This is a genomic window from Paenibacillus beijingensis, assembly GCF_000961095.1.
In the GTDB taxonomy this organism is placed as follows: Bacteria; Bacillota; Bacilli; order Paenibacillales; family Paenibacillaceae; genus Paenibacillus_O; species Paenibacillus_O beijingensis.
Map to the genome: position 1 here is coordinate 2,875,172 of NZ_CP011058.1, position 57,671 is coordinate 2,932,842.

Below are 57,671 nucleotides of genomic sequence, written 5' to 3' on the forward strand. Positions count from 1 at the left end.
GCTTGCAGGATGGACGTTTGTCATATGCAACCGCCGTCGGATTGTTCAAGTCGGCCGTAGGCTTCGTCCTCATTATTGCAGCCAACTTTGCCGCCCGGCGCATAAGCGGCAAATCCATATGGTAAGGAGAGATGGCAGCGTGAACCCGCGGAGAGTGGAATGGTTTGATGTCATCAATTATACATGCATCGTCTTGGTCAGCATTGCGATGTTATACCCGTTCGTGAACGTATTTGCGGTATCCGTCAGCTCATACTCCGCCTATGTGGAGAATCCGATGCGGATTTGGCCGGGACAATTCACTCTGTCTGCATATGCGGAAATTCTTAAGCATCCGGTGTTGTTGTCCAGTTATCTCAATACGATCATCGTTACGGTTTCGGGTGTATTCTTCGGCCTATTGCTTTACATTCTTACGGCCTATCCCCTTTCCAAAAAACATTTAAAAGGCCGCGCCATCTTCATGATTCTGATCATCTTCACGATGCTGTTTAACGGCGGATTGATTCCGAATTACTATTTAATGCGCTCGCTTGGGCTGCTCGATACGCTGGCCGCTCTCGTATTGCCGCTACTGTTTTCAGGCTTCAGCCTGATTCTGATGAAGACGTTCATGGAACATATTCCGGAGGAGCTGGAAGAAGCCGCAAGAATGGACGGCGCTTCAGATCCGTTCATTTTGTTCCGGATTGTCGTTCCGCTGTCCAAGCCGATCATCGCAACCCTGTGCCTGTTCCAGGCCGTCTCGTATTGGAACAACTTTTATAATTCCATTATTTACATTCGAAGCATCGACAAATGGACCTTAATGTTATTCCTTCGGGAAATCATCTACGGCGCCAATATGATGCAAATCGCGGGAGGCGGGGACAATTTCGCGGAAAAAAACAATATCCCGCCGGAAACGCTGCAGTACGCCACGCTTATGATCGTTATGATCCCGATTCTCCTTGTCTATCCTTTCCTGCAAAAATATTTCGTCAAAGGCATCATGCTCGGTTCGGTCAAAGGCTAACGCCAAGCAGCGTTAATAGAGGCACTCGCCTAAAGCAGGGTCATTCTTCGATGAGAAGGCTTCATTAGAAGCTTTTCTTATAAAAAAAACGAGAACATGAGGGGAGATTGTACGAAATGAGGCATCCGGCTCGGAGCGTCAAAGTGTTAGTGGCATTGCTGTTGGTCTTCTTATCGGCATGCTCGGGAACGAATGAGGGGAAGGGCCCCGAAAGCGGCGCGAATGCCGGCTCTTCGGGAACGAATCAAAGCCAGAAGAATGGAGCAGATGCGCAGGAAGAGCCCGTCACCATCAAGGTTATGGCGAGCTTCTCTTCCGCGAACCCGTCGCCCGCCGATCAGGCTTTCATCAAGAAGATCGAGGAGGCCAACAACGTCAAGCTTGAATTCGTCGTTCCTCCCGCGAGCGGCTATCAGGAGCAGCTGCAATTAACGCTCGTTTCCGGAGACTATCCGGACGTCGTCATGTTTCCGAGCGAGAGCGCGGACGTCTATTTGAACGCTGTTAATGACGGCATTCTTGTTCCGGTTCAATCCTATCTGGAGCAAGCTCCGAACTTGAAGAAGTATTCGTACGACGTTTCGTTCGAGGCGCTCAAAACGAAGCAAAATGAAGATATTTACGGGATCCCCCGCACCTCCATTGCCCGCTTCGACAATTTTATCGTGAGGAAAGACTGGCTGGACAAAATCGGCTTCGCCGTTCCGGACAATTACGAGATTACACGGGAGCAGTTCACCGATATTTTGCGGAAATTCACCTTCGATGATCCGGACAACAACGGGGCGGACGATACCTACGGCTACGCGGGCTTTCTGAATGCGAACAAAGTGCTGCAGCCGGTCCTGAACGCGCAGCTCGGCTATTACGGCTGGCAGCCGTCGAAAGGCTCCTATCCGTATATTTCGCCGGAGTTTGACCGCGAGACGGATACGTACAAGAACATCCTGTCCTACACGCAGCAGCTGTACAAGGAAGGGGTAATGGACCCTGACTCGCCGATTAACGATAAACTCACCGCAGACGAACGGTTCAAAAGAGGGATTACCGGGGTGACGTCCGGGTTTGCCGGAATTATTAAAAACATCGAGCTGGAAATGCAGAAACTCAACCCGAATGCCGAGCTGACCTACTTGTTCGTGAAGAACGATCAGGGAGAGGTCAAAGGAGCAGCTTACGGAGCGGGAATGGCAGGGCTATGGTCCGTAACGAAAAATGCCAAGCATCCGGAGAAAATCGTGCAAGTAATGGATTGGCTGCTGTCTGACGAAGGCTGGGATCTGGTCACGTACGGAATCGAGGGTATCGAGTATACGGTTGAAAATGGCCAGAAGGTGTACAAGGACAGCACATCGCCGGTCTGGAGAAGGGAAATCGCCAGACGATCCGGCGACGCGGATTTCTTCATCGCTCCGTCGCTTTCGGCCGAGCAGCAGAACTTGATCAGACCTTGGATTAATAAGGCCGCCAACTCCATTATTTGGTCCAACGATCGGGCCTTTGTTCCGGCCGCTGCCAAAAATCAGAACTACCTGGATTTCAAACTAAAGTGGGACGAAACGATTTCCAAAATTTTGACCGGCGCTTTGCCGGTTGAGGAGTTCGACAAGCTGCAGGAGCAATGGTATCAGCATGGCGGGAAAGAATTCGTTGAGGAAATGAACGCGCATATTCAATCCAAAAACTAGAGGAGTGGCTCAAGGCACATGAATAATCAATGGTTGACCCGAATGCTAATCATTGCTTTATTGTGGCTGACATTTGCGCCTACTCAACCAGCGGCCGCCGATTCCCCACCCGATTTGCCTGTCATTCAGAACCTGGAAGGACATTATCATCATTACTTCTTGACTCCCGAGCATTTCGCCGACGATTTAGGCACCTGGACGATACAGCCTTATTACGATTCGCTTCGCGGGCAAACGTTGTTCGGTCTTTCGAACCGCAATATCGCGGCCGCGGTGCCGGCGAAAACGACGGTACACATCGCCGAGGAGGGCGATTACTATGTATGGGCCCATTCCCGTGAATTTGGCGAGCCAACCGGCGACCGTTTCTTCCAATTGGCGATTGACGGCGAAACGGTTCCGTACACGTTCGGAAAGCATTCGACGTCGGGCTGGCTGTGGGAGAGAGGGGGCAGTGTCGCGCTCGAAGCGGGCGATGCGGTTCTGAGTGTGAAAGACACTTCCGCTTATTTCGCCAGGGTTGATGCGATCCTGCTGACGAACGATCCGGATTTTGTTCCGGATCCAAGCTATCCGGCTTTAAAGATGGCTTTGGAGCAGCCCCGGCCGGTTGAACCGGAAGAGCCCGTCCACAATATCTTCCTCCGCCCGGAAAGCTTTGACGATCTGGGTACATGGTCGGTGGAAGGATATCCGCAAAGTCTGGGAGGCTTCAATCTGGTCGGCATCAAGACACCCGATGGACAGATATTCGATCCGAGCACGGCCGTGCCCGCAGTTGCAAACTTCCAGGCTCCTGCAGACGGGGAATACAGGGTGTGGGTTCGTTCCAGGGATTTCACGTCCGGACAGGGAACCCGCTTTTATCAAGTCAGCTTGAACGATCAGCCGCTCGGCAAGGTGTTCGGCAAGCATGGCGCTAACGGATGGGCGTGGGAGGACGGCGGAACGGTTCAATTGGGCGCGGGGGCGAATACGCTGCGATTGCTCGATACCTCCGGTTTCTATGGCCGGACGGACGGTATTTTTCTCACAACCGATCTGGACCTTGTGCCGCCTGCAGCCTATGAGGAAATGTTGAAGCTTGCCCGTCCCTCTTATGTCTTCCAGGAGGAGCTAAAGTACCCGGAATGGGCCAAAACGGATGCGGCTCCGGCTCAAACCTATGTGCTGGAGAACGGCCATATGCGGATCGAGTTTCTGGAAGTGGCCTCTAGTGAAGGAACGGTCATTCAGAAGATAACCTCGATCAAGCGGGATGATGGCTTGGTTCCCGTGGAATCGAGGCAGGACGAGTTCGGGTACCTTTTGTTGTACGGGAATGAAAGCGCTGTCCCGCAATTGAGCGAGCAATCGCCGATATTCAGCACGGCTGTGGAGAGGAACGGAATCCGGCACGAGGTGACTTCCATCAATGCATTCCTCGGAGGATATCCGAGCTGGATGATACCGACCGCGGTACAGCAGACAGGTCCGGATACGCTGGTCTTGACGTCCGAGAACGATTATGCGCGTCTGGAAGCGAAGTGGAGCCTTCCGGCGGACAGCACGGAGCCGGTCGTGACCTTGTCGCTGGAAACCAAAGTCGGCGGCGCCTTCAGCCTGGGGATGTTCAACGGATCGGAGCGGCGGCTGGAGGATGTCGATTTTCTGCTTAATCCGCTTCGCTTCCACGGCAAGAGGATGCCGGTCGAACCGCTGCTCATTACCGAGCAGACGTCGGCGTCGGCTTCCAGCTCCATGACGCTGTCCGGCAAACCGGAAGTGGCCGGCGGACAGGAAGTGACGTATGCGGTCGCCGTTGATTCTTCATCGCTGCCGGCGCAATGGGCTTACGACAACAATTCCCGGTTCGGTCTCGGCATTATGGGAAGAAACCGCGGCGTTCAGCCGTCGCTCTTCGCCCCGGTAATGGGACTGCCGGAATCGGCAATGGCAGCGGGCGACATCTTCACGTTCGCGTACAGGCCCGTTACCCGGCTGGACGGCTGGTACGACACGTACACGCATATTGCCAAAGAAGTGCTCGGGCTGACCGATTATCGTCAAAATGTCGAGGCTTCCCTGACGGACACGATTTTCAACGTTCAGGAGCTGATGCTGGATGACAACTTCGGCGGTTGGGACGAGACGATGAAAGGCTTTTACAATATGGAGGGTGAAAATGTCGTTTCCTTAGGCAATCCGCTCGCCGTTCTCCAGTCCTACTTATTGACGGAGGATAAGGACATCTATGAGCGGCGGGTGCTGCCGACGATGGAATATTTGTTGACCCGGAAATCGCTGCATTACAGCTCTACCGGCAACACCGTTGCCCCTCCGCCGCTAAAATTTCCGAATCCGCTCCCGATCGGCTTGCCCGTGAACGGTTTTGGCAGCAGCGTCTTCGGGGGCGTGTACGAAATGACGCAGGGCTTGACGCCGGCCTTCCGGCAAATCGGGATCGATCAAGGTCCGCGCCCGGTGTTCGGGAACGCGCCTGCCTGGTCAGAAGATTTGTGGATGTACAAATTTACGAACGATTCGGCTTATTTGAACCTGGCGAAGCAGAAAGCCGATCAATATTTGGCCCAGGTCGTCTATGCCGAACAAAAAACGGTGCCGGGATTCACGACCTTTATTCTGATGAGCTACTTTCCGAATTTCAATGCGCTGCTCGATTTGTATGAAACGACACAGGAACAGAAGTATCTGGATGCGGCGGAGGAATCGGCTCGCTGGCTTATAACGGCGATGAGAACCTATCCGGCAGCAGAGGGTCAAATGACGATCCGTGCGGATGATATTCGTTCCAGAGAGGTGCACAATACCGATATTTTCTATTGGAAGGGAGACCATCAGGACCGGCTCGGGTATCCGGAGCTGATGGACGATTTAACGGATGTTACGGTCCCTGCATGGATTCCTTCCCAGGTCGGATTGGGGATCGAGCAAGCCATCACCTTCATGGGCACGGATTCCGGGTTTATTACGATGTCGAACTGGGCACCGGATCTGATGCGCTTGTCCAAGCTGACCGGTGATTCAACCTTCGAGATGTTTGCCCGGAATGCGGTATTGGGCAGAGGAGCGAACTATCCCGGTTATTACCAGAATCAATTCATGGTGCACCAGAAGGAAGCGAATTTTCCGTACACCGGTCCGGATCTGACCAGCATCTATTATCACCATATTCCGGTTTACTACGGGATCTTGACGGATTTTCTGTTCAGCCAGGCGTGGAACTGGTCGAACGGCAGCATCGATTTTCCATATTTGCGGCAGCAGGGGTACGCCTATTTCAATAACCGGCACTTCGGCCATAAACCGGGACGGTTCTTCGGTCAGGAAGAAATGTGGCCATGGCTGAAGAAGGGGCTGCTTACGACGGACAATATCCAGGTCGACTGGCTGGGCGCCCGCAAGGACGGCGTGTTCGGGGCCGCATTCATGAATGAGAGTCCGGACACTGTCACGACGACGGTTCAGTTCGGTGAGGAATTGGGAGGCAGCGCGCTCAATCGTACCGTCACCGTTTACGATGGGCAAGGCAACGCCACGACCGCCACGGTAACGAATGGGCAATTGAGCGTGACCATTCCGGCGCGGTCTTTGGTCGGCATCGTGATGGAACAGGCTCAAGTCGATGCTCCGAGATTCGCAAAGACGGAAACGACCGATATGTTAACGCATCCTGCAGGCAGCACATCGGCGGATCCGCTTGATTCGGGCGACTTCGGACACGGGCGCGTGCTGCAAATCGAACCTTCCTTCTATCATGCTTACATGTATGTAACGGATATGCCGGAAGCCGCCGACCGGGTCAAGCTGCACTACCAAATCGGCAATCAAAGCTGGAAGGAGGAGGAGAGAACGACGTATCCGTTCGAATTTACGATCAAGGTGCCAAGCGATGATAAACCGGTCCGGTTTTATTTTGAAGTATATAAAGATAATGTGCTTGTGAAAACTTCCCAGCAGAAAGTTATTGAGCCTTTATAACTTATAAATAGAATTCAAACGTATGGAGGAGAATGGAGATGGCCAAAATCGCATTTATCGGGGCCGGAAGCACCGTATTTGCCAAAAACGTGCTCGGTGATTGCATGCTTACGCCTGCGCTGCAGCATTATGAACTCGCTTTATTCGATATTGATCATGAACGCCTGCGAGATACGGCAACGATGCTTAATCATCTAAAGAAGACGTCGGGAAGCGGCTGCGCCGTCAAGACGTACTTCGACCGTAAGGAGGCGCTTCGCGGAGCCAAGTTTGTCATCAATGCCATTCAAGTCGGGGGCTACGATCCTTGCACGATTACGGACTTCAAAATTCCGGACAAATACGGGCTCCGGCAAACGATCGGAGATACGGTGGGCATCGGGGGCATCTTTCGAAGTCTTCGCACGATTCCTGTTATGCTGGATATTGCCGCGGATATGGAAGAAGTAGCCCCGGATGCGTTGCTGATCAACTATACGAATCCGATGGCGACCTTGACGAATGTGATGGCAACCTATACCGGCGTCCAAACAATTGGCCTTTGCCACAGTGTCCAGGTTTGCGTGGAGTGGTTGTTCAAACATTTGAACATGGACACGGAAGGCGTGACTTCGACCATCGCGGGCATCAATCATATGGCGTGGCTGCTGGAGGTGAAGAAGGACGGGGTCGATTTATATCCGGAAATCAAACGCCGCGCAGCCGAGAAACAGGGAACGAAGCATCATGATATGGTGCGCTACGAATTGATGCGGAGGTTCGGCTATTATGTGACGGAGTCCTCCGAGCATAATGCGGAGTACTATCCTTATTTCATTAAGCGAAGCTATCCGGAAATCATCGATCAGCTGAACATTCCGCTGGATGAGTATTTGCGCCGCTGCCAAATTTACGTCGAGCGTTGGAAGACGCAGCGCGAGCAAATGGTGGAAAACACGGAAATCAACCATGAACGTACCCATGAATATGCATCCTACATTATGGAGTCGATGGAAACGGGCCAACCCTTTAAATTCGGCGGCAATGTGAAAAATAAAGGCCTCATCACGAATTTGCCCGCCGAGGCCTGTGTGGAGGTGCCCTGCATCTCCGACCGTTCCGGCATCCATCCGATGACGATCGGCGATTTGCCGCCGCAGCTGGCGGCGCTTAACAGGACCAACATCAACACGCAGCTGCTCACGATCGAGGCGGCGATGACCCGCAAGCGCGAATATATTTATCAAGCGGCGTTTCTTGATCCGCATACGTCGTCCGAGTTATCGCTGGATGAAATCACCAGAATGTGCGATGAAATGATTGAGGCGCATGGGCATTGGCTGCCGGAATATCATTAAAAGCCCGTTGCTCATCATCGAATGGGAGGCGAGGAGAAATGGAGGATCGATTATGCGCAGCGCGGTTTCGGCGCGGCAAACCGGCGCATCAATCGGAGCAATGGCTGCCTGAATCGGGTCTGATCTGGCACCCGGACGAAGTGGAAACGCATTATGAACAGCCGGTCAACTCGTACTGCAGATTCCGGAATACCTTTCATCTCCCCGATCGGCCGAAGCGGGGAACGATCCGGATCTTTGCCGATTCGCGCTATCAATTATTCGTCAACGGCAGTTATGCGGGGCGGGGCCCTTGCCGAAGCGATCCCAGGTGGCAATATTACGATGTGATCGATATTCTTCCGCTGCTTCGCCAGGGAGAGAACACGATTGCGGTATTGGCGCTCTATTATGGCTATGGAACCGGACAGTCGATCAGCCGCATCCCCGCGCTGCTGGCGGAGGCCGGAGTGGAGACGGAATCGCAAACCGTGAATGTGCCCAGCGGCACCGGCTGGAAATGCTCGAAATCGGAAGCGTATGAAAGCGGGGCGCCGAGAATTAACGGCTGCCAGGGTCCGGCGGAAATCATCGATTTCCGCCGTGAGCCTGAAGACTGGAGATCGCCGGAGTATAACGACTCGGATTGGACACCGGCCAAGCGGCGGAATTTGCGGCTCACTCCGTTCTGGAATCTCGTACCGCGCCCCATTCCAATGTTGAAGGAAGAGATCATTGACAGCATTGCGATTGTGAATCAAGGAGCGGGTCATGAGAAGCGCTATCCGGTTGACAGCAGGCACAAGCAATTGATCGCCGAGGAAACGACGATCGCGTTTCGACCGGGGGAGCCGGTTCCTTCTGCGGAAACCGCGCTCGATCCGGCCGCCGGCGGCACCTTTCATCTGCTGACCTATGATTTCGGCCGCATCGAACCGGGCTATCTGCAGCTGGAAGTGAGCGGTCCGCCGGGCGCTGTGATTGACGCGGTCTATGCGGAGCATTTATGGGAAGGCAAGGCATTGCTAAACGAGGATAATAACCGCTCCTTCGATTCGTTTATTCTGAGCGGAAGGCGTGACGCTTACGAGATCGCTTTCGGCTGGAAAGCTTGCCGATACGTACAGCTGAGGGTGCGCAATCCGGACGGTTTAGTGAAGCTGCACCGGGTCGGCATGCGAAAAAGGACTTATCCGGTCGATCAACATGCAACGTTCGCCTGCAATGACGGCAGTCTGGGGCAAATCTGGGAACTGTCCGAGCATACGCTCCGGATTTGCATGCAGGACGCGTTCGTTGATTCTCCAAGCCGTGAACAGCAGCAATGGATGGGGGACGGGCGCTCGCAGGCGCTCATGAACTATTATTTTACGGGGGACGGCAGGCTGCATCGCAAGCTGCTGGAGCAAATCGGACAATCGCAGGATTGGCACGGCATGACGACATCGCGCTATCCCGACGGCCATCATAACTATCCTCCGATCCCTTCCTTCTGTTTGCAGTGGATCTGTTCTTTCGGCGAATATATGCAATATACGGGGGATAAGGAGCCGCTTGGGCAATGGTGGCCGAATATCATCGCGGCGCTCCGCTGGTTTTCCGCCTATGAGAATGAAGAGGGCTTGTTGGCAGACGTTCCGTACTGGGCATACATCGATGCGGGCGAAACGCCGGAGGGCCGCGCGCTCGACGTTTCCCGCGGCGGCATCGTAACGGGCTTGAACCTGCAATATTTGGAGGCGCTGCAAAGGGCAGTTTCTTATGCCCGCATTGTTGGAGATGAAGAAGCCTGTTTCTATTATGACAAACTGGCGGCCAAGCTGGCGGATAGAATTCGAAACCGGCTGTGGAACGAGGAGCAAGGGGCTTATGCGGATTGTCTCGTTGACGGCCGGCTCAGCGGGGTGGTGAGCGAACCTGTGAACGCGCTTGCTTTGCTTCATTTGCATGAGCCCGGTGATGCAAGAACAGGGCAAATTGTCGAGCGCGTATTCGAACACTCGAACGATTCCGTTTCCGAACCTGCGGTTGCAGGAAGTCCTTATTCGATGCTGCTCATCTACCAGGCGCTTCGAAAGGCTGGGAGAACCGGCCGCGCGCTGGAGCTGATCCGCTCCCGTTATCAACCGATGCTGGATGCGGGCGCTACAACGGTGTGGGAGTACTGGAAATTGTTTTACCGTGAGAAGCAAAGCGGTCTTATCCGGTTCGGAAGTGCTTGTCACGCCTGGGCCAGCGCGCCGCTTGTATGTTTCATTGAAGCGGTTCTAGGAGTACGTCCCGAGTCGCCCGGATTCCGAAGAGTTTCCCTGCGGCCGAATTTATTCGATCTGGCATGGGCGGAAGGCTCCGTTCCGACCGCTTGCGGAGAACTGCGGATCCGCGCCGACAAGCAGAAGGAAGGGACATGGCTGAAGTTTACGGTGCCTTCCGGCTGCGAAATCGTATGTATGGACCGCGTGTTCGGTGCAGGAACGTTTGAAGTGCTTTTTGTAGAATAATATTCTGTCGTTTGGATAGCCAGTCGGAAGTTAATAACGGAGAGGAAAAACGGGATGGAAAAAGTACGGTTATGGTCCGAAGCAGCGCCTTACGCCAGTGGTGCGAATGAGAAAGATCAGCCTCACGTAACGCCTTATTTGCTGGAAAATAAACCGGATTCTCCGGCAATCATCGTATGTCCGGGCGGAGGATATGGAGTCAAAGCGTTTCATGAAGGAGAACCGGTTGCCCTCTGGTTGAACAGTATTGGCTTCTCTTCATTTGTGCTGCAATACCGTGTTGCGCCTTATCGGCAGCCGGTCCCGCTGCTGGATGCGCAGCGGGCGATCCGGCTCGTCAGAAGCCGGGCGAAGGAATGGAAGCTCGATCCGATCAGAATCGGGATTCTCGGTTTTTCGGCGGGCGGACATTTGGCTGCCAGTGCGGGTACGCTCTTTGATTATGGGCATCCGGAAGCCGAAGACGCTGTTGAGCGCGAGAGCAGCCGGCCGGATTTGATGGTGCTTTGCTATCCGGTGATCAGCATGGCCGAGTATGCGCATCAGGGATCGAAGGCAAACTTGCTCGGCCCCGCTCCCTCATCTGAATTGGTGGAAAGGTACTGCTGCGAGAAGCAGGTAACGGAAAACACGCCGCCGGCATTCATTTGGTTTACGGCGGACGATCAAGCTGTACCGGTGGAGAACGGGCTGATGATGGCGCTGGCGTTTCGCCGGAAGCAGGTGCCGTTCGAGTTGCACATCTTTGAGAGCGGACCGCATGGACTCGGTCTGGCTCTTGAACACCCGGCAGCGAACAATTGGACGCTTCTGTGCCAGCGATGGCTTTATCGGCAATGGCCTATGAACTCCCGGTAAGGTACATTTCATGATTGGTGCACCCGTACTGAATTTAACCTCCATCACCACTTCCAACGTGGTTTTGGAGGTTTTGTCGTCTATAAACCGAAATTAATTTTTTCTATAAAATAGTTTGCAGCTTTGTTCTTTTGTGCTAGTATATGTCTAAGGTTCTTACCTTAGACCATTAAGAGGAGGTGCAAAATGCAGCAAGTGCCTATCATGTCAACGTTCAGGCACGTGACTTCTAAGCATATTAGCGACTTTATACTCGAACAGCTGGAAGAAGCGATATTTCTGAAAGAAATATTGCCTGATGAGCAATTGCCTCCTGAACGAGAGCTCGCCCAAATGTTCAACGCAAGCCGAATGGTTGTGAGGGAAGCCATTGCCGAGTTAGAGACACGGGGGCTTGTCGAGAAGCGGCTTGGTGCGAAGGGCGGAACATTCGTGCTGCCTATCGCCTTAAAGGCGCTTGATTATGCCAAGGAGCAGATTGTCGAGCAGAAGGAACAACTGAAAAGTTTACTGGAATTCAGGTCAATTATCGAGCCGGAAGCTACAGGGCTTGCGGCGGAGCGGATTACAGACGAAGAGTTGGACAACCTGAAGCAAATTTTGGAATACAGCCAAAAGGACTGTACGAGGGAAATATTCCGTTCTCTCGACGTCAAGTTTCATCTGCAAATCGCTAAAGCAGCAAGAAACTCCTTTCTGGAAAATGCGGTTAGACAAATTCGGATAAAAATTAATTTAGGTTTGGATTTACTTCCGTTCGATGAAAACATCAAAGTAATGAGCGACCATACCCATCAATTGATTTTACAAGCATTAATCGAACGGAACAGTGACAAGGCGCGGGAAATTATGAAAGAGCACCTGAATGCGACACAGCTTTCCTTGAACCGGTTCACGGTATCATAACACGTTTCTCTTGTACGAGAGGAACAATAAGGAGCAACAACGGGAGATGGTTAACAACAAGGTTCCCCAAATAGGCATTGTCGGATATTACCTATCAGAAGACGAGGATTTCGGGGGAGGTGTAAGAGGGATTCGCGGTCAAGCCTTCTCTGCTTTCGGATACGATATGATAATGGCAATATATCGGGCAGGGGGCATGCCAGTTCCTCTTCCGGTCGTCGATGACGAGTTTATCGGCGTACAGATCGAGAATGTAGATGGAATCGTCTTCTCGGGCGGAGAGGATATTCATCCGAGCTTGTACGGAGAAGTGCTTCAGAGTAATGCGCATCGGATTGACCCTTTTCGGGACCGTTATGAAAGTGCATTAATGAAGGCGGCACTAGAAGCCGGCGTACCCATGCTTTGCGTGTGCAGGGGTATGCAGCTGCTGAACGTCATTCGGGGAGGCACGCTCTGCTCGGATATTAAAGATACACAAGAGGCTCCGTTAGAGCATTGGGAGACGGACGAGCCATGGAAATCCGTTCATCCCGTCCATATAAAAGAAGGACATTATATAGAGGGTGTATTAGGCAAAGGGAAAGTGGAAGTTAACAGCATACACCATCAAGCAATCGATAAGATTGGTGACGGGTTGGAAGTCGTGGCTCTTTCCCCGGATGGAATCGCAGAGGCGCTAACGATGAAAGACCGCGATAACGTACTTGCCGTCCAATGGCACCCGGAGTTCATAGCCAAGAAAGATTCGCAAGGCTTAAAGCCTTTTAGCTGGTTAATGGATGTTTCGAAAAAATAACACACAAAAGGTGGCCATGACATGATGATGAAACGGTTTGGGAAGAAATCGGTTCTCTTATTTCTAGCAGCTGTCGTACTCGTTATTGCCGGTTGCGGAAACAACGGAAACAACGCGAACGGGGGGAATACGTCAAGTCCAAGCTCTTCCTCTGCCGAGCCCGCAGCAACCCCATCCGCAGCCGCATCGCCCGGCAAATTGGTCGTCACCTCCTTCGGCGGAGCCTATGAAGAAACGCAGAAGCAATTTATCAAGGAATTTGAACAAGAATACAACGCTAAGGTAGAAGTGGTTACCCTCTATTCAGCCGATGCGCTGGCCAAAATCCGTGCGGAGAAAGGCAACCAGTCGATCGACGTCGTTCAATTCTCCGGCGGCCAAGAAGCGGTAGCAGCCAAAGAGGATCTGATCATGAAGCTCGATTCTACAAAGCTTACAAATTTAAACAGCTTGTACAATTCGGCACTGGACAGCAATGGCTACGCTCCAGCGTACGCATTTGACGCATTGGGAATTATTTATAACGAGGAGGAAATCAAGACGCCTCCGACTTCCTGGAAGGATCTCTGGAACCCGGATTATAAAGGCAGCGTAGGCCTCATCGATATTTCCAATTCGTTCGGCCTTCAATTCATCCTCGCAGCCGCGAAGATGAACGGCGGAGACGAGAGCAACATCCAGCCGGGATTAGATGAAATCAAGAAGTTGATTCCCAGTGCTGCCGCGATTGTAAAATCTACGCCCGAGGTCGGCAACCTGTTCGCCCAAGGAGAAGTGACGATTGCCGCGTACGATGCCGGTTACGCGTTCACGTTCCGCAAGCAAGGCCAACCGATCAAGTTTGTTTCCCCTGTAGAAGGAGCCATTGGAACGTTCATTTCGGCGCAAGTAGTGAACGGCAGCCAGAATGCGGACCTGGCAGCGAAATTCGTAGATTTCCTCCTGCGCGCGGACATTCAGAAGAGATTCGCGGAAGCGAACGGTTATGCGCCGACGAACAAGTCGGTCGAGCTTTCCGCAGATTTGCAGGCGGTAATGCCTTACGGGGAAGAAGCCGTCAACAAGATGGTTCGTTTGAATTCCGATTTGGTTAACACCAATAAAGCGACTTGGACCGAGCAATGGAACAAGCTGATCAGCAAGTAAGCGTAAAAGTGTACGTGAAGGGAACAATCATCCATGATTAAACGCATCCCGCCTTACTGGATTTTATTGGCTCCTGGAATGCTTATCTTTATCCTTGTATTTGTTATCCCCGTCGGGCGGCTGGGACTGCACAGCTTCCATGAAAACTCCTCAGACGGTGAAGCAGGGCAAGCGTTCGTATGGGATCATTACGTGAAATTTTTTACCGATCCGTATTACTTGCAAATATTGGGACGAACGCTTGTCATTGCGTTGACCGTTAGTGTGATCTGCCTGATCATGGGCTACTGTCTGGCATACGGGGCGTCGCGGGCAAAAGAGAACCGCAAAATGATTCTGCTGATGCTCGTGGCGCTCCCGCTGCTGACCAGCGCAACCATACGAAACTTCGGATGGATTATTATTCTTGGCCGCAAAGGCTTGCTGAACGAGCTGTTGCTTGGCATCGGGATCATTCAAAAGCCATTATCCTTGCTGTACACGCCGACTGGCGTCGTGATCGCGCTAGTCCATGTATTGCTGCCCTATATGGTGCTTGTCCTATACTCCGTACTGGAAGGGATAGACCGCAATCTGGAGAGTGCCGCCGCCAATTTGGGCGCATCGAAGCCGAAGGTGTTCGTGCTTGTTACGCTGCCGTTATCCATGCCGGGCATTATCGCTGGCACGCTGCTCGTCTTTTCGATCACATTAAGCTTCTTCGTTACGCCTTCATTGATCGGCGGTCCCAAGGTGCAGCTCATGGCAACGGAGATATACAACCAGATGATTAATTTGTTGAACTGGCCTTATGCATCTGCGCTTTCCGTCATTCTGCTTGTGACGGTACTTATCGTAACGAGCCTGTATAATCGTTCGCTCAGCCGAAGCAAGACAGGGGGGGCGACTCTCATTTGAAAATAACATTCAGCTGGCTTGGAGCCGTTAATACACTGCTTTACATTTTCATTCTGGCGCCGCTTGCTGTCGTTATCATTGCTTCATTCCATCCAGGCGAATTTCTTATTTTTCCCCCGGAAGGATTCTCTTGGCGGTGGTACGAGTACGTGCTGACAAGCGGACGATATACGAAGCCTTTTTGGAACAGCATATGGATTGCCATCGCGACAACCTGCATCTCCTTGCCGGTAGGCACAATCATCGCTTATGCGCTGTCGAGGTACGAATTCCGCTTCAAGGGCGTGATTCAATCTCTATTTTTATCGCCGCTTGTTGTTCCTACGCTTCTGTTCGGTATCGGACTTCTGATGTTTTTCAGTTCCATGGGAATTAAGATGTACTTCCTGAGACTGGTGCTCGCGCATATTGTATTGACCATTCCCTATGTGGTTCGGACGATGATCGCCAGCTTCTCCAATTTGAAACGTTCGATCGAGGAGGCGTCCGTCATTCTGGGGGCGTCCCCGGTCAAAACCTTTTGGCTGGTCACATTGCCGCAGGTGAAGTCCGCCTTGATCGCCAGTGCGTTCATCAGCATCGTCATGTCGTTCGACGAACTGGTTGTCGCGCTCTTCTTGACCGGTCCGGGAATGAACACCTTGCCAATGATGATATATTCGGATATTCAATTTAATTTATCCCCTTCACTGGCGGCAATTTCATCGCTAATTATTGTCGTCACACTTGCGGTCGGATTTTTGCTCGCGGTCTTCATGCAGCGTAAGAAGAGAATTTGAACAACACGGGGGCGGAGGTATGAGCGAACTGCAGATCACGAATCTGTACAAAAAATACGGTGAGAACGCCGTCGTCAGCGATCTGAACATTCATGTTTCCAGCGGAGAGATGATTTCTCTGCTCGGTCCGAGCGGTTGCGGTAAGACAACGACGCTCCGAATGATCGCGGGTCTGCACGACCCGACGTCCGGATCGATCAAGCTTGATGGCCAGGAGCTGACGGTGGTCGCTCCGCACAAGAGGAACATCGGGTTGGTGTTCCAGAATTACGCGCTGTTTCCGCATCTGAACATTTTCAACAATGTGGCGTTCGGTTTGCGCCGTCACGGGGTGCCCAAGCGCGAAATCGGGGACCGCGTGAAAGCGGTGCTGAAGTCGGTGCATCTGGATGGCTATGAGGAGCGAATGCCCGCGCAGCTGTCCGGCGGTCAGCAGCAGCGGGTTGCGCTAGCAAGGACGCTCGTTCTTAAGCCGAGGCTTGTGTTGTTTGACGAACCGCTGAGCAACCTGGACGCGAAGCTGAGAAATATTTTGCGTATCGAGATTCGGAAGCTTCAACAGGAATACGGTTTTACGGGCATATTCGTGACGCACGACCAGGAAGAAGCGATGGTGCTGTCCGATCGGATCGCAGTCATGAACCAAGGGAAAATCGCACAAATCGGAACGCCGCGGGAAATTTACACCCAACCGGCCGATTCGTTCGTCGCCGATTTCGTCGGCGAATCCAATCTGCTCTCGGTGAAATCCGTTGAGACTGCCAACGAGATGTGGAAAATCCGCCTGACCGGCGGACAATCGGTCCTCGCACCGCAAAGAGACGGGCTGCAGAAGCCGGCCTCCGTCATCATCCGGCCGGAGGAGGCCGAGTTGCTTCCCGCGGGATCGGCGGAAATCAGCCCGGACCATAACCAATTGGAGGGAACCGTTACTTTTATCCAATACACGGGCTCCTCTTATATGGTTGATATGGAAGTTGTGGGAATGGACAAACCGTTTATGATCAAAATTCAGAACGCGAAAGAAGAAATCGGCATTGCCGCCGGCGATAAAGCTCGGGTGCGCTGGCCGATCCGAACGACCTTTTCTCTCTAGGAAACGGAGGATTCTATTCATGGCTAAAGATAACGTGCTGGTCATCGCGCAAGGGACGGACGCTTCGACGCTGGACCCTTACGCTCATTCCGAAGTAACGACGGGAAATATCCTGCTGCAAATCTACGAGCCTCTGCTGCGCCGGAATGTGGCGATGGAGCTGGAGCCGTGGCTGGCGGAATCGTGGGAAGTCGTGACGGATACCTGCGTGGAATTCAAGCTGCGCAGAGGCGTCGCGTTCCACCATGGGGAGCCGTTCGATGCGAACGCGGTCAAATTTTCGCTGGAGCGCATGTCCGATCCGAACCGCGAGCCGAAGTTCCCTCCCTACGGCCGCTTCAGTTCCATCGACCACGTGGATATTATCGATCTCTATACGGTGCGCGTACACACTCGGCGGATCGATCCGAACCTGCTGGCTGCATTGACCGGCTTACAGATCATCCCGCCCCAATATTTCGCGGAAATCGGCGAGCAGTCGTTCGCTGCGAAGCCAAGCGGCACGGGACCGTATCGTTTCGTCGAATGGCAGCGCGAACAGGGCATTGTGAAAATGACGGCGAACGAGCAATACTGGCGAGGCGTGTGCGATGCACGCGAGCTGACATTCGTCGCGGTGCCGGAAGGCGCGGACCGGATACGGGGTTTACTGGACGGAACGATCGATTTGGCTGCCAACTTCCCACCGTCCGAACGCCGCAAAGTGGAGGCTGCCGGCTGCTCCGTCGTCGGAACGCCCAGCATCGGCGTGATGTATATCGGCATTAATACCCATCATGAGATTTTGAAGAATCAAAAAGTCAGACAAGCGATCGCGCACGGCATCAATGCCCGGGAGTTGATCGACGAAGAGCTGGACGGCGCGGGTTATCTGCTGTCCGGACCAATCTATCCGCAGGCGTTCGGCGTGGACCCAGACCTTCCGCCGATCGCTTACGATGTGGAGAAAGCGAAGCAATTGCTGGTTGAAGCGGGTTATCCGGACGGTGTGGACATTAAGCTGGAAGTTCCGGACGGACGATTTACGCAGGATAAAGAGGTTTGCTTGCGTGTGGCGAAGCAGCTGGAGAAGATCGGTGTCCGGTTGAACGTCGACATTCAGCCTTGGGGACCTTATATCGCCCGGTTTCGCAACCATGAATACGATCAAATGTATTATGTCGGCTGGGGCAACACGATGTTCGATCCAGATGACATATACCGCAATGCCTATATTAGTCCGAATCCATGGAATCCGACCGATTACCATCACGAGGAGATGGCGCAGCTTACGATGGAAGCGAGCGGCATTCTCGATCAGGAGCGCAGAAGAGAGCTGTACGAGAAAGCTTGCTTGATCTTTAGAGAAGAGCTGCCCTGGATTCCGCTGTTCCAGTGTCACGACATGTATGGTTTAAGCGCCGAATGGCGCTGGCAGGCCCGGATGGATGAAACGATTTACGTGTGTGACGTGAAAAAAGCCAACTGAAGGGAGGAGGAAGCCGCACATGCTGAACATGTATATTGGCGGCCGATGGGTGCCTTCCGTCTCGGGCGAAACGAGGGAAATCGTCAACCCGGCAACTGGGGAGACGATTTCCCTCGTTGCCGAAGGCAACGCTGAAGACGCGCGACTGGCGATCGAAGCGGCCCGCAAGGCGTTCGACGACTCGGAATGGACATCGGTCCCGGCACGTCAGCGGGCCAAGCTGCTGACCAGGCTGGCCGAACTGATTGAAGCGAATGCCGCCGAATTAGCTAAGACGGAGACGGCCAATAACGGCAAACCCTATGTGGATGCTGAAGACGATGCCTATACCGCAGCGAACGTATTTCGTTATTACGCCGGCTTGATTGGCAAACCGGCCGGCCAAGCCTATGATTTGCCGGGATCCTATGAAGGCAAGGTTGTCCGCGAGCCGATCGGCGTCTGCGGGCAAATCATTCCGTGGAATTTCCCGCTTATGATGGCGGCCTGGAAGCTCGCACCTTGCCTGGCTGCGGGAAACACCAGCGTATTCAAGCCTGCGGAGCTTACTCCGCTGACAGCCATACGCTTGTTCGAGTTGATCGAGGAAGCGGGATTTCCTCCGGGCGTCGCCAACCTGCTGCTGGGCAACGGGAAGACAGCAGGAGCAGAGCTGGCAGAAAATATGGATGTCGATAAGATCGCGTTCACCGGCGGTACGGAAACCGGTCGGAGCATCATGCGCGCGGCCGCCTCCAATATTAAGAAATTGTCGTTGGAGCTGGGAGGCAAATCCGCGAATATCGTGTTCGAAGACGCCGATCTTGAAATTGCCACCGATTACGCAGTGTTCGGTATCTTCTTAAACGCCGGGCAAGTGTGCGCTTCGGGTTCCCGTCTGCTTATACAAGAATCGATTTATGACGAATTTATTGAATTGCTGGTATCCAAGGTTCGACGCATTAGAGTCGGCAACGGGATGAATCCGGAAACCGAGATGGGGCCGCTGGTTTCCAAGTCGCACTTGGACAAGGTGCTGAACTATATCGAGGTTGGACGCCGGGAAGGCGCGACCTTGCTGACCGGAGGCAACCGGTTGACCGAAGGCGAGCTGGGCAAGGGGTATTTCGTAGAGCCGACAATATTCACGGACATCCGGAGCGACATGCGCATATACCGGGAAGAGATCTTCGGGCCGGTACTTGTCGTTCAGAAGTTTAAGGACGAGGATGATGCGGTCCGGCTGGCGAACGATTCGATTTACGGCTTGGCAGGGGCGGTGTTCACTTCCAATGCTGAAATCTCCATGCGAGTGGCTAAGAGAGTTCGAGTTGGAATCTTCTGGGTGAATGCCTATCATCCCGCATTCATGGAAGCGCCTTGGGGCGGCTATAAGCAAAGCGGCATCGGCCGGGAACTGGGGACCTTCGGGCTGGAAGAGTATACGGAAGTCAAGCAGATCGTTCACAATCTCGAACCCAAGCCATTGGGTTATTATCATTGGAATAAATAGTACAGAAGAAGCGGTTAGTCAAAGGAAGGGACTCGGCTGAAGTTTACGGTGCCTTCCGGCTGCGAAATTGTATGTATGGACCGTGTCTTCGGCGCAGGAACGTTTGAAGTGCTTTTTACGGAATAATCAGCCTTGGCTTCTCATGATTTGTGCTACAATACCGCGTTGCGCCTTATCGGCAGCCGGTCCCGCTGCTGGATGCGCAGAGGGCGATCCGGCTCGTCAGAAGCCGGGCGAGGAATGGAAGCTCGATCCGAATAGAGTCGGGATTCTCGGTTTTTCGGCTGGAGGACATTTGGCGGCCAGTGCAGGTACGCTCTTTGATGACGGGCATCCGGAAGCTGAAGTCGCTGTAGAGCGCGAAAGCAGCAGACCGGATCTGATGGTGCTTTGCTATCCGGTGATCAGTATGGCCGAGTATGCGCATCAGGGGTCGAAGGCAAACTTGCTCGGCCCCGATCCCTCATCTGAATTGGTGGAAAGATACTGCTGCGAGAAGCAGGTAACGGAGAACACGCCGCCGGCATTCATCTGGTTTACGGCAGACGATCAAGCTGTACCCGTGGAGAACGGTCTGGTCATGGCGCTGGCGCTTCGCCGGAAGCATGTGCCGTTCGAGTTGCACATTTTTGAGAGCGGTCCGCATGGACTTGGCTTGGCTCTTGAACACCCGGCAGCGAACAAATGGACGCTTCTGTGCGAGCGATGGCTTCTTCGGCAGTGGGGTATGAAATCCCGGTAAGGTACATTCCATGATTGGTGCACACGTGCTGAATCCCCGTACACAATTAAAGCTGCGAGCTTGCGGAAAGCTCGCAGCTTTTTTTTCGATTACGGAGCAATCAGTTTTCTTTCAATCCTTATGCCGATATTAACTCCCTTAGCCTTTCTGGATTTCGTCCAGATGTTCGGCGAGGCGGTCCCAAGTTTCGCGAATTCCTTGTTCCATCCCCATTTCCAAGACGGTTTTGAGGGCTTCGGCGGTATCGTAATAAGCCTCGCTGACGAGCTTTGTCTTGCCTTCGTGCTCTTCAAAAGTCATCGTAACGAGAGTCGAAGGCATTCCTTCCGCTTCATTGCCTTCCGCATCCGAGAAGTAGTCCACGTAGACGATCTTCTCCGCCTCTATAATTTCTTGGTAGACCGCTTTGCCCCAAGATTCAAATCCGTAAAAATCTCCTTGGTTCTTATCCATACACTTCATGCAGTAATGCCAAATGCCACCCGGACGAAAATCGATGTTGCAGACCGTGAGCGTCCAGCCGCGAGGTCCCCACCAGTGCTTCAGATGCTCAGCCTCTGAGAAAACTTTGAATACAAGCTCGCGCGGCGCATCAAAAACACGCTCCAGCAAGAGATGCCGATCTTCTACCTTCGTTGTCATGCTGTTGACTACATTTTCATTCGTCATTTCATTTCCTCCTCAATCAATCATGAAATGTGGTTGTAGCAACGATCAACTGCGGTGCGAATCTTTGTTCCCAGGTTCACTTTGCTGCAGTACTCGCAAATAATCGTCCAAGCGGTCTAATCTCTCTTCCCACGTGCGACGGAAGGAATGGATCCACTCGTTCAGTTCGATGAACGGCTGAGGACGCAGCTTATAGATGCGCCGATTAGCGCTTGGATGAACCTCAACGATCCCGGTATCACTAAGCACGCGGAGATGTTTCGAAACCTGAGGCTGCTGGAGCCCAAGCTGTTCGACGATTTCTCCGACTGTGAGGGGGCCGTCGCGCAAGAGCTCGACAATGTGATATCGATTGGGCTCGGCAAGTACACTCAAAGTTGTCATGTTCATGCCCATGTGCCATTCTCCTTTCGTTTTTAATATACACAAAAAGGAATATTCCTGTCAAGGAATATTTAGATGCTCCACAGGTACCCGGCTCACAGATCAGGGGCACGACTGGACCGTTTTGTGTAACCTGTACGTGTTGACAGAAAGCGATTCGAGGCGTATATTTATCTTAAATTAAAGATTATTAAATAAAAGATAAATGTCCGAAAGGTACTTTTCACGAATAAGGAGGTTGTTCATCATGCAAGCACGGGTTTATACGCCTGCCATGCAAGGAACCGGTCAATTTGACGGCGGGAAAATCAAAGAACAAAAGCCGATCGGCTTTTCAGGCGAAGGATCGGTTATCAAGCGGGTGGGTCCTTTATTTTACTGGGCGTGGGCGACTTCAAGCTCGGAAGCCATGATCGGTTTGCATCCTCATGAAGGCTTTGAAATTATGACTTATGTCGTTGCCGGCAATGCCTTTCACGGGGATACTTTAGGCACGAAAAGCACCGTGGGTGCAGGCGGGGCGCAGGTCATGCAAACAGGCTCCGGCGTAAGTCACCAAGAGAAGCTGAGTGCCGATTCGGAGCTTTTTCAAATTTGGTTTGAGCCTGAATTGACGGAAGCGGTTCGGAGAAAGCCGACTTATCGCCAGTATGAGCATGAAGACTTCCCGCAGGAAAGCCATGCAGCAGGGTATAGCGTAAAAACGATTATGGGTACGGGTGCCCCCATTCAATTAGTTGCGGACATTGAAATGTGGGATGTTGAAGTAAACAGCGGCGCCCAATATCGTCATCAGGTACCCGCCGGCTATACGTTAACGGCTTTAGCCATTCGCGGGCAAGGAACATGGGGAGAGTCGGGCGCATCGAAGCCGCCCGTACCGTTTCAACATAAAGATTTTATCCTGGCAGCTGCCGAATCGGAGACTGTGATCGAAATGACAAACCCGGGTGAAGAGATCATGCGGCTCATCCTCATCAAGGTTCCGACAACCGTGAGCTATCCGCTCTATCCGAAACGATAATTGCAGCGTAATGGTTAAGTATATACTCGTTGGATCATTGTAGCAGGAAGTAGACCACAAAAACGAACCGGTCAAGGATAGTCCCTTGATCGGTTCGTCTTTTTTTCTGCACTTTATCTTGAACGGATGACCTTAACATGACTCCCCCTGATTTTTTTCCTTCGATATTTCGTTTGAACATCGGGAATGATATGCCCTATTGTTCGGGATTCGAATTCTAATCTCAATAATCGGTTCGGCAAGTTGGATTGAATACATTACATACAATGTGATGGAAGTTGCGTATTTTAGACGAAGTGATCGTATTTTAGGATTTTAAACTTATCCAGGACTGATACAATGAAACTTGTATTTCAAATAAGGGGGCAAAATGGATGATGAAGTGGTTGAAGGTGTCAGTAATGCTTACGTTATTGGTCGGAGTGTTGGCTGCTTGCGGAGGCTCCGGTTCGGAAGGGAATAATACAAGCGGCTCGAACAAGCTTGTTGTATATACGCCGAACAGCGAAACTATGATTAACGCGCTGATTCCGATATTCGAGAAGCAGACCGGCATTACGGTTGAGCTGGTATCCGCGGGAAGCGGCGAGCTGATCAAGCGGATTCAGTCGGAGAAGGGCAATGCTTATGCGGATGTTATGTTTGGTGGAGCATTCGAGCTGTTCAATGCGAATGCCGACCTGTTTGAGAAATATGTGTCTCCCAATGACCAATATTTACTTGAAGGCCACCGGAATACGACAGGCTTCATGACTTCTTATGTTTCCGATGGAAGCGTAATGCTCGTGAACACCAACTTGGCAGGAGATATTCAAATTAACAGCTATGCGGATTTGCTCAAACCCGAACTGAAAGGCAAAATCGCGATGGCGGACCCGACGAATTCCAGCTCGGCATTCCACCAGCTTACCAATATGCTGAAAGCAAAAGGCGGCGACTATACTTCCGATCCGGGTTGGAATTATGTCGGCGGGTTGATCGAAAATCTGGATGGCAAAATTGCCGGGAGCTCAAGCAAAGCCCATAAGAGCGTAGCCGACGGTGAGTATATGGTGGCATTAACGTATGAAGATCCTGCGGCAAGTTATGTAAGAGACGGTGCTCCGGTACGAATTGTCTATCCTTCGGAGGGCACTGTTTTCCTGGACGCGGTAGCAGGGATCGTCAAGGGTGCAAAGCATGAAGAAAACGCAAAGAAATTTATCGACTTCCTGATTTCCAAGGAAGCGCAGGATGCGCTCGGTACAGAGACAACGAACCGGCCTCTCCGGACAGACGCGCAGCTTGGAAGCTATCTGACGCCAATCGATCAAATTAAGATGATCGAGGAAGATGTTGTTTATGTAAGCGATCATAAGAAAGACATTATTGAGAAATACACAGATCTGTTCACAAGTCTCTCCAAGTAATAAGAGCAAAGCGGGTGTCTGATATGAGCATTACGATCTCATTTCGTGAAATAGTAAAGAAATACGGGGAAACGACCGTTATCCCCGAGCTGTCTCTGCAAATCGGGAAGGGTGAGTTCTTCACCCTTTTGGGTCCTTCGGGCTGCGGGAAGACCACATTGCTGCGGATGATTGCGGGGTTCAACAGCATTGAAGGGGGCAAGCTTGAGTTCAATGATCGGGTGATGAACCAGGTTGCTCCAGGCAAACGGAATATCGGCATGGTGTTTCAGAACTATGCCATATTCCCCCACCTGAATGTCTCCCAAAACGTAGAGTTCGGATTACAGAACCGGAAGATGGAGAAATCCGAAAGAATCCGGAGAGTGAACGAGATTCTGAAGGTCGTTCAAATTGAGCAGTACCGGGACCGGATGCCTAAAAATTTGTCCGGCGGTCAACAGCAGCGCGTAGCGCTGGCCCGAGCGATCGTCATCCGTCCGGACGTTCTGCTGATGGACGAGCCGCTTTCCAATCTGGATGCCCAGCTCCGGGTCGATATGCGCGAAGCGATCAAGGAAGTCCAAAGAGAGGTTGGCATTACGACCGTATATGTGACGCATGATCAGGAGGAAGCGATGGCGGTCTCGGATCGGATCGCGGTCATGAAATCCGGCGTCATCCAGCATGTGGGAACGCCTCGGGAAATTTATCAGCGGCCGGCCAACTTGTTTGTGGCAACCTTTATTGGACGCACCAATATTATGGACGGGGTTTTATCTGCCGATGAAGACGGCACCGCTGATCTGCGTATCGGCGGCAGCTACTCGGAGCGCATACCCGGCCTCAAGCTGGATGAAGCACGAGGTGCCTCTCAACATGTGAAGCTGTCCGTCCGTCCGGAGGAGTTCGTTCTCTCCGATGACGGTCATGGCCTGGCAGGAAGGATCGTCAGCAGCGTTTTTCTTGGTCTCAACACCCATCTGAACGTGGAACTGGAGAATGGGCAGCAGGTAGAGATTATTCAGCCATCGGCCGGGAGCAATGGGATGGAGCCGGGAGAGACGGTCCGGTTGAAGGTAGTCCCGCACAAAATTAACGTTTACGATGCGTCCGGGGAAGAAAACTTCACCAGGGGAACAAGCTTATGAACCATTCCATGAAGCGAAGGGATATATGGTCGTTCATTACCGCCATCATTTTTCTCGGTTATATCGTATTTCTGGCCTTGCCGTTGTTTATGATCCTGATTAAAAGCTTCTTTGACGGAACCACAGGCGAATTCTCGCTTGACTATTTCTACAAATTTTTTAGTAAAGCCTATTACATGAACGCCGTGTGGAACAGCCTGAAGGTTACGGTAAGCGTAACTGTACTGGCGGTTATCGTTGCCGGTCCGCTCGCGTATATCATGTCCACGATAAAGATTAAAGGCAGGGCCGCAATTCAAATCTTAATCCTGATTTCTTCCATGTCCGCGCCGTTTATCGGAGCGTACGCCTGGATTCTGCTGCTGGGCCGGAGCGGGGTCATTACGAAATTCGTTCAGCAGTACCTTGGGCTGCAGATGCCCGATATTTACGGGTTCACCGGGATTTTGCTCGTATTGACCTTGCAGCTGTCGCCGCTCATCTTTATGTATGTCTCGGGTGCGTTGAAAAATGTCGACCATTCCCTGATGGAAGCTGCGGAGAGCATGAACTGCACGGGTATTCGTAAAATGTGGAAGGTGCTCGTGCCGCTCATCACGCCCACCCTGCTGGCGGGAGGCCTGCTCGTGTTCATGCGCGCATTCGCCGATTTCGGGACTCCGATGCTGATCGGGGAGGGCTTTCGGACAGTACCCGTTTTAATTTTTAATGAATTCATCAGCGAGGTTGGCGGGGACGATGGATTCGCGGCTGCCATCAGCGTTATCGTGGTCCTGTTCACCACCGCAGTCTTCCTGCTGCAAAAGTATATCGCGAATCGCAAGTCTTACAGCATGAGCGCGCTCAATCCGATCGAGCCGAAGCAAAAGAAGGGGCTGGCCAACATTGCTGCCCACGCTTACGTATATCTGTTCACGATTCTAGCAATGATGCCTCAGTTATATGTGGCCTACACTTCGTTTCAGAAGACGTCGGGCAAAATTTTTGTGGACGGCTATTCCCTTGACAGCTATCGCACAGCCTTTTCCAAAGTCGGCGATTCCATCTACAATACCTTTTTCCTGGCGATCATCACCATTATCATCATTACGTTTACGGCTGTTCTGATCGCTTATGCTACGGTGAAACGCAAGGGTGCCGTTGCCAACCTGCTCGATACCTTTACGATGATGCCGTACATTGTACCCGGTTCGATTCTGGGGATTGCGCTTCTGGTAACCTTTAACAAGAAGCCGATCCTTCTAAGCGGGACTGCCGCTATACTGATCGCGGCATTTGTCATTCGCCGTCTGCCTTATACGATTCGTTCCAGCGCCGCCGTGCTGCATCAGGTTAACGACAGCATTGAAGAGGCTGCGATCAGTCTGGGCGCCTCAACGATGAAAACCTTCTTCAGGATTACGGTTCCGATGATACTCCCGGGTGTAATTGCCGGCGCCATTTTAAGCTGGATCAGCATCATTACGGAGCTGAGCACCTCCATTATTTTGTATACGGGAAAGACAAAAACGATGACCGTAGCGGTATATACGGAGGTGGTCCGGGGCAATTACGGGGTAGCCGCGGCGCTGTCGACGCTGCTTACCGTCATTACCGTACTGTCGCTGCTGCTCTTCTTTAAGCTGACAGGCAAAAAAGAAGTTACCCTATAGGTTCGTACGTCCGGTTTCCGCCCAGCGGGGACCGGCTTTTTTGGCAGCTTGCCCGCAAGGGAGTAAATCGGCTACCATAAGTGGACATCATTCGACTTCATTTCGACCAGACTTGTGAAAGAAGGGAAAAACAGTGGCCCAAAAGCGCAACTTCAAGGATTCGATCCGCCGCATGTTTTTGCTGTATGCTTTTGTGCCTATTTTTCTGCTGTTCGTTCTATTTTTGATCTTCACTGTAGTCAATGCCCGCTTTATGCTCGTCCACCAGACGAAGGATGCCGGCAAAGCAATCCGGTCGTCGCTCGAAGAGGTATACCGTTCCTATCATGAAGAAGTGAATCGGATGGCGGGGCTTGAGCAGGTGATCGAGTTTACCGACACTCGGCGCAACAGCCCGCTTGTATATGAAGAGTTCTATAATTTCAACAACCGGCAGCGGGTGAAAAGCATCATGCATATTTTGAACAAAAACGGAGACATACTCGCCTCTTCCGCCAACTTCAGCCCGGAATCGTCGGACAATGCGCTGAAAGCCGTCATCCTCCGGATGTCCAGGGCGCAGCAGCCCATGCTGGCCGAAACGAACCATATCCGCTTTTCCCATGACCGCTACACGGTTTATACCTTTGCAAAGGAAATCAGGAGAACCGGACAAATCATCGGCTACCTGACTTACCAGCTGTATGAAGAGGATTTCCAGAAACTTATTTTTGTGCAAAACAATGAAATTGCCGTCGTGACGGATCAGCATCATACGATTATTGCCACCACCAATAACATTGTGAGAGGACTTCTGAATAAATTAACGCTGGAAAAAGGCAATGACGGATACATTGTGATCAATAAAGGAAAATATTACGGCAGCGAAACATTTATCCCGTTGGCACAATGGCGAATATACACGCTGAGCGCAATCCAATTGAAAAACTATACTTATCTTTCGTTGGTTGTTTTCTTTGCCGCTGCCAGCGTGCTGCTTCTGTTTCTGATCCAGTATCTCGCCCGGACGATTTCTTCCCGCCATACCCGGGCCATCGACAAGCTGCTTTATGCCGTCAAGGAGCTGCAGGCCGGAAACATGCAATCCTATGTTTATATTAACTCCGGCAATGAATTCGAGACGCTGGCCGATCAGTATAATAGAATGCTGGCCCGCCTGAATGAGCTGCTGGCACGTAACGAAGAACTCTCCGATTTAAGGAGAGTTTCCGAGGTGAAGCATCTTCAATCCCAGTTTCATCCGCATTTTATATTTAATGTACTGGAAACGTTGCGATACGCGATCGTTGTAAACAATAAGGTGGCGCAGGATATTGTTCTCATCCTTTCCAGGCTTCTGCGATACAGCATCAGCACGGAAGGAAACACCGTGATGCTGAAGGATGATCTGAATTATGTCGCGGATTATTTGAAGCTGCAGCAGCTGCGTTTCAAGGACAGGCTGAGCTATACCATGAATGTCAGTGAGGAAGCGATGGGGGCGCTCGTTCCGAGGCTGATGCTGCAGGTGGCCATTGAGAATTCGATCAAATACGGCTATAAGCAGAAAGAAAGTCTGAATATCTCGGTTAACGGATACGTAACCGATCGCGATCTGGTAATCGAGGTGAACGATGACGGCGGAGGGATGAGCGAGGAGCGGCTGCGGCAAGTTCGCGAGATCATTCTGGACGCCGACAATCAAACGCCGCATATCGGACTTCACAACCTGCATCGCCGGCTGGTATTGATGTACGGGGAACGCTACGGCGTTCAAATCGGCGGCGTTCCTGGGGAAGGGACCGCTGTTCAGATCGTCATTCCTTACGGGAAGGAGGCCGCATATGTTTAAAGTGCTGCTCGTAGAAGATGAAGAAATGATCCGTAAAGGCTTGCGTCATACGTTCGACTGGCTGCAAGCAGGTTGTATCGTGATCGGCGAAGCCGAGAACGGCGAGGCCGGGCTAAACCAGATCAGAACTCTAAAGCCCGATATTGTCATCGTTGATGTTAACATGCCCCTCATGGACGGGATCGCGATGATCGAGCGAAGTGTGGAGGATGCCGTTTGCAGCTATATTATTCTGTCGGGCTACGACGAATTCGGGCTTGCCAAACAGGCCATTCGTCTTGGAGTAACGGAATATTTATTGAAGCCGCTTGAGCAGGAGCAGCTGATCGGCGCCTTGGAGCGGGCTAAGCGGCAAGTAGAGATGAAGAAGAAATATGAGTTGATGTTAAGCGCGGCTTCCGGAGGGGATGAGGAGAGGTACGCCTCTTTAATGAAGCTTCCAAGCCAATCTTCCCATTACGTATCAAAGATGATCGAATACGTTCAGGGGCATTATGCGGACAAGATCAGCATTAACGATTTGGTGAATCGGCTAGGGATCAGCTCATCTTACCTGAACCGGATATTCAAGAGCGAGACCACCTACACGTTTAACGATTTTGTGAACCGGTACCGGATTCAACGGGCGATGGATAAGCTGAAGCGCGGCGAAGGAAAAATATATACGATTGCTTCTGAAGTGGGATTCAAGGATTATAAATATTTTATCGCCATCTTCAAGAAATACGCGAACTGTACGCCTGGCCAGTATCAGGAGCAGTTTGGAGTTCATGAGATGGATTCAGGCAAATAAACGATCCGATTGACCGGACTCCATTGTGCGGCTTATGATGGACGTAAATAAAGAAATGGAGGAATAATCATGGCCCTATTCGCCAGACCTCCTTGCTAATACGCAACGACCGGTCCTTCGCGAGCGCCCCCTTTTCGGAATGAACAAGGCAAGTTCAATCCGATCTTGGAGAGGGGACAGCGAATGGACATTACAGCCAACCTTTGGAAGCTATACGCGCTTCGATTCTTCTCCAGTCTTATCCCGGCCTATGTCATCGAAAGGCTGTACTGGGAAGAGCGGGGGATGACCATTCAGATGGTCGTGTATACCGAAATTATTTATGCCGTGACGATCGTACTTCTGGAGGTTCCGACCGGCGTGATAGCCGACAAATGGGGCCGGAAAAGGATGCTGGTCATAAGTGCCCTGCTCGGGTGCGGTGAGTTTATCATTTTGTTGGCGGCGACGGAATTTTGGCATTTTGCCTTGGTCGTTTTATTGGCGGGAGTCAGCCGTTCGGCCGGCAGCGGATCGGAGAATGCTCTGCTTTATGATTCCTTGATTGTGCAAGGGAGGGCATCTTCGTTTGAAAAAGAGCTCGGCCGTTTGAACGTCTGCGACTTTGTTTCCTCGGTTCTCGCCGCTCTGTCCGGAAGCCTGCTTGCCAGCCGGCTGGGCCTGGAGCTGAATTATTGGATCTCGCTGGGAAGCGCGCTGATCGCCCTGCTTATATCGTTACTGCTGGCAGAACCGTCTCCGAATGGACGAAACGCCTCTGCCGAGGAATCGATTCCGTTCAAGCGATATGTGGCGGAATCGCTGCTCTTCTTTCGAACGAACCCGGGCGTCAGGGTAGTCTTGCTCTCCGGCATGGTGACGGGAACAGCCCTCGGCTTCATCGATGAGTTCTGGCAGTTGTATGCAAACCGGTTAGGGACGCCCGTCCTTTACTTCGGTCTGCTGTCCGCAGCGCTTATGGTTTTGCGGATGCCGGGGAATCTTCTGGTCCACGTGCTGTTAAACCGATTCAGCTACAGGACGCTGCTGATCACGGTAACGGCTGTATTCGCAGCCGGCTTCACCTTTGCTGCCATCAGTAAAAATTACGCCGGTCTGGCGGCAATGCTCGTCATCTGCTTCTTCTCCGGTGTGATGGAGCCGCTCGCCGCCGGTTACTTGCATCACCGGATCGATTCCTCAATGCGGGCTACAATCGATTCATTCCAGTCATTAGGCCTGAATGTGTTTCACATCGCTGCAGGTCTTGGTTTCGGCTATTTCTCAGTACGGTATGACGTGTTCGGCGGTTATGGCTTCATCGCGCTCCTGTGCGCCGCTTTTCTCGGCTGGCTGATCGTTGCATCGCACCAAACGGAAAAGGAGACAAAGCAGCGGGCTAACGGATGATTTTGAGTCGCGGGCAACGCAGCGCTTGGGCAAAGCGCTGCGTTGCCCACGGCTCGTTTTATGCTCCGGAGGCGGACCAATGCGCTGGGCGGGTAAGTGCCGGCGGCAGCTTTGTACCGGCATCCCCCTTCGCCGCGTTGAGCTGGGCCTGGGTAAGAAAGATGCTGTCCGTGAGGTCGGCGCCGCTGAGGTCCGCGTCCCGGAAATCAGCCCCGATGAGGTCGGCCGCCCTCAGGTCGGCGCCTCTGAGATCGGCGGCAATCAGGTTGGTCCCTCTTAAATTGGCCCCTCTAAGATCAGCCCCCCGCAGTTTGGCCCCGATAAGGTCGGCTCCTCGGCCGATCGTCTTCCGGCGGCGACCCGGGGTGATCTTCTGCCGGCGGACGGTTTCCGCCCGCATGAGTTCGCTGGCCTGCAGGAGCAGCGCATTGACATCTGCCCGGTGTGCCGACACGTCCAGTTCCATGATGGAGTCGGGACCCAGGCGAGTGAGCCGTTCCGTCTTCTCGAGCGCCAAGCTTAGCTCTCCGTGGATTGGGCGGGCCGGCTGAAACGTTAACGCTTCGGTAAGATACCAGAGGAGTTCATGGAGTTGTCGCATGGTCGGGAACACCTCAAACATTTGTTTCGCGGATCCCGGGTTTTGCCGCCAGTCGTTTCCGCCAAAGGTAACTCGGGAAACCTTCTGCCCCGCGCCGAAGCAGTCATAAACCGTGCAGCCCCGAAAGCCCCTCTGCCTGAGGCTGTCGTGAATGCCGCAGCGGAAGTCCGGTTGCAGGTTTTGGCAGGGCTGCCCGGCATCTTTGTCAGCCGCGAAATCTGATGAAGCCGCGAAGGGCAGCGCGACACAGCACAGGCCGAAGCAGCTCTCGCAGTCTGCTTGCAGACGAAGGCGGCTATCGCCCGGGAAAGGTCCTGAATATTCGTGATTCTCAAACATTGCGCGGTCTCCTTCCATTTGCATCGTATTTCCATACCCGCACAGTCTGCTCTAAAGAAACGGCTGTTGGATGATAGCAGTTATTTTCCATATGGAAGTCATTTTTTTACAATCTCTATATGGTATTACTGAATAGGCTCTCCGTCAATCCTTGCTTCCCGGTGGAATGAGTGGCAGTATTATCTTACCGGGCAGGGACGAAAACGGAACTGCCCGCACTTTTGATTATGTTCAAGAGCGACGCACTCCGCAAGGAGAAAGGGCCCGTCGTTAAATATAAAGATTGATAATTCCTCGAACAGGTTGGAAGCGCAGCTTGATGCTATATGCCAATCGTTTTTGCAAGCGGCATGTTGCAGAGCGTTGACTTTGAGTGTGCGCTCACTAATAATGGTGAATATAGCTATCGACCAATCGATGTCAATATTTAATGCGAGGGATTATATCAATGGAACTACGTGACCGAATTCTAGATGCGGCCGAGCAAGTCATCCGGACCAATGGACTTTCAAAGACGACAACGAAGGAAATTGCCCGCATCGCCGAGTGTTCCGAAGGGTCGCTGTACAACCATTTTCAAAGTAAAGAGGATCTTTTCGTACAGGTCATGAAGCGGCAGCTGAGCGATTTTCTGGCGGTCCTGCTCAAGCTTCCCGGGCGCAAGGGGACCCGGACTGTAAAGGAAAATCTGGAAGAACTCGCGCTTGCGGCGCTCGACTATTTTTATTTATCCATCACCATGACGGCATCGATGTTCACGGAACCTGTTTTTCTGGCCCGCCATCGGGAAGGATTCCAACAGCGCAACGAAGGCCCGCACCGTGCCAACGAAGTCGTAGCGGTTTATATGCGTGCCGAACAGAAGCTTGGCAGGATAAGCGCCGACATCAATCCCGGAAGGGCCGCTGATTTGCTGTTGGGGGCTTGCTTTCAGCACGCCTTTCACCTGCAATTTTTAGGCCATGACGAATCGCCGGAAGCACGGCAGCAGTTCGTCGGGGATGCTTTGCAGACGCTGATGCGCGGACTCCTGCCTTGATTGGGGCCGAATGGCCCTTCATGGCAGTCTCATCGTGGTAATCCTTGACAGAGGTAAAAACAGTTTTTATAATTATGAGTGAGTGCACACTCATAATCAATTATTACGTCTCAAGGTGTGCCACCGTTCACGCCGCTCTATGGGTGAGTGCTCACTCAAAGAGCGGGGAATCTCATTGAAGAGGTGAAAAACATGATTCTGGTAACAGGCGCAACAGGTACGGTAGGACGTCACGTTGTCCGGGAGCTGCAGATGGCCGGCCATGACGTGCGGGCATTGAGCCGCAATCCGGAGAAGGCGAATTTTCCGGAAGGCGTGCAGGCGGCAGCCGGAGACTTGATGAAGACGGACACGCTGCCCAGAGCTCTGGACGGGGTGGACAAAGTGTTCTGGATATTGCCCCTCGCCGCGGACTTCAACTTCCCGCGGATCGCCCGGCAGCACGGGGTTCGGCATATCGTGCTGCTCTCGGCGTCGGCGGTTGAAGTCGGCGCAGATAATGCCATTGCGCGAATCCACTTGCAAGCGGAGCAGGCTGTCCGGGAATCGGGCGCCGCCTGGACATTTCTTCGTCCCGGCGCCTTCATGACCAATGCGTTCCAGTGGGCGCCTTCGATCCGGTCCGACGGAGTTGTCAGGATCCCGTTCGGCGACATCAGCGCGCCTGCCGTCGATTCGCGGGACATTGCCGCCGTTGCCGCAAAGGCGCTCAGCTCGGACGGGCATGAAGGGAAGACATACACCTTAACCGGACCGGAATCGATTACCGCCAGAGATCAGGTACGCATCCTTGGAGACGCAATGGGCCGCAATCTCGGTTTTGAAACGATCCCAAGCGACATCGCCCGCGATCATATGCTTCGGCATATGCCCGTGCATATTGTCGAGGCTCTCTTTGATCTGAACAGGCATGCCGGGGCTTTTGCTAACGTGCTTCCTACGGTGGAAGAAGTAACCGGCCGAACTCCTCTCTCCTTCAAGCAATGGGCGATCGATCATATCGACTCTTTTCGGTAAATGCTCCGAAATCATCAATTGAGAAAGCAGGGATCTTCTATGGCCGATCAATTGAAAAACAATGCGCGCCACGCGGACGCAGGCCTGTCTTCAGGCGCTGGCTGGGCGGTGCCCGCCATGAAGTGGATGGCGCGAACTTTTGCATTGTTCATCGCGGCACAGGTGTTTTTGGCCGGTCTGGCTATGTTCGTGGATTCGGATTGGACGGCTCATGCGAACTTTGCCCGCTTTTTTATTATTATTCCGATCCTGATGATGCTGGTGTCGTTCATCGCGCGGCTGCCGGTCAGCTATCGGGTGAAGAGCATCCAACTGCTCGTCATGGTCATCCTGATGTTCGTCACCGCCGATCTATCTTCGGTTATCGGATTTTTGTCCGCCCTTCACCCGGTCCTATCGCTGGCCATGTTTTGGATTACGTTGGCGATCGCGCGGCAGGCAGCTGCTCAAACAACAAAATAATGATGGGAGATGATAGGATGAATATCGTCATTTTTGGAGCTAACGGTCCGACAGGACGACTCTTGACGAAACAAGCGGTTGCTGAAGGTCATACGGTGACGGCAGTCACCCGCCGCCCGGAGACATTCCCGCTTCGACACGACCGTTTGCAGGTGATGGGCGGAGATGTGTTCGACCTCTCGTCTGTTGAACAAGCGGTCGCCGGAAAGGATGCCGTTCTCTCTACCCTCGGTGTCCCCTTTAGCCGCAAAACGATTACCGTCTATTCGGAAGGCATTGCTAATATTATGCGGGCCATGAACGAACACGGCGTTCGTCGCCTCGTCTGTGTGACCTCGAGCGCTGTCGAACCTCACTATGATCCGGAGGGCGGATTTGTTTTTGAGAAAATTGTACAGCCGGCGATCACGCGCACCATTGGGCGGACGCTGTATGATGATATGCGGCGGATGGAAACGCTGGTGAAGAACAGCAACCTTGACTGGACGATTGTCCGGCCCTCCGGTCTCTTTGAGACGCCGACCGTCACTCGCTATCAAGTCCATGAAGGGCACATAAAAGGAAGATTTACCTCAAGAACCGATCTGGCGGACTGTATGCTTCAGCAACTCACCCATGACAAGTATTTGCACAAGGTTGCGGCGGTGGCAACGGTCGCGGTGCAGCCCAGCATGTTTAAGCTCATTATGAAAGAGGCGTTCCAGCGACGGCCTAGCTAGTCGAGTCGTCGAAGGGGCTGTACCATAACTGTTCGCATGAATGAGCAAGTCCCGAATATGACGCAACACGGCCTCCGGTTCCGCTGGCATAGCGGTGCCGGAGGTCCTTCACTATGTAGGCAGAGGTGGAGGTCCTTCACTGTGTAAACGGAGCCGGAGGTCTTGCCCACTGGGCAAACGGATATGTAGGCCCTGCCTCACTAAAGATGCAAATGTGCAGTTTTGATATGTTTGCAGGAATTTTAACGTAATCGTTAAATAAACAGAAAAAGGATGTATGCATGCATGTATTTCAAGAATTTCCCCTTCGTGCAACGACCAGGATGCGGTCCGCATGCCGGAACGCCGCGAGACGATGGGAGATCGGCGATAACCAGCGTTGTACCGTTGTGCGACGGCCTCTTTCTTGCATCGTACACCCGGCATGGGCGTCATCCGTCAAATCAAGCACTTTCCGCTTTCTTCAAATTTTGTTTAATAATCGCAACTCAGGAAATTTTCAAACGTCTATTTATCAAGTATGAGAAAAGGAGGTATCCGTATTGAAGACGATCAGAATTTCAATTGTTGCGGCATTCGTTCTCATGTGTCTTCCACTTCTTCAAACAAGCGTATTCGCGGCGGATGCAAAATCCCCTGTCATGGTCGGCATAGCCGCCGGGTATGGGCACGCGATCGGATTATGGAGCGACGGATCGGTTGCCGGTTGGGGCTTCAATAAATCCGGACAAGTCGGAGACGGCACAAAAATCGATCAATATGTGCCCAAGAAGCTGCCGGGTTTGCCTCCGATCATTCAAGTAGCTGCAAGCGGCGGCCAATCCTTTGCGTTGGATCGGGACGGAAAAGTATGGGCTTGGGGATTAACATATACGACAAGCAACTTTGAAGCGACAGGGCAGTATTACACCACGACGCTTCCGCATCGGCTCGATGGAATAACCGACGCGGTGTCGATTCACTCCGGCGGCAGTTTAGGCGCAGCGATTTTGAAGAGCGGTCAGATTGATCTGTGGTATCCGTTCTACGACCCGAATACGAATGAATCCTCTCATCGCTATTTATCTCTCGAAGGCATGGGACCCGCGAAATCGGCAGCCATCAGCGGAAGCGATGTATTTGTTTTGAAACAGGACGGCACGGTTCGTATGGTTAATGTGTACAACGAATTCGCCGGCCGCTTTCGGTTGGAAAGTGAACTGAGGATCAAGCAGATTTTGCCGATGACAGATATTAAGGCGATAGCGGCAGCCGGCAATGACGTTTTTATGTTACAGGGAAATGGAACCGCGATGCGCTATAATACGTTAACGAAAAAGCTCGCGAACGTGCATGGTCTGGATCGCATTTACGACATTAAGACGGCAAGCAACCAACTGATTGCGCTGAAAAATAATGGAACGGTGTGGCTGTGGAAGTATAACGAATTGCCGCTCAAGAGTCCCGTTAAGATTGAAGGCTTGTCACATATTGCATCGATCGCCGGCAGTTCCAGTCAGCTGCACTTTGCCATTCAGAAGAACGGAACAGCGTTTGCGTGGGGAAGTGGTTATTACGGCAGCATGGGGACAGGAACAGGTGACAACGCAGATGATTTTAACACCCCTAAAAAGATAGCCCAGCCTCTAACGTGGGTAATAAACGGCGAAGAGATCAGCTTTTCGGCTTCATCATCCATTCACGAAGGCAAGCTGTACGTACCTTACAACAGCGTGTGGGAGCCGCTTGGTATTAGCGTCACTTTAGGGCAGACAAAGCCCGATAACAATTATCGTATATTTTCGATTTGGACGTTGGCTTATCGTGGAAAGACGATTGTGTTTAAAGATGGGGATCCGGCTGTTATGTACGTTAACGGCAAACAAAGCGGCATTCATGCGGAACTCCGTCATCTATCGAACTCAACCCAATTCCCTCTTGAATTGATTTGCGGGCAATTTGGAATCAGGTACAAATGGGAACCATCAACCGGGATCGTTACACTGGAGAGCATGAAACAGAACTGATTTGCCGGGGGCAAATCAGTTCCCAACTTTGGTTTAATAATCATAAAGAAGAAACAAACGGTACATAATAACTCTTATCCAACAGGCTTATAAAAGAAAAGCATCTCTCTAACATTCAGCTCTCACAAACCGTTGGCGGACAGAATCGACATCATTGGAAAGCGGGGATATTAAATGCTGAAGCCGGATGCCTTATCGAAAGAAAAACAGGCGCAAGAAGACAATCATAAGTTCAGTGAAGTCAATGAATTGGGCCATGAACGCAACGAAGTAGCGAAAGCGCAAAAAGAGATGGCATCGCAAGAAACTGCAGGAGTTTTCGATCAAGAATAAACATCCATATTTATGCCGAAAACCGGAAAGCCCCTAAGCAAATAGGGGCTTATTCATGTTAACTCAGATTGGTATCGCGCCAACCGCCAAGTCTTGCAGGGATCGGGGTCCGCGGCATGTTGCTAATAAATCGAATTGAAATGTTTTACTTGAATATTCTCAAATGTTGCCGTTCCACCTTCTGCGAATAGCGTAATCCCTTTATCATCCAAGTTTGGGAATACTTCACTGGAGAAGGCTGCTTGTCCATCATCAATAAATACCTCTACCGTCGTTTTGTCGACAAGCACTTTTAGATGAGCGTATTTTTTATCCTTGTCAAACGGCGCTTTACTCTCTTGAAAACGTTTTGAATGATCAGGATTTGCAGTGAATGTCCGATTCAGATAAGAAACATGTCCTGCAACAAAAATACCAAGATCGATATGTCTTGTTTTATCCTTTGACTCTCTTAACCGGATCCCGACATTTTTAATTTGATCCCATGAGACATCGGCCTCTAATTGATAGGTATCGCCTTTAATATCGAGGGTGGTATCGTCTGTAACCTCTAATTTGTTTATCGTGTCGGTATGTTTGATCAACTTATCCAAGTTTTCCGTTGGCTGAGAAACAAGACTGTATCCATTTCCTTTCCTTTTTAATTCAATGCTGCGCACAATGGAATTTGTACCGTTAAAACCGTCCGATAATGCTGGCGTATTGTGGGCGTAATCCCAGTTGTTCATCCAGGCAATCGCATAGCGCCGGCCGAATTTATCGTCGCTCGGACCCTCTTCGAATGTTACGCCTGCGTACCAGTCAAATCCGTAATCCAGCCATTGCGGCTCCCCATCATCGGCTTTGAACTGTTGTCCATCGAAGTGACCTGTCCAATAGGCATACGTATTCGGTTTACCCTTGGCTTTACCGTTTGCGCTAACTCCTAATATCCACTTGTACGAACCGTCATCGGCCCGCAAAACATAAAGATCGGGGCATTCAATCAGGCCGATGTCATGGGTCATGAATCCGCTCATATACCGCCAGCTTTTTAAATCGTTTGATTCATAAAATCCGACTTTTTGCCCTTCGGCAAGAGTCATGACCCATTTTTTCGCTTCATGATCCCAAATTATTTTAGGGTCTCTAAAATCTGTTCCCCAATTTTCCATAATAGGGTTACTATTGTAAAATTGAAATGTTTTTCCCTGGTCGGTACTGTACCACATGTACTGCTTCTGTTTTCCTCCATCGGTAGAAGGCTGCGTCACGATTGCAATTACGGCGCCATAACCAAAACCGGCCGTATTTTCATGATCGACGACTGCCGATCCCGACCAAGGGTCGCCATTTGGGGTGGTGTATTTCGGTATTGCCACACCTTCATCTGTCCAATGAATCAGGTCGGATGAAGTCGCGTGCCTCCATTCCGTACCATTTCCATCCGGGTAATCTTTATTGTAAAGATAATAGTAATGATATTTTCCATCCAAATAAATCGGGCGCTGAGGGTCATTCATCCATTTATCCGGTACGGTAAAATGATACGCGGCTCGATAGCCGTCTTGAGCGCTTTCCGTTTCGGTTTCAGTTCTGGTTTTCTGAGAGTGAAACAACGGAACGGTTGAAAAGAAAATGATGAAAAAAAATAAACCGATTAATAATGATATTGATATTTTTGTTCGCTTTTTCACAATTCCCCTCCAGTTATTGGTTAATTTCAGGGTATTAACGATTATCTATTATAGTATAGTTTAACGCCGTCTTTAATACACAAATCTTACCTTCTCCTGGATGCAGAGTGCATCACAACATGCGGGCAAGACTTTGGGTGACCCGGAAACGATTTTTTCTCTGGACAGACACCGCCGTTTTCCTTATGATGGTAGCAAATGAGAAATAGGTGGGATCCGTCAGCTTAAAAGTTAAAGCGCTTTAACATTTGGTTCGAGAATCACATCGCCTTACATCTGCCTTAACCATGACGAAGGAGGAGTTGCGATTGTATTCAGCTTACGTCAGACCAATGAAAGCCGCTTTGAAAATAAGTTTGGTTCTTTTGCTTTGCCTTGCCGTGCTGGCTGCCCTGTTCGGTGTGCCGGCTCCGCTGAGACGGACGGCTCATGCGGCGGGAGAAATGAAGCCTTTTCCGCAGCAGGTTACCTATTCCGGCATTATCAAGCCCAACCATGTCAGTCAATCCTCTCTGAACGCTTCGGTTACCGCCTACTACGACTACTGGAAAAGCGCCTATTTGAAAAACGATTTATCCTCATTGCCCGGCGGATATTACGTCAAAGGCGAAATTACCGGAAGTCCGGACGGCTTTATTCCGCTCGGTTCATCCGAGGGCCAAGGCTACGGCATGGTTATTACGGCATTGATGGCCGGTTACGATCCGAACGCGAAAACGATTTTCGACGGTCTTTTCAAAACGGCAAGAGCTTACCGGAGTTCCGCGAATCCGAATCTGATGGGCTGGGTCGTAGCGGACAACATCAATGCGCAAGGTCACTTCGGCTCCGCGACGGACGGCGACCTGGACATCGCCTACTCTCTCATTCTGGCGGACCGGCAATGGGGTTCGGGCGGCGCCGTCAACTATGTGGCCGAAGCGAGGAAGATGATTACGGACGGCATCAAAGCCAGCTATGTCACGACGAATAACCGGCTGAATCTCGGGGACTGGGACTCCAAGAGCGCATTAAACACCCGGCCTTCCGACTGGATGCTCAGCCATTTGCGAGCGTTCTACGATTTTACCGGCGACCAGACGTGGCTGAATGTGATCAACAACCTATACACTGTCTACTCCGCGTTTAGCAGCACCTACTCTCCCTCCACCGGACTGATCTCCGACTTCGTCGTTGGCGATCCGCCTCAGCCAGCGCCCGAATGGTATCTGGACGAATTCAAGGAAACGAATGAATATAATTACAACGCCTCGCGCGTGCCGCTCCGAATCGTCTTGGACTACGCGTTGTACGGCGACTCGAGAGGAAAGACGATTACCGATAAAATCGCCGGCTGGATCAAAGGCGCAACGGGCGGAAATCCCGCGAATGTAAAAGACGGCTATCAGCTGAACGGCACAGCGAGCGGCGCTTACGCCACGGCCGTATTCGTTTCCCCGTTCGTAGCCGCCGGCACCTCGAATACCGTCAACCAGGCTTGGGTCAATGCCGGCTGGGACTGGATGAAGGACAAAAAAGAAAGCTATTTCAGCGATTCTTATAATTTGCTGACGATGCTCTTCATGTCCGGGAACTGGTGGAAGCCCGTACCTGGAGGCGGAACTGCTCCGGGTACGAATCTGGTAACCAATCCCGGATTTGAATCAGGGTTAACGGGATGGTCCGAGTGGCACGGAGCAGCGCTCGCGCAAAGGGTGGAATGGGGGGGACAGCATTCCGGAAATTACAAGCTGGTCCATCATCATAATACGGCAGCGTATACCCAATTAACCTCTCAAGTAAAAGCGGTGCCCAACGGAACGTATAAACTGTCCGTCTGGTTCCGGTCCACCGGCGGACAAAACGCGCTGCGCTTGTTTGCCAAAAATTTTGGCGGACCGGGGGAACTGCAGGCCAATGTCGGAGCGGCTGCGGTGTCGAACTGGACGCGGTATGATATCGATAACATCAATGTGACGAACGGTTCCATTGAATTCGGCGTCTGGTCCGATGCAAACGCGAATAACTGGGCGGCGATCGACGATTTTATATTGATCAAAAAGTAGGCCAATCGAAATAGATTGCGAAGCCGGGAGATGATTCTCCCGGCTATTACTTTGGGAACGCAAAAGGCTGGCTGCCGCCGGGCGGCCGCTTCAGTCCAGCAGCTTCTTCAGCAGCTGGGTCCGGTTCGCCGCGTCCAGCTTGGTGAACATCGATTTGATATGCTTTTTCACGGTAACTTCGCTTATATATAAGGTGGCCGCGATTTCTCCGTTCGTATGGCCTCTCTCCAGCAGCTTCGCAACTTCTTTTTCCCGGGGCGTGATGTCCATTCGTTCCATGATCCGGTCATAGGGCTTCTCCTCCGGCGAAACGGGTGCAGTCTGCGGCTGAGGTGCCCATTCTTGCTCTTGTTCCACCAGCTGCCGCTGTCCTGTAAGGGCAAGCATCCGTTCGATATAGCTCACCGCCTGCTCGTTCTGCAGATCGAGCACAAATGTATCCGTCGGCGTTACGCCGTCATAATTACAATGCCTGCCGCCGGGGGCCGCTTCGAAGCCAAGGCTCTTGTGAGCTTCTATAAAATACAGAATCGGCGCAGGAGATTCAACGATCAATTCCCCCGTAAAAATCAACGAATGCAGCAAATGTCCGATCGCTGTCTGCTGGGACGCATCCGCAAAATCGGCCGTGTCGATCGTTTCGATAAACCACCCGGCGCGCGTGTGCGGGGGAACCGACAGCCGCTCGTTCATTTGCGGCGACAAATGGCTGAAATAAGCCGAAGAACGGGGGGCCAGCTTCAAATAAGGCAGAGTAACGCGGTTGATCGGAATGATGACGGCAAATCCGATAATGTCGCCGGCCGCATCCCTCATGACCCGCACGACGTCATAGCCAAGCGAGAAGAGCGCCCCAAAATCCAGCTTTCGTACCGTGTAACACGTCTCCTGCGCCGAAAGGATGAAGTTGAAGTGGCCGTTCGTATGCGGGTCATACAGCTCAATACGGGTATCCTTGGCATTCGCTATTTTTCGGGCAGCGTAGGCTTCCAGTTCTTCCCGGTTGCGGACGCCGGCCGTTTCGTAATGTCTTGACGTGAGCTCAAACCAGTTCATAAATGCGCGGATCAGGGAATCCCCGATGTAATACATAAGCTCGACCGCTTCCCGCGGATCGGTCGTCCGCTTGCCCTTATCGGTCAATCGCCCGTAATAAAACTGCAGCGCCCTGACCCGGATTTTTTCATACAGCTGCGGTGTTCGGGACAGAAGCTCGCGGTTGACCGCATCTCTCATTAAACTATGTACCGTCCATCCGCGGTCTACCTTCCGGATGAACGAGAACCGGATCAGCTGATAGAATTCCGAGGCTGTAATGTCCCGTTCCATGACGAAGGACAAGCTCTCCTGATTGAAGTGACGCAAAACGCAGGCCGCTTCGACAAAAGGCCGCAGATGTTCTCCCGGAACCTCGCGAAGCCACTGGCTGATGAGAAAGGGAAGCGAATCGTCGCCGCCCGGATGCTCGGCCTTGTCCTTGTAGTCGGGCTGGCTGAACAGGAAGGCGAGCAAGGATAGCGTCAAAGGGTGTCCCTTGGAATAGCGCCAAATCCGCTGAACGGTTTCTTCGTCGGTGATATATGTATTTTCGGCAAAGCGGGCGACAGCCGCATAATCCAGTTCCGATAAGGGCATGCGCACAATAAGCGGCCTCCAGACGGGGGAAAGGTACCACGTTTCGCCCAGTGGATATCTGCCGGCAATAACGGTGAGGACGTTTTTGTCCAGGCTCTTCAGGAAATAATCCCGAAGCCATTGGTCCATGCTTTCCATTTGCTCATACACATCGATAATGAGCACGACCGGCCGCTCCGACGACAAATGATTCAGCTCCTGCAGACATGCCATGGGAATGTCCGATGGGTCCAAGGCTTCGCCGCTGCGGGAAGGCAGCAGGGTTAGAATGTTTTCGCATAACGACCGGGGCGTTTTGACAAAGCCTTCGCTGTCCACCGACAGGGCGAAAGCTCCTGCAGCCCTAGACTGCCGCTGAAATTCATCGAGTAGAGAGCTTTTTCCAATGCCGGCGGTCCCGTAAACATTGACGATTTTTTTGCGCCTGGAGGAATCCCGGAGCAGCTGCATAAAATCGAGGACTTCCCGCCTCCGCCCTACTAACCAAGTGCTTTCCAATTCTTCGAACCGTTCCTCGATCATTTTTTATCACCCGATTATAGGTTAATAGATGCCTTTATTTCCCATTTTATACCGGCAGCTGATTGCGGTATAGATGCAAAATGTTGACGTGGTTATCCATTTGGATACCTTATTTGCAACTAATGGGATAATTATGGGCTGTCGTATTACGTGATATCTTCGGGTCATAGAAGCGGAAAGGTGGAGTGAGAGATGACAAGTCGGTTTCGGCTCGGAAGCACGGCGGTCTACGCCCGCGACAGAAAGCGGCTGGTTGCGTTCTATCAAACGATCTTCGATATGAAGCTATTGGCTTCTAATGCGGATCCGGAGGTATCGCAGCTTGCTTTTGACACGGACGGCAGCAGTTACGATTTAAGCATCGTCGGAAATCCTAATGCGGTGCAGATTGTGTTCCACGCCGTTTCACTGCTTGAACTGAAGGGGCTTTGGGAGAGGTTCAAATCCAGCGGTATCCCTGCCCGGGGAGTATATGTTCAGCGTGAAGGGATATCGATTCGAATCCCCGACCCGGAAGGCAATCAGATTTTGATCCTATGGCCGCAAAATTTGCACGATGATGAAGGCGTCGTGGATTGGACAAAAATCAACGATGATGAAATGGTGATGTGGATTCATGAAAATAGGAAGAGGATGCCGAAAGGCGGGCAGGTATAATCGCGGCGCAGACATATCCGGACGGTACCAAGGTCGTCCAGACGAAAGCGCTCGATGCGCGTTAGGGGGATGACGATCAGGTGATCACCGGCATGACCATTACATCGCCGCTCGGACGCTTGGCGAGAAGCGCCAGGTGGTATTGGAGAACCGGAACGATTCACTTAGTCTGCTCTCTCTGAACGTCATTTATTCCATGTCCGAAAAATGTCAGACATCTGTGTAACTCCCCGGTCGCATTCACAAAACCGTCACCATTACGGGTTGTTCTTGGCTGCTAACGGAAGCAGTGGACGTTATTCCGCTCATGTTGTTCGATTTGAAAATCTAACGGAAGTATCGGACCTTATTTCGGTTTTTCGGTCTGAAAATAGACCATTTTCAATCGATTAAGAGCTGTGAGTTCCGTTAGATATCCAAATGGGCTCATACATGCAAAATAAGAGCACGGAGTTCCGTTAGAACATCGGAAGGTTTTTTGAAGCGATCTACGATATAAGTTCTAAATATGACAAAAGGGGACCTCCTGTTTCGCTGGCCATGCGGAGTCGGAGGTCCCTTTTTCTCGCCAAACCTGCGACTGTACATGTTTTATCGTTCGAAATCGCACGTCTGGAGGGAAAACCTGCGATGGCGAGAGGGTACAGGAATTCCCGGCTTTTATCGCCTGAACGAGAGATGGCGGCGACAGAACGATGAGATAAACCTTTATCGAGGTCTTTCGAAGATGCGCGACCGCATTTAAAGGTAGATGGAGCGCATCTTTCCGCTCTTTATTGTTAAAACTTTGGTATTGAGCCTATTTTTGATGGATTTCGGCATTTTTGCGTTCTCGAGTACCGCTTCTTGGGGGCGAAATGTTCCTTTATCAGCATACCTGATAAATCTTATAAGATTATTCTTATTGACCCTTGCGCTTTACTCTGTTAGGTTCAAGAGAGTGAAAAAATAGTTGGGCACAAATAATACGATTTAATATTAAGCATGCTACGTGAGGTGGATATCGGTGGAATTTCGAGTAACAAACAGTCCTTTTAGTCAGGAACAAGCAGATCTGCTTAACCGCCTTCTGCCCGGTTTAACGGAGGCGCAGCGGATTTGGCTGAGCGGATATCTTGCGGCAGTTCCCGGAGCGGCTGCAGCAGCCCAGCCCGGACAAGCGCCGGCAGCGATCCCGGCAGCAAATGCGGTCGTTGCTTCCAAAGAAGTGACCGTGCTTTTTGGCTCGCAGACCGGCAACAGCAACAGCTTGGCCAAGAAGCTTTCCAATCAGCTGAAAGAGCGGGGTTTTGAAGTCACGATCTCCTCGATGGGCGATTTCAAGCCGAACACGTTAAAGAAAGTCCAGAACCTGCTTATCGTGGTCAGTACCCACGGCGAAGGAGAGCCGCCGGATAACGCGATCGCCTTCTATGAGTTCCTTCATAGCAAGCGAGCGCCTCAGCTTACGGATACGCAGTATTCCGTGCTCGCACTCGGAGATTCCTCTTACGAGTTTTTCTGCCAAACGGGCAAAGATTTCGACAAGCGTCTGGAAGAGCTGGGCGCCAAGCAGCTTGCGCCGCGCGTCGACTGCGACGTCGATTTCGACGAGCCGGCCGCGGAATGGATGAATCAAGTCTTGAGCTCCCTGAGCGAAGCGGGAGCGGCCCCGGCAGCCGTAAGCGGAGCCGGCGCGGCAGTTGTCAGCGGAGTTGAATCGGAATATTCGAGAACGAATCCGTTTCAGGCCGAAGTTCTTGAAAATTTGAATCTGAACGGCCGGGGATCGGAGCGGGAAACCCGCCACGTTGAGATTTCACTTGAAGGCTCGAATCTTCAGTATGAACCGGGAGACAGCCTGGGCATGTATCCGGAAAACCATCCCCGCCTTGTGGACGAGCTGATCGAAGCGATGGGCTGGAACGCGGATGAGCCCGTTACCGTCAACAAAAATGGCGAAAAGCGCTCGCTAAAAGAGGCGCTGCTGCGCGTTTATGAGATCACCGTGCTGACGAAGCCGCTGCTGGAGCAAGTGGCGAAGACTGCTCCGGGCAATGCGCTGAAGGAGCTTCTGGAGTCGGGACGCGAACAGGAGCTCAGAGCCTATTTGAACGGGCGGGATCTGCTGGACCTGGTGCAGGATTACTCCCTTAAAGGCATTCCCGCGGACGCGTTCGTACCGCTTCTTCGGAAGATTCCGGCCCGTCTGTACTCGATCTCCAGCAGCCCGAAGGCGTTCCCGGATGAGGTCCACCTCACGGTCCGCACGGTCCGTTACGAGGCGCGCGGCAGAGACCGGTACGGCGTTTGCTCGGTTCAGCTCGCGGAGCGGGTGCAGCCTGGCGATACGCTGCCGATCTATATTCAGCATAACCCAAGCTTCAAGCTTCCGGAAAACCCGGATACGCCGATCATTATGGTGGGACCGGGAACGGGTGTCGCTCCGTTCAGAGCGTTCCTGGGAGAGCGGGAAGAGACCGGAGCTGGAGGAAAGACGTGGCTGTTCTACGGCGATCAGCACTTCTCCACAGACTTCCTGTACCAGGTTGAATGGCAGCGCTGGCTCAAAGAAGGCGTGCTGACGCGCATGGATGTCGCGTTCTCCCGCGATTCCGAAGAGAAGGTGTACGTCCAGCACCGGATGCTGGAAAAAAGCCGCGAGCTCTATCAATGGCTGCAGGAAGGCGCAAGCGTGTATGTCTGCGGCGACGAGAAGAAGATGGCGCATGACGTCCATGCGGCGCTGGCAACGATCCTCGAGCAAGAGGGCGGCCTGAGCCCGGAGGAAGCCGCGGAATATTTGATCCGTATGCAGCAGCAGAAACGTTACCAGCGGGATGTATACTAGACCTTAGGGCTTATGATCGTGAAAGGAGACTGCCAGCATGGCACTAAATAAATTTTTTATTCCGGAGGACGCTCCGCAAAGCGATGTCGAGCATATTAAGCGCCGGAGCAATTATTTGCGGGGAAGTCTTGAAGAAACGCTTGAAGATCGCATTACGGCGTCCATACCCGAGGATGACAACCGATTGATGAAATTTCACGGCAGCTACATGCAGGACGATCGGGATTTGCGCAACGAACGGCAAAAGCAGAAGCTGGAACCGGCCTACTCGTTCATGCTTCGCGTTCGCGCCGCCGGCGGGGTTGTGACCCCCGAGCAGTGGCTGATGATGGACCGCGTCGCCCATAAATACGCGAACGGAACGATCCGTCTGACGACCCGCCAGTCGTTCCAGCTGCATGGGGTAATCAAATGGAACATGAAAAAGACGATCCGCGAAGTTAACGATTCGATGTTAAGCACGCTGGCCGCTTGCGGCGACGTGAACCGCAACGTCATGTGCAACCCGAATCCGTACCTGTCGGAAGTTCATGCCGAAGTGTACGATTGGGCTTCCAAGGTCAGCAATCATCTCGATCCGTCGACGAGAGCGTACCACGAGATTTGGCTGGACGGAGAGAAAGTGGTGGACAGCCGGGATGATATCGAGCAAGAGCCGATCTACGGGATGCACTACTTGCCGCGTAAGTTTAAGATCGGGATTGCCGTTCCTCCTTCCAACGATGTGGACGTGTTTTCCCAGGATCTCGGTTTCATCGCGATTATCGAAGACGGTAAGCTGAAAGGCTTCAACGTCTCGGTAGGCGGAGGCATGGGGATGACGCATGGCGATCCGAAGACGTACCCGCAAATCTCGCAAGTGATCGGCTTCTGCACGCCGGAGCAAATGATCGACGTGGCGGAGAAGACGGTTATGATCCAACGGGATTACGGCGACCGCGTCGTGCGGAAGCACGCACGCTTTAAATATACGATCGACGACCGCGGCATCGAGTGGTTCATTAACGAGCTGGGCGACCGTCTCGGATGGAAGCTTCAGGACGCGCGCCCTTACCAATTCGACCATAACGGCGACCGCTACGGCTGGGTGAAGGGAAGCGACGGAAACTGGCATTTCACTCTCTTTATCCAGAACGGCCGGGTTCAAGATACGGACGACTACCGGCTGATGACGGGTCTGCGGGAAATTGCCAAGGTTCATACCGGGGATTTCCGCCTTACGGCGAACCAGAATTTGATTATCGGCAACGTAACGAGCGGCAAAAAGAAGAAAATCGTCAAATTGATCGAGGAATTCGGACTTACCGACGGCATCCACTATTCCGCATTGCGGAGAAATTCGATGGCCTGCGTCGCGCTGCCGACTTGCGGACTGGCGATGGCCGAATCCGAGCGTTATCTTCCGACGCTGCTCGATAAAATCGAACCGATGCTGGACGAAGCCGGACTGCGCGACGAGGACATCGTCATCCGCATGACGGGCTGCCCGAACGGATGCGCGCGGCCGATGCTGGCCGAAATTGCGTTCATCGGAAAAGCTCCCGGCAAATACAACATGTATTTGGGCGGCGGATTTGCCGGCAACCGGCTGAATAAGCTGTATAAGGAAAACATCGGCGAAACGGAGATTCTGGAGTCGCTGCAGCCGATCGTTACCCGCTATGCGAAAGAACGGCAGAAAGGCGAACATTTCGGCGATTTTGTCATTCGCGCCGGCTATGTGAAAGAAGTCCGCTCGGGACAGGACTTCCATTCGTAAGCCTTTTTTGCAGAATGAAAATGGAAGAAACGGCCGGAGCACCCTCAAGCGGGGGTGCTCTTTTTCAAAATATAAGAGATTAAAAATTTGGGGTGGGAGCAGCTCTTCCGCCTCGTTTTTGTTTTGTTATGGCCGCAGGGTTTGGGAGAATCTTGAGGTGGAGGAGTCTTCGAGCAGTGAACGGAAGCGAACGCCTAATGAAACTCGCCTAAGGAATCGTAAACTTGGTTCGGAAGCCATATCATCAGCCTTCATAAATCGCTTGCCAAGGAATCCATCGTTTCGGTCGATCAGCCTCAGGATTATCCGTATTTGTACTCATATAACAAAGGATTACAGGCTTTTTTGTGCAAACGAATTTGACTTGGCGATACGTTTTACACGCCGATATTCAAAGCCTGCAAAAGCGACTAAACCGTAAAGAGGAATAAGACCAATCAGCCAGCCTAACCATAACGGAATACCGGGCGGGTCCGTGACCTCGAAGTCTTTGATATAAGCCGTTCCTTTTCCATCAGGCCCGTTGACTTCAATTTCCCATGTCCAGTGACCGGGCTCGGGAATCCCCTTCACATATAATAACCATGCTCCATCCAGACCCGGATAAGGATTTAAATCGCCAGAAATTTGTTTGCCGTCCGCGCTTGGCGGAATCAGGTTGTACTGCGCTGTTAACTGCTCGAAATCTTCCTCGGGTGTCACTTTCATTTCAAGACTTTTCAAAGCATTGATCGGGTATTCGTTAAATTCAACCGTCAAATTGTACGGTCCGGCATTGACATCCATTTTTGTTGCAGTCGGTGTTGCAGTTTCGTCCGCATGTGCAAATAATACCGTTGGAAACAGCAGAAACAGCCATAAAGCGGCATGGGTGATTTTTCGCAGCATTTTCTTCCTCCTTAAGTTTTTGCGGAGCAAAAACACTTCGTAAGCATAAGCTAAGTTTTTGCGGAGCAAAAACACTTCGTAAGCATAAGCTAAGTTTTTGCGGAGCAAAAACACTTCGTAAGCATAAGCTACTTGTTGGTGTACCGGAATACGGCACCTGACTTCCACCCGATGTAACCCAATACGGCTCCGAGAACCGCAACCATAAACAGTGTCGGAATTGCTCCCGTTTGCAGCTGCTGCAGCGCAATTTCGGTCTGTTCGGATGTTCGCGACATCATTTTCACAATATCCTTCCACCGCGGTTCAAGGAAGTATTGGATCAGGCCGGCTGCTGAAGCGAACAGCATTATGGTAGCCGATTTGATTTTGACGGCTCTTTGCTTGTAGCCAAGAAACATCAAGAGGTCGATCACGATAGCCATCACAAACAAAAACATGGGCATCGATGTACTCAGAATCGGATCGACGATGGCTTCAACCTTGTACGAATAACCCATGGCGGAGGCCAAACGCTCGACTCCCCATGGAGCTCCATAATACATCGTGATATTGAGCAGCGTAAAAAATAAAGCCGTTAAGGTAACGAAGCCGGTGCGACGAATAAACGACGCAATCATGAACAGTGCGGCGGAAAACAGAATGGTCGAAACGATCGCATAGTCGATAAAAGGTCCGAGCATCATTTTTTGGGTCACGGCCATAATTAAGAACGGCGTAAACGTAGTAAGGAATAAAGCCATGCTGAAGCAAAAGCCTATGCCTGCAATCAGCTGCACCTTCCGGTCTCCGCGGTGCTTTGCTTGATTGGACTCGGAAACAAACACGTATATGCCGCCCAATCTTGCAATCATGCTGCTGAAAAACAAGCCGAAGTGCGAGGGCGAAAAAAGAGTGACGTCAAATCCGTACAGGGAGTGCCACCATTCATCGTAAGCTCCGCCAAGAATAAACACGAGTGAACCAAAGCCTGCAATGATATAGCCCATTTGCCCTTTAAAGCCAAGAAACGAACTGTTCTGCTCCTCGATTCCCGTAACACCGCGGCGATGTTTTATCGTTGTTAGGATAATCATATATAAGCTTACGAACCCGCCGATGGCCGTTCCCCCATAAATCAAACCATGAGGCGCGGTCCAAAAAGTATCAGGGCCGACATCGGCATGCCACTGAATGTCCCAGCCAAGCCCCCAGAAGCTAAGCAGTCCGGCAAAAGCAAGCAACCACGCGGCGATCATTTTTTGAGCCATCAATTTTTCCCCTCCTGCAGAAATTATTTCTTTCCGGCAATTCCATAAAGAACAAAATCGGTTAACTCTTCGGTCAACTGTTCCAAACTCGGATTAGGGATGAGCGCCAAGTTGTTCGGCTGTTCCTGATAGTATTTAAGCCCGTTTAATATCGCCCATATGGCCGATGTCATTCCAAGGCCCAGAATGAGCCGGCTTGGTATCGAAGCGATTTCGCCGCTTTCCACAAATTCAATCATCTTTTGACGTACCTTTTCCAGCCGGGTTAAAAAAAAACGCTCCATAAACATCTCGGCAAGCTTAGGCTGGTGAAGAGACTCCGAATAGAGGATGTTGAAGCTGTCGAGATTTTCATAAATCATGTTAATCCGGTTTCTCATCATAATTCGAATCAGACTTTTCAGATCCTTGGCGTTTTCGACCTCCGGCATGGTGGATTCAAGACCGGCTTCAATAACGGGCAGAATGCAAACGATGAATAAATCTTGTTTTCCTTTGAAATGCTTATACAGAGCAGCATCCGTTACCCCGACCTGTTTGGCGATCTCCGCGGTCGTGGTGCCGTTGAAGCCTTTTTCCGCAAACAATTTCCTTGCCTCATAAATAATGCGTTCCCTTGTCTCAAGTCCTTTTGCCATGATCACCCTCCTAAATAAAGTTAGTAAATACTCACTAACTTAGTATAAGATTCAATCCGGACGGCTGTCAATTATTGATAAAAAAGACGCATAATAGAACAAGTTATTCATGCACCGCGCAAGTATGGCCTCCGGCTCCGCGCCGGCGGCTATTTTTCATTTTAAACTATTTTCGCGTATTTTCCCTTGACAATAAATGACACATCATTTATTATACAAATAGATGATATGTCACTTAAAATAAGGAGAAGAGAAACATGAGCAAAACAAAAATTCACGTCCTGCATACCGGGAGCGTCAATGTCGACCGCGCACTGCCGTTTAAGGAAAAAACGCTGCATCCGCTGCCATTTTCAGGCTGGCTTCGCCCTAACAGCTGGAGAATGTGGGTGCCTGTCTCCGCGTATTTGATCGAACACCCGAAGGGGCTTATATTGGTGGATGCCGGCTGGCACGAAGACATGCGCGTGAACGTGCGCAAACATCTGGGCTTTATGGCAAGCACCATGATCACCGGAATACTGCCTCCCGGCCAATCCGTCCGGGAACAGCTGCAGCGGTTAGGGTATCGGGACCGCGACCTTGATTTTGTCGTGATGACGCATTTTCATTCCGACCATGTGAGCGGGCTTAAGCATGTAGCCGGCGCGAAACGAATTATTGTGTCCGACCTGGAGTGGAAAGCGGCAAATAACGACGCCAATTACATTACGTCCATGTGGGAGGGCGTAAACGTGGAAACGTTCCAGATGAAGTCGATTCCGTACGGCCCGTATAAATCCGGCCTGGATTTGTTCGGAGACGGTTCGATCTATCTGGTGTTCACGCCCGGACATAGCAAAGGGATGGTATCGTTGCTTGTCAAAACCGACGGAGGATGGGTGCTGCTTGGCAGCGACGTCGGGTATGCGAGAAAATCTTGGGAGCAGCATATTCTCCCTGGCGTTACAACAAGCGCCGAGCAAGCGGATAAATCGCTGACATGGCTGAGTGATTTTTCCAAGCGGGACGACTGCAGAATGGTTATTGTCAATCACGATCTCGAAATAGCGCCGCAAGTTATCGCTTAACAGTCAATTCGGATTAACTAATTGAAAGGCATTTTTATCGCGGGCACGCGGTATTTGAGGAGGAATGATCGACATGGAAATTTCATTCCGCAATGAGATTTCGATTGAAAGCAGCGTCAATCTCGTGTATGACTTTCTAAGGAAAATGGACAATTTTTCAATATGGAATTATGCGGTCATGAGCGTTGAGCCGATCGACGGCCGGAGAAGCGAGATCTACCGGTTAACTAGAGATTTGGGACAATCGACAGAGACGGAAACGGTGACGATCATGGAGTCTCGGCAAAACCGGTTCCTTCATTTCGAAGCAGCCGGCGGCAGATTTCCTTATGAGATGAAATATGAGCTGCAGCAGGCGGGAAATCGGACGCTGCTGACGAACGATGTCATTCTGAAGCCGGAGGGCGTCAGCCGGCTGCTGTTAAATTTGTTCAAGGGCAATATCCAAAGCGAAGTGAAGAACAATTTGAATGTATTGAAATCCATCTTCGAATCGAATGCGGTAAATAAATAAACGTTATTGGTGGAAAAGCCGCCGCCGTCGTTTTAAAGCAACTTAATGGTACCTTCTGTTATAACCGCCAATACATGCTCGGTCATCTGCTCCGTCGACAGCCGGCTCGTGCCTTTGCTCCAATCCGCTGCCGCCCCGAAGATGGCCCAGCTCGTCATCAGCGCCAACGTTTCCGCCGGAAATGGCCACTCGCTTGGTTCCGCTCGGCTTAGCTTCAACCAGTGCAGCAGCAGCGAATATACCTCCTCCTGGACGGTGCGCTCGAAGATCGGATTTATCGTATCGACGGGATAACACCGGCCGTTCAGGCTTTTAAAATGCTCAAGCACTGCTTGAATCAGTATGCGCAGATTTTCAGGATTCCACTGTGCGGACGGAGACAGCTTCGACTCCAGTATCCGCTGGAATTTCTCCCTGATCGTCGTCTCGAGGAGCGCGTATTTATCAGGGAAATGGGTGTAAAATGTGCTGCGGTTCACATCCGCTTTGTCGGTTATATCCTGAATTGTAATGGAGGAAAAGCCTTTTTCCCGCATAAGGTCGATGAACGCCTGTTTGAGCATCCTTTGCGATCGACCGATACGCCTGTCGCTTCTCTTGCTTGCTTCCATGCGCAGCTCCTCCCTTTTATCGGACAATTCGGCCCGTTTGTTGGTTATCCGATCGCGCATAAGGATTGTGGATTGACCCCGATTCGTTATCCCTTCTATTATAGTTACAGTTCTGGCAGAAAGGAATGATGTCCTTTGGTCATTGATGCTGTAACGATGAAAGCGATCCGTTACCATAGTCATGGAGGCCCCGAAGTATTGCAAGTGGAAAAGGTTCCGCGGCCAAAGCCTGCCAAGCATGAGGTTCTTGTCCGCGTTCATGCCGCAGGCGTAAATCCCGGTGACTGGCAGATCCGTTCCGGCTTAGCCGGCAACCGGTTCCCGTTGCCCTATATTCCGGGCTGGGACGTTTCCGGTGTTGTCGAGGAGGTCGGGCCTGGCTCGAGCTTATTCCGGGTAGGCGATGAAGTATTCGGCATGACGGCCGACAGCGGTGCGTGCGCCGAATATGTCGCCGTTCCGGAATCGCAGCTCGCGCACAAGCCGGCGGCGCTCAGCCACGTACAGGCAGCGGCGGTGCCGATGTCCTCATTCACGGCTTGGCATTCGTTAAACAAGCAGGGCCGGCTGCAGGCGGGCGAGACAGTGATCGTAAATGGAGCTGCGGGCGGGGTAGGCCACTTTGCCGTTCAGCTGGCCAAGCAGGCGGGGGCGCGGGTGATCGGCGTCACATCCGGACGCAATGCGGATTTCGTACGAGGACTTGGCGCCGGCGAAGTGCTCGACTATACGGCGGCGCCGCTTGAGGGGACGCCGTGGCAGGCTGATCTGGCGATCGATACGATCGGTGGGCCAAACGGCGACATGCTGCTGGAAACGCTTCGTTCCGGAGGTCGGCTCGTCCCGGTGACGTTCGGGCATTACAATGCAGAGAAGGCGGCTGCGCGGAATGTGACGGTGAATGAAGTGCAGCTTCTTCAAATATCGAAGACAACCCTGGAAACAATCGCAAACATGTTCGACAAGGGCGATTTGCGGGTCGCGCTCGACATGGTTGTACCGCTGGAGGAGACCCGTCGCGCACATGAGCGAAGCGAAAGCCGGCGGGCTAGGGGAAAAATCGTCATCGAAATCAGTCGCTGACGATTTTTCCGATACCCTGTTGGTGCTATCGATTATTCATGCAAAACCTTTTTCAATGAGATCCCAAACATCTGAAAATTCCTCGTCAATGACGGCGCTTCTCCATTCGTGTGCATGCGCCGGATGATGAAATCGCGTCGTCGCAAAGAAAATGGAGCTTCCCAATTGGGCAGGGTTATCCGTTTTGATACCGGTGCGGGTAATGATTTGGCTCAATTGGTCCGTGATGTGTCCGATATGCGTATGGATTAAATCGGCGGCTTCTTCCGTCACTTTGGCATACATACGGAACAGCTCTTCGTCTTCAAAGGCATAGTGCCGTTTTAGTTCAATCAACGTGCGGATATAGGTTTTTAAATGTTTGACGCCATTCAGTGAAGAGTCGTGACAGATGTCCGTTAGCGGTGCAATGATTTTTTCATCCAGCCACATTTGCGTTGCTCCTTCAAGAAGCTCCGCCTTGCTCTTAAAGTGACGATAAATTGTACCGTGACTTACGCCTAATGCTTTCGCAACATCTGTAACGGAGGTTTTGGCGACACCGTAACGTCTAAGCGTCTCCTCCGTAGCGATCAAGATCTGCTCTTTCGTTAACACGTCCGAATTTTTATCCATACAAATACGACAGTTACGTCGTATGTCACCTCCTTGAAAACAGTGTAACACATCGAATATTTAGTAACAAATATTTAATTTTGTCAGTTGGTGAGTAACCAAGCAAATCCAGCGGACCTCAGACCTTAAATTCATTCGGTCGGCCTCAAATGCAAACGAACCGTTCAAGGATCTCACCTTAACGGTTCGTTTTTCGTTTGAAGCTAATGGGCCTGAAGACAGTTGCCAGGTGAGGAAAACAGCCGTTCAGATTGTGGAGGTTTGGGGGCAACAGTCTGAAATGGATTACGAGTTGGCTGCGGAAAGCTCGGCTGCTGGAGCGGAGTCGGTTTGCGCCGGTTTGGCCTGTTTTTTCAAGGCTGTAACAAGCAAGGAAAGCAATACGGTGCTCACGATAATGACGAACAGAACCTCGACATCCTCTCCGGTGTGCACGCCGCCAAATTGCAGGTTCATGATGCCTTCGACCGCATAGGTTGCCGGCAAATAATGGCCGAGCGATTGATAGAAGCCGCTTAACATTTGACGGGGCACGATCGTTCCGGACGTTACGAGCTGCAAGGAAAGCACGGTCATATTCAAGAACATGCCCGCCATGCCCATTACGATCAGGAACATTTGCGCGAAAAGCATGAATGTGAACAAGGTCAAAAAGTGGAACAGCCAGAAGGAAGCAAATCCGCTTTCCATTTGTCCGCCCAGTGCGGCTATCAGGGAAGAACCGACGATGGAGATGAGAGCGGCGGCGACGACAATGACGAGCACACGGACGGCAAAGTGATGCCACTTCGAAACGGCGGATCCGATCGATTCCGCAACTTGATGGATGTTCATGGCCATCATCATGGCGCCAACATAGGAGGCCAGCACCAGCATCATCGGAACCATTTGATTGTGCATGCCATTCACGGGATTGAGAGACTTCACATTGGAATCGACTTTGTTCAAAATGCTTATTGCGGTTTGCTCCGCTTGCTGCGGAGGGAGCTTTAACTGCTGAAGGACGGCCTCGGTTCCTTGAAGCGAGGCGTTGCGGTTCAATTCGTCGGTCACTTTGGTAATGATCGTTTGCATGACGTTTTTCGTAAGCTGCGGGTTCGATTCATTGATCGTGTAGGAGAGATGAGCCTGCATGCCGGGAGTTGTTAAAGACTGCTGGAATTTGTCCGGGATCGTCAATACGAGATGGACTTTACGCTGCACAAGGTCGTCCATGGCCGCCTCTTGCGATGCTGTCGATACTTCGAATGGCAAATTGCTCTGCAGCTGTTTCGCAATGTTGCTTCCAAACTCGCCGTTTTCATTCACGATCGCAATTTTCAAATGATTGACCCGATCGAGAACCCCATCATAAGCCGTCATCCACACGATACAAAAAATAAGCTGAGCCATCAAGGCGATGATCACCGCAATTTTGGATTGCGGTTTTTTCAAATACATCCGTAACGCGTTTTTCATTTTCATTTCCCCATTTCCTCATTTTTTTGAAAGGTTATGTTTGACATAGGTAAAATATAATCTATAAATTCGCAGTCGTCAACAAAATTTATAGGTAAATATTAACCTATATTCTGCGTTTGTGAATAAAGCTTTTATGGGTCAAAGTTAACCTAATGTTCGGCATCGAATTTGAACGCCTTTACTTGGATTGGTGCAATCAGTTATTGAACCGGTTTAAGCATGAAAAGATTTGACTAAATGAAACGTTTAGGACAATAATAAACCAAATGTTCATTTCGGCTCCTAAAGCTTGAATAGGATTGAATTTTAACGTTGGGAAAAGAGGTTAACGAATGAAAAAAGAATCCATCTATGGATTGACGTTCGATCGTATGGAAGATTGGCTGGCGCAGCGCGGTCATAAGAAGTTCCGGGCGTCGCAAGTGTGGGATTGGCTCTACCGGAAGCGGGTGACGGATTTCTCCGGCATGACGGACGTCAATGACCAGTGCATTCAATTATTGACGGAGCATTTCGTCATTCAAACGTTGGACGAACACGTGAAGCAGCAATCTGCCGACGGAACGATCAAGTTTTTGTTCAAGCTGCAGGACGGCAATCTCATTGAGACGGTATTGATGAGACATAAATACGGCTTGTCGGTTTGCGTGACGACCCAAGTCGGCTGCAATATCGGCTGCAGCTTTTGCGCAAGCGGACTGTTAGCGAAAAGCCGCGATCTGTCCGGCGGCGAAATCGTCGGTCAAATTATGAAAGTGCAGCATCATCTCGATCAAGCGGGAGAAGGAGAGCGGGTCAGCCACGTGGTCGTGATGGGGATCGGCGAGCCGTTTGATAATTTTGCGAATCTATCCGATTTTATTGAGGTCATTAAAGATCATAAGGGATTGGCCATCGGCGCAAGGCATATCACCGTGTCGACAAGCGGGCTGGCCG

The 57,671-nt window shown here is 51.7% G+C and carries 47 protein-coding genes and 1 pseudogene (2 of these 48 running past the window's edge); 37 read left to right on the forward strand and 11 right to left on the reverse strand.

Annotated features, from left to right (window positions below; all coding sequences use genetic code 11):
• From VN24_RS13110 to VN24_RS13185, 16 genes are all read left to right on the forward strand, one after another.
• On the forward strand, positions 1-125 hold the end of the coding sequence (locus tag VN24_RS13110; RefSeq protein ID WP_045670769.1) for an ABC transporter permease. It extends 769 nt beyond the left edge of the window; 125 of the gene's 894 nt are visible here — the last part of the coding sequence; the start codon falls outside the window, past its left edge; it ends in the stop codon at positions 123-125.
• A gap of 14 nt (positions 126-139) precedes the next feature.
• The gene (locus tag VN24_RS13115; protein ID WP_202967393.1) at positions 140-1,015 is read left to right on the forward strand and encodes a carbohydrate ABC transporter permease; all 876 of its coding nucleotides are present in this window, start codon (positions 140-142) and stop codon (positions 1,013-1,015) included.
• Between the two features lie 116 nt (positions 1,016-1,131).
• The gene (locus tag VN24_RS13120) at positions 1,132-2,703 is read left to right on the forward strand and encodes an extracellular solute-binding protein (protein ID WP_045670771.1); all 1,572 of its coding nucleotides are present in this window, start codon (positions 1,132-1,134) and stop codon (positions 2,701-2,703) included.
• Positions 2,704-2,721: 18 nt separating this feature from the next.
• Positions 2,722-6,684, forward strand: a complete 3,963-nt coding sequence (locus VN24_RS13125; protein WP_045670772.1) for a hypothetical protein — start codon at positions 2,722-2,724, stop codon at positions 6,682-6,684.
• Positions 6,685-6,722: 38 nt separating this feature from the next.
• Positions 6,723-8,021 (forward strand): alpha-glucosidase/alpha-galactosidase, encoded by a 1,299-nt coding sequence (melA, locus tag VN24_RS13130; protein WP_045670773.1) that lies wholly within the window; start codon positions 6,723-6,725, stop codon positions 8,019-8,021.
• A 38-nt stretch (positions 8,022-8,059) separates the two neighbouring features.
• On the forward strand, positions 8,060-10,501 hold the full coding sequence (locus tag VN24_RS13135; RefSeq protein WP_045670774.1) for a family 78 glycoside hydrolase catalytic domain: 2,442 nt from the start codon (positions 8,060-8,062) through the stop codon (positions 10,499-10,501).
• A gap of 54 nt (positions 10,502-10,555) precedes the next feature.
• Positions 10,556-11,359 (forward strand): alpha/beta hydrolase, encoded by an 804-nt coding sequence (locus VN24_RS13140; protein ID WP_045670775.1) that lies wholly within the window; start codon positions 10,556-10,558, stop codon positions 11,357-11,359.
• 186 nt (positions 11,360-11,545) lie between these two features.
• Positions 11,546-12,265: a FadR/GntR family transcriptional regulator gene (locus VN24_RS13145; protein WP_238590680.1), complete on the forward strand. Its 720-nt coding sequence runs from the start codon at positions 11,546-11,548 to the stop codon at positions 12,263-12,265.
• Between the two features lie 46 nt (positions 12,266-12,311).
• A complete protein-coding gene (locus VN24_RS13150; RefSeq protein WP_052702923.1) occupies positions 12,312-13,064 on the forward strand; it encodes a gamma-glutamyl-gamma-aminobutyrate hydrolase family protein in 753 nt (250 codons plus the stop codon).
• Between the two features lie 21 nt (positions 13,065-13,085).
• The gene (locus VN24_RS13155; protein WP_052702924.1) at positions 13,086-14,210 is read left to right on the forward strand and encodes an ABC transporter substrate-binding protein; all 1,125 of its coding nucleotides are present in this window, start codon (positions 13,086-13,088) and stop codon (positions 14,208-14,210) included.
• A gap of 33 nt (positions 14,211-14,243) precedes the next feature.
• Positions 14,244-15,107 (forward strand): ABC transporter permease, encoded by an 864-nt coding sequence (locus VN24_RS13160; RefSeq protein ID WP_045670776.1) that lies wholly within the window; start codon positions 14,244-14,246, stop codon positions 15,105-15,107.
• The gene (locus VN24_RS13165) at positions 15,104-15,886 is read left to right on the forward strand and encodes an ABC transporter permease (protein ID WP_045670777.1); all 783 of its coding nucleotides are present in this window, start codon (positions 15,104-15,106) and stop codon (positions 15,884-15,886) included. The genes VN24_RS13160 and VN24_RS13165 overlap by 4 nt, the downstream gene beginning before the upstream one ends.
• A gap of 19 nt (positions 15,887-15,905) precedes the next feature.
• Positions 15,906-16,982 (forward strand): ABC transporter ATP-binding protein, encoded by a 1,077-nt coding sequence (locus tag VN24_RS13170; RefSeq protein WP_045670778.1) that lies wholly within the window; start codon positions 15,906-15,908, stop codon positions 16,980-16,982.
• A 19-nt stretch (positions 16,983-17,001) separates the two neighbouring features.
• Positions 17,002-18,450 carry an ABC transporter substrate-binding protein gene (locus tag VN24_RS13175; RefSeq protein ID WP_045670779.1) on the forward strand — a complete coding sequence of 483 codons (1,449 nt, stop codon included), beginning with the start codon at positions 17,002-17,004 and terminating at the stop codon, positions 18,448-18,450.
• A 19-nt stretch (positions 18,451-18,469) separates the two neighbouring features.
• The gene (locus tag VN24_RS13180) at positions 18,470-19,942 is read left to right on the forward strand and encodes an aldehyde dehydrogenase family protein (RefSeq protein WP_045670780.1); all 1,473 of its coding nucleotides are present in this window, start codon (positions 18,470-18,472) and stop codon (positions 19,940-19,942) included.
• A gap of 142 nt (positions 19,943-20,084) precedes the next feature.
• Positions 20,085-20,684, forward strand: coding sequence for an alpha/beta hydrolase (locus tag VN24_RS13185; RefSeq protein ID WP_238590681.1), 600 nt, complete (start codon positions 20,085-20,087; stop codon positions 20,682-20,684).
• Between the two features lie 138 nt (positions 20,685-20,822).
• Here the strand turns inward: VN24_RS13185 and VN24_RS13190 are convergent, their stop codons facing one another.
• Positions 20,823-21,353, reverse strand: coding sequence for an SRPBCC domain-containing protein (locus VN24_RS13190; RefSeq protein ID WP_045670781.1), 531 nt, complete (start codon positions 21,351-21,353; stop codon positions 20,823-20,825).
• 45 nt (positions 21,354-21,398) lie between these two features.
• Positions 21,399-21,749: an ArsR/SmtB family transcription factor gene (locus tag VN24_RS13195; RefSeq protein ID WP_045670782.1), complete on the reverse strand. Its 351-nt coding sequence runs from the start codon at positions 21,747-21,749 to the stop codon at positions 21,399-21,401.
• Positions 21,750-21,984: 235 nt separating this feature from the next.
• On the opposite strand from VN24_RS13195, the gene VN24_RS13200 reads away from it, so the two are divergent.
• The 7 genes from VN24_RS13200 to VN24_RS13230 all read left to right on the forward strand — a co-directional run bounded on the left by VN24_RS13200 (position 21,985) and on the right by VN24_RS13230 (position 30,965).
• Positions 21,985-22,761, forward strand: a complete 777-nt coding sequence (locus tag VN24_RS13200) for a pirin family protein (RefSeq protein ID WP_045670783.1) — start codon at positions 21,985-21,987, stop codon at positions 22,759-22,761.
• A 374-nt stretch (positions 22,762-23,135) separates the two neighbouring features.
• A complete protein-coding gene (locus tag VN24_RS13205) occupies positions 23,136-24,170 on the forward strand; it encodes an ABC transporter substrate-binding protein (protein ID WP_193790070.1) in 1,035 nt (344 codons plus the stop codon).
• Between the two features lie 23 nt (positions 24,171-24,193).
• The gene (locus tag VN24_RS13210; RefSeq protein WP_045670784.1) at positions 24,194-25,300 is read left to right on the forward strand and encodes an ABC transporter ATP-binding protein; all 1,107 of its coding nucleotides are present in this window, start codon (positions 24,194-24,196) and stop codon (positions 25,298-25,300) included.
• A complete protein-coding gene (locus VN24_RS13215) occupies positions 25,297-26,952 on the forward strand; it encodes an ABC transporter permease (RefSeq protein ID WP_045670785.1) in 1,656 nt (551 codons plus the stop codon). The genes VN24_RS13210 and VN24_RS13215 overlap by 4 nt, the downstream gene beginning before the upstream one ends.
• 133 nt (positions 26,953-27,085) lie before the next feature.
• Positions 27,086-28,783 (forward strand): sensor histidine kinase, encoded by a 1,698-nt coding sequence (locus VN24_RS13220; RefSeq protein ID WP_238590682.1) that lies wholly within the window; start codon positions 27,086-27,088, stop codon positions 28,781-28,783.
• A complete protein-coding gene (locus VN24_RS13225; protein ID WP_045670786.1) occupies positions 28,776-29,576 on the forward strand; it encodes a response regulator transcription factor in 801 nt (266 codons plus the stop codon). Before VN24_RS13220 ends, VN24_RS13225 begins: the two co-directional genes overlap by 8 nt.
• Positions 29,577-29,759: 183 nt before the next feature.
• Positions 29,760-30,965, forward strand: a complete 1,206-nt coding sequence (locus tag VN24_RS13230) for an MFS transporter (protein WP_045670787.1) — start codon at positions 29,760-29,762, stop codon at positions 30,963-30,965.
• A 58-nt stretch (positions 30,966-31,023) separates the two neighbouring features.
• Here VN24_RS13230 and VN24_RS13235 read toward each other — a convergent pair whose 3' ends face one another.
• Positions 31,024-31,905: a pentapeptide repeat-containing protein gene (locus VN24_RS13235; RefSeq protein ID WP_045670788.1), complete on the reverse strand. Its 882-nt coding sequence runs from the start codon at positions 31,903-31,905 to the stop codon at positions 31,024-31,026.
• Between the two features lie 448 nt (positions 31,906-32,353).
• Between VN24_RS13235 and VN24_RS13240 the strand changes: the two genes are divergently transcribed.
• The 6 genes from VN24_RS13240 to VN24_RS27835 all read left to right on the forward strand — a co-directional run bounded on the left by VN24_RS13240 (position 32,354) and on the right by VN24_RS27835 (position 37,481).
• A complete protein-coding gene (locus tag VN24_RS13240) occupies positions 32,354-32,944 on the forward strand; it encodes a TetR/AcrR family transcriptional regulator (protein ID WP_045670789.1) in 591 nt (196 codons plus the stop codon).
• A gap of 192 nt (positions 32,945-33,136) precedes the next feature.
• Positions 33,137-33,961, forward strand: coding sequence for an SDR family oxidoreductase (locus tag VN24_RS13245; protein ID WP_045670790.1), 825 nt, complete (start codon positions 33,137-33,139; stop codon positions 33,959-33,961).
• A gap of 39 nt (positions 33,962-34,000) precedes the next feature.
• On the forward strand, positions 34,001-34,423 hold the full coding sequence (locus VN24_RS13250; RefSeq protein ID WP_052702926.1) for a DUF6220 domain-containing protein: 423 nt from the start codon (positions 34,001-34,003) through the stop codon (positions 34,421-34,423).
• A 17-nt stretch (positions 34,424-34,440) separates the two neighbouring features.
• Positions 34,441-35,142 carry an NAD(P)-dependent oxidoreductase gene (locus tag VN24_RS13255; RefSeq protein WP_045670791.1) on the forward strand — a complete coding sequence of 234 codons (702 nt, stop codon included), beginning with the start codon at positions 34,441-34,443 and terminating at the stop codon, positions 35,140-35,142.
• A 542-nt stretch (positions 35,143-35,684) separates the two neighbouring features.
• The gene (locus VN24_RS13260; RefSeq protein WP_052702927.1) at positions 35,685-37,148 is read left to right on the forward strand and encodes a stalk domain-containing protein; all 1,464 of its coding nucleotides are present in this window, start codon (positions 35,685-35,687) and stop codon (positions 37,146-37,148) included.
• A 174-nt stretch (positions 37,149-37,322) separates the two neighbouring features.
• Positions 37,323-37,481 carry a hypothetical protein gene (locus tag VN24_RS27835; RefSeq protein WP_169751046.1) on the forward strand — a complete coding sequence of 53 codons (159 nt, stop codon included), beginning with the start codon at positions 37,323-37,325 and terminating at the stop codon, positions 37,479-37,481.
• A gap of 122 nt (positions 37,482-37,603) precedes the next feature.
• On the opposite strand, the gene VN24_RS13265 is transcribed toward VN24_RS27835, so the two are convergent.
• On the reverse strand, positions 37,604-39,157 hold the full coding sequence (locus VN24_RS13265) for a glycoside hydrolase family 32 protein (RefSeq protein ID WP_045670792.1): 1,554 nt from the start codon (positions 39,155-39,157) through the stop codon (positions 37,604-37,606).
• Between the two features lie 332 nt (positions 39,158-39,489).
• Here VN24_RS13265 and VN24_RS13270 point away from each other — a divergent pair.
• Positions 39,490-40,749: pseudogene (locus tag VN24_RS13270) on the forward strand (family 8 glycosyl hydrolase); the annotation flags it as partial.
• A 543-nt stretch (positions 40,750-41,292) separates the two neighbouring features.
• Here the strand turns inward: VN24_RS13270 and VN24_RS13275 are convergent.
• Complete coding sequence (locus VN24_RS13275) at positions 41,293-43,359, reverse strand: helix-turn-helix transcriptional regulator (RefSeq protein WP_045670793.1); 2,067 nt, start codon at positions 43,357-43,359, stop codon at positions 41,293-41,295.
• Between the two features lie 192 nt (positions 43,360-43,551).
• Between VN24_RS13275 and VN24_RS13280 the strand changes: the two genes are divergently transcribed.
• The 3 genes from VN24_RS13280 to cysI all read left to right on the forward strand — a co-directional run bounded on the left by VN24_RS13280 (position 43,552) and on the right by cysI (position 48,605).
• On the forward strand, positions 43,552-44,016 hold the full coding sequence (locus VN24_RS13280; protein ID WP_045670794.1) for a VOC family protein: 465 nt from the start codon (positions 43,552-43,554) through the stop codon (positions 44,014-44,016).
• Positions 44,017-45,022: 1,006 nt separating this feature from the next.
• Positions 45,023-46,846: an assimilatory sulfite reductase (NADPH) flavoprotein subunit gene (locus VN24_RS13285; RefSeq protein ID WP_045670795.1), complete on the forward strand. Its 1,824-nt coding sequence runs from the start codon at positions 45,023-45,025 to the stop codon at positions 46,844-46,846.
• Between the two features lie 37 nt (positions 46,847-46,883).
• Complete coding sequence (gene cysI, locus VN24_RS13290; RefSeq protein WP_045670796.1) at positions 46,884-48,605, forward strand: assimilatory sulfite reductase (NADPH) hemoprotein subunit; 1,722 nt, start codon at positions 46,884-46,886, stop codon at positions 48,603-48,605.
• A 333-nt stretch (positions 48,606-48,938) separates the two neighbouring features.
• Here cysI and VN24_RS13295 read toward each other — a convergent pair whose 3' ends face one another.
• From VN24_RS13295 to VN24_RS13305, 3 genes are all read right to left on the reverse strand, one after another.
• The gene (locus VN24_RS13295) at positions 48,939-49,493 is read right to left on the reverse strand and encodes a hypothetical protein (RefSeq protein ID WP_148505235.1); all 555 of its coding nucleotides are present in this window, start codon (positions 49,491-49,493) and stop codon (positions 48,939-48,941) included.
• Positions 49,494-49,621: 128 nt separating this feature from the next.
• The gene (locus VN24_RS26325; protein WP_052702928.1) at positions 49,622-50,743 is read right to left on the reverse strand and encodes a hypothetical protein; all 1,122 of its coding nucleotides are present in this window, start codon (positions 50,741-50,743) and stop codon (positions 49,622-49,624) included.
• A 23-nt stretch (positions 50,744-50,766) separates the two neighbouring features.
• Positions 50,767-51,381, reverse strand: coding sequence for a TetR/AcrR family transcriptional regulator (locus VN24_RS13305; protein WP_045670798.1), 615 nt, complete (start codon positions 51,379-51,381; stop codon positions 50,767-50,769).
• A 257-nt stretch (positions 51,382-51,638) separates the two neighbouring features.
• Here VN24_RS13305 and VN24_RS13310 point away from each other — a divergent pair, with 257 nt between their 5' ends.
• On the forward strand, positions 51,639-52,451 hold the full coding sequence (locus VN24_RS13310) for an N-acyl homoserine lactonase family protein (RefSeq protein ID WP_045670799.1): 813 nt from the start codon (positions 51,639-51,641) through the stop codon (positions 52,449-52,451).
• A 73-nt stretch (positions 52,452-52,524) separates the two neighbouring features.
• Positions 52,525-52,965, forward strand: a complete 441-nt coding sequence (locus VN24_RS13315; protein ID WP_045670800.1) for an SRPBCC family protein — start codon at positions 52,525-52,527, stop codon at positions 52,963-52,965.
• 32 nt (positions 52,966-52,997) lie between these two features.
• Here VN24_RS13315 and VN24_RS13320 read toward each other — a convergent pair whose 3' ends face one another.
• Positions 52,998-53,576, reverse strand: coding sequence for a TetR/AcrR family transcriptional regulator (locus VN24_RS13320; protein ID WP_158453671.1), 579 nt, complete (start codon positions 53,574-53,576; stop codon positions 52,998-53,000).
• Positions 53,577-53,711: 135 nt separating this feature from the next.
• Here VN24_RS13320 and VN24_RS13325 point away from each other — a divergent pair, with 135 nt between their 5' ends.
• Entirely contained in the window at positions 53,712-54,659 is a 948-nt protein-coding gene (locus VN24_RS13325; protein ID WP_052702930.1) for an NADP-dependent oxidoreductase, read from the forward strand.
• Positions 54,660-54,695: 36 nt separating this feature from the next.
• Here VN24_RS13325 and VN24_RS13330 read toward each other — a convergent pair whose 3' ends face one another.
• The gene (locus VN24_RS13330; protein WP_045670801.1) at positions 54,696-55,274 is read right to left on the reverse strand and encodes a TetR/AcrR family transcriptional regulator; all 579 of its coding nucleotides are present in this window, start codon (positions 55,272-55,274) and stop codon (positions 54,696-54,698) included.
• 285 nt (positions 55,275-55,559) lie between these two features.
• Positions 55,560-56,732, reverse strand: coding sequence for a YhgE/Pip domain-containing protein (locus VN24_RS13335; RefSeq protein WP_045673264.1), 1,173 nt, complete (start codon positions 56,730-56,732; stop codon positions 55,560-55,562).
• Positions 56,733-57,067: 335 nt separating this feature from the next.
• On the opposite strand from VN24_RS13335, the gene rlmN reads away from it, so the two are divergent.
• A protein-coding gene (rlmN, locus tag VN24_RS13340; RefSeq protein ID WP_045670802.1) for a dual-specificity RNA methyltransferase RlmN crosses the window boundary here: on the forward strand, positions 57,068-57,671 show its 5' portion. 467 nt of this gene lie beyond the right edge of the window; 604 of the gene's 1,071 nt are visible here — the first part of the coding sequence; it begins with the start codon at positions 57,068-57,070; its stop codon lies off the right edge, out of view.

Excerpts from the sequence above, each read along its gene's own strand:
- VN24_RS13120 (WP_045670771.1), top strand. The coding sequence starts at position 1,132 with ATGAGGCATCCGGCTCGGAGCGTCAAAGTGTTAGTGGCATTGCTGTTG.
- VN24_RS13125 (WP_045670772.1), top strand. The coding sequence starts at position 2,722 with ATGAATAATCAATGGTTGACCCGAATGCTAATCATTGCTTTATTGTGG.
- melA (WP_045670773.1), top strand. The coding sequence starts at position 6,723 with ATGGCCAAAATCGCATTTATCGGGGCCGGAAGCACCGTATTTGCCAAA.
- VN24_RS13135 (WP_045670774.1), top strand. The coding sequence starts at position 8,060 with ATGGAGGATCGATTATGCGCAGCGCGGTTTCGGCGCGGCAAACCGGCG.
- VN24_RS13140 (WP_045670775.1), top strand. The coding sequence starts at position 10,556 with ATGGAAAAAGTACGGTTATGGTCCGAAGCAGCGCCTTACGCCAGTGGT.
- VN24_RS13145 (WP_238590680.1), top strand. The coding sequence starts at position 11,546 with ATGCAGCAAGTGCCTATCATGTCAACGTTCAGGCACGTGACTTCTAAG.
- VN24_RS13150 (WP_052702923.1), top strand. The coding sequence starts at position 12,312 with ATGGTTAACAACAAGGTTCCCCAAATAGGCATTGTCGGATATTACCTA.
- VN24_RS13155 (WP_052702924.1), top strand. The coding sequence starts at position 13,086 with ATGATGATGAAACGGTTTGGGAAGAAATCGGTTCTCTTATTTCTAGCA.
- VN24_RS13160 (WP_045670776.1), top strand. The coding sequence starts at position 14,244 with ATGATTAAACGCATCCCGCCTTACTGGATTTTATTGGCTCCTGGAATG.
- VN24_RS13170 (WP_045670778.1), top strand. The coding sequence starts at position 15,906 with ATGAGCGAACTGCAGATCACGAATCTGTACAAAAAATACGGTGAGAAC.
- VN24_RS13175 (WP_045670779.1), top strand. The coding sequence starts at position 17,002 with ATGGCTAAAGATAACGTGCTGGTCATCGCGCAAGGGACGGACGCTTCG.
- VN24_RS13180 (WP_045670780.1), top strand. The coding sequence starts at position 18,470 with ATGCTGAACATGTATATTGGCGGCCGATGGGTGCCTTCCGTCTCGGGC.
- VN24_RS13185 (WP_238590681.1), top strand. The coding sequence starts at position 20,085 with ATGATTTGTGCTACAATACCGCGTTGCGCCTTATCGGCAGCCGGTCCC.
- VN24_RS13190 (WP_045670781.1), bottom strand. The coding sequence starts at position 21,353 with ATGACGAATGAAAATGTAGTCAACAGCATGACAACGAAGGTAGAAGAT.
- VN24_RS13195 (WP_045670782.1), bottom strand. The coding sequence starts at position 21,749 with ATGGGCATGAACATGACAACTTTGAGTGTACTTGCCGAGCCCAATCGA.
- VN24_RS13200 (WP_045670783.1), top strand. The coding sequence starts at position 21,985 with ATGCAAGCACGGGTTTATACGCCTGCCATGCAAGGAACCGGTCAATTT.
- VN24_RS13205 (WP_193790070.1), top strand. The coding sequence starts at position 23,136 with ATGATGAAGTGGTTGAAGGTGTCAGTAATGCTTACGTTATTGGTCGGA.
- VN24_RS13210 (WP_045670784.1), top strand. The coding sequence starts at position 24,194 with ATGAGCATTACGATCTCATTTCGTGAAATAGTAAAGAAATACGGGGAA.
- VN24_RS13215 (WP_045670785.1), top strand. The coding sequence starts at position 25,297 with ATGAACCATTCCATGAAGCGAAGGGATATATGGTCGTTCATTACCGCC.
- VN24_RS13225 (WP_045670786.1), top strand. The coding sequence starts at position 28,776 with ATGTTTAAAGTGCTGCTCGTAGAAGATGAAGAAATGATCCGTAAAGGC.
- VN24_RS13230 (WP_045670787.1), top strand. The coding sequence starts at position 29,760 with ATGGACATTACAGCCAACCTTTGGAAGCTATACGCGCTTCGATTCTTC.
- VN24_RS13235 (WP_045670788.1), bottom strand. The coding sequence starts at position 31,905 with ATGTTTGAGAATCACGAATATTCAGGACCTTTCCCGGGCGATAGCCGC.
- VN24_RS13240 (WP_045670789.1), top strand. The coding sequence starts at position 32,354 with ATGGAACTACGTGACCGAATTCTAGATGCGGCCGAGCAAGTCATCCGG.
- VN24_RS13245 (WP_045670790.1), top strand. The coding sequence starts at position 33,137 with ATGATTCTGGTAACAGGCGCAACAGGTACGGTAGGACGTCACGTTGTC.
- VN24_RS13250 (WP_052702926.1), top strand. The coding sequence starts at position 34,001 with ATGGCCGATCAATTGAAAAACAATGCGCGCCACGCGGACGCAGGCCTG.
- VN24_RS13255 (WP_045670791.1), top strand. The coding sequence starts at position 34,441 with ATGAATATCGTCATTTTTGGAGCTAACGGTCCGACAGGACGACTCTTG.
- VN24_RS27835 (WP_169751046.1), top strand. The coding sequence starts at position 37,323 with ATGCTGAAGCCGGATGCCTTATCGAAAGAAAAACAGGCGCAAGAAGAC.
- VN24_RS13275 (WP_045670793.1), bottom strand. The coding sequence starts at position 43,359 with ATGATCGAGGAACGGTTCGAAGAATTGGAAAGCACTTGGTTAGTAGGG.
- VN24_RS13280 (WP_045670794.1), top strand. The coding sequence starts at position 43,552 with ATGACAAGTCGGTTTCGGCTCGGAAGCACGGCGGTCTACGCCCGCGAC.
- cysI (WP_045670796.1), top strand. The coding sequence starts at position 46,884 with ATGGCACTAAATAAATTTTTTATTCCGGAGGACGCTCCGCAAAGCGAT.
- VN24_RS13295 (WP_148505235.1), bottom strand. The coding sequence starts at position 49,493 with ATGCTGCGAAAAATCACCCATGCCGCTTTATGGCTGTTTCTGCTGTTT.
- VN24_RS26325 (WP_052702928.1), bottom strand. The coding sequence starts at position 50,743 with ATGGCTCAAAAAATGATCGCCGCGTGGTTGCTTGCTTTTGCCGGACTG.
- VN24_RS13305 (WP_045670798.1), bottom strand. The coding sequence starts at position 51,381 with ATGGCAAAAGGACTTGAGACAAGGGAACGCATTATTTATGAGGCAAGG.
- VN24_RS13310 (WP_045670799.1), top strand. The coding sequence starts at position 51,639 with ATGAGCAAAACAAAAATTCACGTCCTGCATACCGGGAGCGTCAATGTC.
- VN24_RS13315 (WP_045670800.1), top strand. The coding sequence starts at position 52,525 with ATGGAAATTTCATTCCGCAATGAGATTTCGATTGAAAGCAGCGTCAAT.
- VN24_RS13320 (WP_158453671.1), bottom strand. The coding sequence starts at position 53,576 with ATGGAAGCAAGCAAGAGAAGCGACAGGCGTATCGGTCGATCGCAAAGG.
- VN24_RS13330 (WP_045670801.1), bottom strand. The coding sequence starts at position 55,274 with ATGGATAAAAATTCGGACGTGTTAACGAAAGAGCAGATCTTGATCGCT.
- VN24_RS13335 (WP_045673264.1), bottom strand. The coding sequence starts at position 56,732 with ATGAAAAACGCGTTACGGATGTATTTGAAAAAACCGCAATCCAAAATT.